We start from the raw sequence: 56533 nt of genomic DNA on the forward strand, positions 1-56533 counted from the left end.
CGCCAGCAGCGCGGCGCCGCCCGATGCCATTCGCTGCCGTCTGGAAATTTGCCCGGTGTACGCCATTGGCCACCCCATAATGCGCGCCGGTGCGCGCCTGTGGCGGCCCGTTTAGAGGAAATCGTCTAGCGTGGACATGAACCGGTCGAACTGGTCGTGATGCAGCCAGTGTCCGGCATTTTCGAACTCGATCACCTTGGCGGTGTTGAAATGCGCCAGGCGTCCGTCGCGTTCGGGGTTCGATGCCCAGCTGTTCGCGCCGTACAGCAGCAAGGTGGGGCAGGTGATTGCGCCCCACAGCCCGGCAATGTCCTCCTGCGGCATGTCGAACGCGGGCCAGACGTTGAGATAATTATCGAATTTCCAGCTCCAACTGCCATCCTCGTTGCGGCTGATGCCATGGACCGTCAGGTGGCGCGCCTGCGCCTCGGTTAAATAACTGTTCTCGCCCATCATCCGCGCCAGCGCTTCATCGAGGGTGGCATAACGGCGCGGGGTACGCCCGGCAGCCTGGCGTTTGTCATCGATCCATTTGCGGAAGCGTGCGGCATAGGGCGTGCTCGCGCGCTCGGCGATGATTTTGGGCGACGGGCCGAGTCCCTCGATTGCGACCAGCTTGCGGACATTCTGTGGATAGAGGCCGGTATAGCGCAGCGCGATATTGCCGCCCATGGAATGGGCGACGATGCTGATCGGTCCCAGATCAAGCTGATGGATCAACTGCGCCAGATCATAGACGAAGCCGTCCATCGCGTAATTGCCATCGGGCGACCATGCGCTATCGCCGTGACCGCGCAGGTCCGGGGCAATGATATGATAGCGATTGCGCAGCTTGTCGGCGACCCAGTCCCAGTTGCGGCAATGGTCGCGGCCGCCATGGACGAGCAGCAGCGGCGGTGCGCCGCGATTGCCCCAATCGACATAGTGGAGCTTCAGCCGCTGCGAGATGAAGCTGTTCGAGGTGGGGCCGGCACTTGCCATCGGATCGTCCTTGCTGTCTGTTCCCGTTGCAAAAGGCGACCGATCGCCATCCGTCAACCCCGCATCATCACCGATATGCGGACGAAAAACGCCAAGGGAGAGAAGCATGACGACCTTTCGGGATAATCTGTTGGCCGGAAAGACGGCGTTCGTGGCCGGCGGCACCAGCGGAATCAATCTGGGCATCGCGAAGCGCTTTGCCGAGCTGGGCGCCAAGGTCGCAGTGGCGGGGCGCGACCCGGACAAGGCCGCCCGCGCGGCGGGGGAGATCGGTGAGGGCGCGATGGGGCTGTCGGCGGATGTCCGCGACTATGCCGCAATTCGCGGCGCGATGGAGCAGGTCGCCGATCAGCTCGGCCCGATGGACATCGTCATTTCGGGCGCGGCAGGCAATTTCCTTGCCCCCGCGCTCGGCATGTCGGCGAATGCGTTTCGTACCGTCGTCGATATCGACCTCAACGGCACCTTCAACGTCTTTCGTGGCTGTCACGATTTGCTCAATCGTCCGGGCGCATCGCTGATCGCGATTACCGCGGGGCAGGCAGTAAACGCGTCGGCGCTGCAGGCGCATGCCTGCGCCGCGAAGGCGGGGATCAACCAGCTGATTCGTGTTCTGGCGCTGGAGTGGGGGCCAGAGGTGCGGGTAAACGGCATTTCGCCGGGGCCGATCGCCGGAACCGAGGGCATGGCCCGACTCGCCCCGGACGCCGCGACGCGCCAGTCGCATTTCGACCGGATCGCGATGAAGCGCTGGGGCAAGATCGAGGAGGTTGCCGAATCGGCGGTGTTCCTGTGCTCGCCCGCCGCAGGTTACATCACCGGCACGATTCTCGACTGCGACGGCGGCAGCCAAGTCGGCGACGCGTCGCGCGGCGATCTGGCGAAGGGTATGGCCTGAGTCCCTTTTTGATTCTGGACGAGAGGTACTGTTCCCCTGCGAAGGCAGGGGTCCATCAGCTACGCTATCCGTTTGCCGGGCCGCGCGCTGAATTTCGTAACGTCCGGTGATGGGCCCCTGCCTTCGCAGGGGAACAGGAAAAAATTGGCGGTGTCGGGTATGGCTTACCCCGGAACGTAAAAACGCCGCCAACCCGGCTGGGTGGCGGCGTTTTTAATGGTGGGCGTGGCAAGGATTGAACTTGCGACCCCTGCGATGTCAACACAGTGCTCTACCACTGAGCTACACGCCCATCCCTTGGGGTGACGCGCCCCCTAATATCCTCGGTCGCGCTTGGCAAGCCCTTCGCGCCCAGTGACGTCGTTATTGTTGGCTCGACCGGTCAGCGCGGCCGAACAGATTGTCGACTTCGCGGACAAGATCTTTGAGGTGGAACGGCTTCGACAGCAGCTTTGCCTGTGGTACATTTTCCTCGGCGCGCAGCGACACGGCGGCGAAACCGGTGATGAACATCACCTGCGTCTGCGGCGCGACCTTGGCGGTGTGCTGCGCGAGTTCGATGCCATCCATTTCGGGCATGACGATGTCGGACAGCAACAGGTCGAACGTGCCCGAATCGATATAGGGGACCGCGGCGGTGCCGCGATCGACCGCCGTGACGTGATAACCGGCGCTGGTCAGCGCGCGCGCCAGATATTCGCGCATCACGTCATCGTCTTCGGCCAGAAGAATGCGAATCATATAGAAATCAATCCCCTGATCCCTCGACGCGGCCGGTTCCGGTCGGTGGCATGCTTAATGCGAAATCCGCCATAGCGTCAGAGATTTAACAAATTGACTTGGCAGCGCTGGATTCAACGCGGTTTTTTTGCCACCCATGATCCATGCGATCCCGCACCATCCCGTCCGCCGCCATCGCTGTCAACCGGCCTGCGGCGATCAGCCCGGTGATCGTATCGGTGCCGCACGCGGGAAGGCTGTATCCGCCCGAGATTTTGGCGGCGGCGCGGGTCGGGCAGGCCGATCTCGAACGACTCGAGGACAGCTGGTGCGATTTGATCGCGGCGGGTGCAGTGGGTGCCGGGGCCACCGTGGTGCAGGCTATGTGGGCGCGGGCGGTCGCGGACTGCAATCGCGGTGAGGGACAGATGGCGCCGGGTGAGGTTGCCATGTCGATGCGCGCGCAATTTTCGGCGCCCGGACGCAAGGAGCGCGCGGGTCTGGGCGTCGTGCCGACGCGGCTGGCGGATTGCGGGCCGCTCTGGAAAAAGCCGATCGATCAGGTGGCGTTGCAATGGCGGCTCCAATCCATTCATCGGCCTTATCATGCGGCCTTGGCCGATGCTCTGGCGGCAGCGCGCGACCGGTTCGGTTATGCGATCCTGCTCGACCTCCATTCGATGCCGTCCATCCCCGTCGGGCAGCCGGGTCATGGCGCGCGGATTGTCATCGGAGATCATTTCGGCGTGACGTCGGGCGAGTGGCTGGTCGATGTCGTGATGGCGGCGGCGGATCGCCTGAACGAGCCGGTCTCGCGCAACCAGCCCTATGCCGGTGGCCATATCATCCGCACCCACGGCAATCCGGGGCAGGCGATCCATGCGGTGCAGATAGAGATTGACCGGCGCCTTTATCTGACCGCCGAGCGTCGGCCCGATTCTCAAGGCATTGCCGTCATGTCACGATGGTTTGCCGATCTGGTCAGCGAGGCCGCCCGAGCGCGCCCAGCCCCTGAAATCATAGTTCAGGCTGCCGAATAAAAAACCACCCCGTACCGAAGTACGAGGTGGCCAGGGTCCAGGGAGGACGCGCCCGCGTCAAGGTGACGGGGCACTCACCGCGATGGAAAGGGGGAAAACCATGGCGGCGTAGAACAAATCTAGGATGTTGTTTGCCGACTTACAAGAAGCGACGGTGCAGAATCTGCAATATGCAGGAAATTGGTCGGGGAGAGAGGATTCGAACCTCCGGCCCCTGCCTCCCGAAGACAGTGCTCTACCAGGCTGAGCTACTCCCCGACCGAACTGCGCGCCGACCGGGGTCGCCGCGAAGGCAGGGCGGTCCTCTAGACGCGCAATCGGCGAACTTCAAGCGCCAATCGGCACATTGATCAGGATTGCGGTGCCTACAGCAATTCGGCACCTCGAAAGCTGAAATGACCATCCGCAACGAAGATCAGATGATCGATCAGTTCGACGTCCATGGTGCGCAGAAAAAGCGCCGTATCCTGCGTCGCGCGGGTGTCGGCGGCGCTTGGCCGCGCGTCGCCCGAAGGATGGTTGTGTGCCATGATGACGGCGACGACGCCGCTATTCAGCAAGCTGCGCCAGCATCGCGGCGGGATAACGCAGCGGCTGGCGCTCTCGCCGCGGACGCGTTCAAGCCGGACAAGGCGATCAAAGGCGTCAAAACCCGCAAGCAGCAGCACCTCGCGGTCGGCAGCGAAATACGGACGCAGCAGATACTGCGTGACATCGTCTTCGGCCTCGCACGGCACAAAGCCCGCACGCGGCGAAGCACCGGTTGCCGTGTCGATGGGGGCGAGCAAGGTCATGACGATGGTCATGCGCGCGGGTTGCCCGACCGCCAATCGATGACTGCGCCGCTTTGGATGCTTATGGACGGCGCAGCCGCCACACCCTTGTCGGCACGGTGCCTGCAGCCTAGCAATGGGTTGGTAAACCAGGAGTTGAGTCTTGCCTGAATCGATCCACTATGAACTGCAATATCTCGAACTGATGCGCCGCATCTGGGTCGAGGGCGACGAGCGTGTCGACCGCACCGGGGTCGGGACGCGGTCGCTGTTTGGCGAAACGATGCGATTTTCGCTGAAAGACGACGCGATCCCGTTGCTGACGACCAAGCGCGTTTATTGGAAGACCGCGTTGCGCGAGTTGCTGTGGTTCCTGACGGGCGATACCAATATCCGCTCGCTGGTATCGCAAGGCGTGAAGATCTGGACCGACTGGCCGCTTGATAGATATCGCAAGGCGACGGGCGAGGCGATCAGTGCCGAGGATTTCGAGGCGCGGATCATCGCCGATGACGCGTTTGCCGCGCAGTGGGGCGACCTTGGTCCCGTCTATGGCCATCAATGGGTCAATTGGCCGCGCTATGAACCGGCGGGCGAAGGGTTGTTTCGGCGGGCAGCGAAGGGACACAACCAGATTGCGGCGCTGATCGAGGGATTGAAGGCCAATCGGGGATCTCGGCGCCACATCTTCACCGGCTGGAACGTCGCCGATCTCGATCGGATGGCGCTGCCGCCATGCCATATGACTTATCAATTCCATGTCCGCAGCGACGGCGGTCTTTCGTGCCTGTTGTTCCAGCGGTCGTGCGATCTGGGGCTCGGCTTTGCCTTCAACGTGTTTGAAGCGGCACTGCTGACGCGGATGGTCGCCGACCAATGCGGCCTGCATGCGCATGAACTGGTCTGGACGGGCGGCGATGTGCATCTGTATCTGAATCACACAGAATTGGTGGAGCAGCAGTTGGGCAGGGTTCCCGACGGTGCGCCCAAGCTTCGGATCCTGCGAAAGCCGGATGATATTTTCTCTTATAATTTCGAAGATTTCGCGGTCGAAGCTTACACGCCGCAGGCGCACATTTCCGCGCCGGTGGCGGTCTGATCGCTAGCGTTGCATTCGTATGGCGACCGAAATAATATGTCGCCACGCTGAAATATAACTAGGCGCCGATTCGCGCCGCAATGGGAAGACGATATGCCCGAAACGGATCGGCGCCCGGCGAGCAATCTGCCGCCGCTGTCGCTTCATATCCCCGAACCGCGCTATCGCCCGGGCGACACGCCCGACTTTGGCGATATTGTCGTTCCTGCGGTCGATGCGACGCCGCGGCCATCCGAGGCGACCAAGCCCGATGCGATGCGCGACCTTTGCTATGGCCTGGTTCGCGTGCTCGATTTCGACGGGCAGGCCAAGGGTCAGTGGGATCCGAAGCTAAGCCCCGAGCGGCTGCGCACGATGCTGCGCTACATGATGCTCGTTCGCGCGTTCGACGACCGTATGTTCCGCGCCCAGCGCCAGGGCAAGACCAGCTTTTACATGAAATGCACGGGCGAGGAGGCGACGTCGGTTGCTTCGACAATGGCGCTTGACCGCGGCGACATGTGTTTCCCGAGCTATCGCCAGCAGGGCATTTTGATCGCGCGCGACTATCCGCTGATCCAGATGATGAACCAAATTTACTCAAACCGCGGCGATCATCTGATGGGGCGGCAGCTGCCGATCATGTATTCGGCGCCCGAGCATGGCTTTTTCAGCGTGTCCGGCAACCTTGCTACCCAATATCCGCAGGCAGTGGGCTGGGCGATGGCGTCGGCCTCAAAAGGCGACAGCCGTATCGCGACCGTCTGGTGCGGCGAAGGATCGTCGGCGGAGGGCGATTTCCACTCAGCGCTGACCTTTGCGACCGTCTATAATGCGCCGGTGATCTTCAACGTCGTCAACAACCAGTGGGCGATTTCCAGCTTCTCGGGCTTTGCCGGCGGCGAACGCACCACCTTTGCGGCGCGCGCGGTGGGTTATGGCATTGCCGGGCTGCGCATCGACGGCAACGATCCGCTCGCGGTCTATGCTGCGACGCAATGGGCGGCCGATCGGGCGCGGACCAACAATGGCCCGACGCTGATCGAGCATTTCACCTATCGCAGCGAGGGGCACAGCACGTCGGACGATCCGACGGCCTATCGCCCCGCCGAGGAACCGACGATCTGGCCGTTCGGCGACCCTATTGACCGGCTGCGCCAGCATCTCGAAACGCTCGGCGAATGGGATAACGAGCGGCATGAGACGCAGCGAGCCGAGCTTGATGAGCTGGTAAAGACGACCCAGAAGCAGTCGGAAAAGCTCGGTATTTTGGGACATGGAATGCACCAGCCGTTCGAAACGATGTTTCAGGATGTGTTCGAGGACATGCCTTGGCACCTCAAGGAACAATGCACCCAGATGCTCGCCGAACAGGAAGCGAAGTTCGGCCCTGACTGGAAGCCCGAGTGATGAACGCCGATACGCAAACCGCGACCAAGACGATGAACATGATCGAGGCGATCAACAGCGCGATGGACGTGATGCTCGCCCGCGACAGCAATGTCGTCGTGATGGGCGAAGATGTCGGCTTTTTCGGCGGCGTGTTCCGCGCCACCGCGGGCTTGCAGAAAAAGCACGGCAAAACGCGGGTGTTCGACACGCCGATCAACGAATGCGGGATCATCGGCGTCGCGGTCGGCATGGGCGCCTATGGTCTGCGCCCGGTCCCCGAGATCCAGTTCGCCGATTATATCTATCCCGGACTCGACCAGCTGGTCAGCGAAGCGGCGCGGCTGCGCTATCGTTCGGCGGCCGATTTCATCTGTCCGATGACGGTGCGCACGCCGTTTGGCGGTGGGATTTTCGGCGGCCAGACGCACAGCCAGTCGCCCGAAAGCATCATGACGCATATCTGCGGCGTAAAAACCGTCATTCCTTCAAACCCTTATGACGCAAAGGGGCTGTTGATCGCAGCGATTGAGGACAATGACCCCGTCGTCTTCCTTGAACCCAAGCGCATCTATAACGGCCCGTTCAGCGGCTATTACGACCGCCCGGTCGAACCTTGGTCGAAACATGCCGCGAGCGCGGTGCCCGAGGATTATTACCGCATCGAACTCGGCAAGGCGGCGACGGTGCGCGAAGGCGACGCGCTCACGATCCTGGCCTATGGCACGATGGTCCATGTCACCAAGACGATCGTCGAGGAAATGGGCATCGATGCCGAGATCATCGACCTGCGCACGCTGTTGCCGCTCGATATTGACGCGATCGAGGCGTCGGTGAAGAAGACCGGGCGCTGCCTAGTGATCCACGAAGCGACACGGACGTCGGGTTTTGGCGCCGAACTGGCTGCGCTGGTGCAGGAACGCTGTTTTTACCACCTCGAAGCGCCGGTCGAGCGCGTCACCGGTTTTGACACGCCCTATCCCCACAGCCTGGAATGGGCCTATTTTCCCGGTCCGGTCCGCATCGCGACCGCGCTGACCAAGATTTTGAAGGACTGACGCCGATGGCCCGCTATTCATTCCGTCTGCCCGACATTGGCGAAGGCATCGCCGAGGCCGAAATCGTCGCCTGGCATGTCAAGATCGGCGAGCGCGTGGAAGAAGACGCGCAGCTGGCCGACATGATGACCGACAAGGCGACGGTCGAGATGGAATCGCCGGTTTCGGGGATCGTCGTCGAGCTGGCCGGCGAGGTTGGCGATCTGATCGCGATCGGATCGACGTTGGCGGTGATCGAAACCGACGCCGACGGCGATGTCGAAGCGCCGCCGGTGGACACCGCGATCGAAGCACAGATCGAAGCTGAAACCCCGGGACCGGATCCGGTGCCTGAACCCAAGGTAACAGAGTTAACATCGGCCTCTGAGGCGCCGAAACTGTCAGAAAAGCCTTCCGAAACGCCAGCCGCTCCGGCGGCACCGGCTGTCGCCGTCCATCACGACGCCAAAGTCCTTGCATCGCCCGCCGTTCGGGCCCGCGCCAAGGATCTGGGGATTGATCTGGGCCAGGTGCAGTGCGACGGTGACCGCATTCGCCACGCCGATCTCGACGCTTTCCTGCGCTATAGCAGCGGACAGGGCTACCATAGCCCCGGCGCCAGCCGTGCGCGCGCCGACGAGCCGATCAAGGTTATCGGCATGCGGCGCAAGATTGCCGAGAATATGGCGGCGTCGAAACGCGCGATCCCGCATTTCACCTATGTCGAGGAAATGGACGTCACCGCGCTGGAAGAAATGCGGGCCGATCTGAACGCAAACCGCGGCCAGCGGCCGAAGTTGACGATGTTACCTTTCTTGATTGTGGCGATTTGCCGCACGATTCCGCAGTTTCCGATGATCAACGCGCGTTACGACGACGAGGCTGGGGTGGTGACGCGGTACGGCGCGGTGCATCTGGGCATGGCGACGCAGACCGATGCGGGATTGATGGTCCCGGTGATCCGCGACGCGCAAGACAAGAATGTCTGGCAATTGGCGAGCGAAATTGGGCGTTTGGCCGAGGCTGCGCGGACCGGCAAGGCCAAGGTCGACGAGCTGTCGGGCTCCACGCTGACGATCACCTCGCTCGGTCCGCTTGGCGGCATTGCGACGACGCCGGTGATCAACCGGCCCGAGGTCGCGATCATTGGACCGAACAAGATTGTCGAGCGCCCGGTCTTTGACGGCGACGACATTCGCCGGGCGAAGCTGATGAACCTGTCGATCAGCTGCGACCACCGCGTTGTCGATGGCTGGGATGCGGCGAGTTATGTCCAGGCGCTCAAGAAGCTGGTCGAGACGCCAGTTTTACTGTTCGCGGACTGATAAGCCTACCCAACAACCGTTCGTGTCGAGCGTCGTCGAGACATGCCGAGGTCGTAAATGCCTTCACATGTCTCGACTTCGCTCGACACGAACGGAATAGTGGGTGAGCTTAAAGCCCCAACCCCGCAAAGCTCGTCTGGTCGAACTTCAGCTTGAAGGTCACATAAGCACCCGACCGCGAATAGCGCGCGTCTTCGAAGTCGCGGTCGTGGAAACCCGCGAAATTATAGCCGAAGGTGACGTTAGCATTCTTCATCGGAGCCAGCGTCACGGTCGGACCGCCCGCCCAGGTAACAGTGTCAGCATCGGTGCCGATCCGCACCGTACCTGACGCTCCGACGTCGACATGCTCGCCCAGATTGAAGCGGAAATCGGCGCCGATCAGGTTCGACCAGCCCTTGACGTCATCCGCGCCGAAACGGTCGAAATTGTAGCGTGTGCCCCAGAAAAAGCCGAATTCACCGCGTTCGAACCATGCGCGGCCCGCGCCGCGCCGGTTATCGCGGTCTCCGAGCGGGGTCCAGTTGACCGACAGGCTGTTGAGCAGGCGGCGACTGGTGGCGTCGCCGTCGATCGTCAGCGGGCCACCGCCGATCGGCCCGGGCTGGCCCGCGATGGCGTCGCGGACCTTGTCCGACCTGAACTCGCTCTTGTTGAGCCAAGAAACGCTGGACGCTGAGGGGCGATGCGCCCAGCTCATCTCGAAATTGATGACCTCTGTCGTCGGGGTCGTGCCGCTACCGCTGGCTTTGGCGTAGGTGAACAGGGCGCCGAGCGCACGGCCTTCGCCGAGCTGGCGCAGACCGCCCAGCGTCAGCCCGTAACGATTGGCGATCTCGCCGTCGCGATATTCGGCGCGTCCCGTCAGTGTCCAGCGATCGGCGCGATAAGTGGCGCCGGTACTGATCGCGAGGAAATCTTCGGTCAGCGTCCCATTGTCGCCGAGGAAACCGCCCGAAGCGACGGGTTGGTTAACATTGATAACATCGCCCGCCCGGATACCGCCCAGGGTGCGATTGCCGTCGACCGATACGTCGACCGACCAGCGCTCGCCGAGCTTCAGCGATTGCGACAGGCCATAAGCGGCAAAGCTGCGCGGGCCATATTCGCCGATCTGCTGCTGGTTCGCGGTGGCGAGCAGGCGTGCGCCCGACCAAGGGGTCAGGTCGAAACCCAGCCGCGCGGTGCGCGCCTTGATCGTGTCGCCATCGGCGATTTCATAGCTGCCGACCAGATTGACGTCGCGATTGATCGCAAAGCGCGCGCCAAGGCGGTGACGGGTCGGAAAATCGATGCTGGCATCCTTGCCGCCCAGCGCGAATTCGGTCTGTGCGTCGAGTTCGAGGCGCTTTTCGAACAGTCGCTGCGTCGCGCCGAACTGGACGATGTTCGAGCGGTTGCGGGTGCCGTCCGACAGCCGGTCATCAGCGTGGGTCAGCCCGGCACGCGCCACCGTCGTGCCATTGTCATATTCCGCCAGCGCCCGCGCGGCGCGGCGACGCGCGCTGGTATCCAGATAATCTTCCTGCCACGCGCTACCAGTCAGCGACAGGGTGCGTGCGGCGCGCAGCCGGGCATCGACGCCTAATTTGCGCGTGCCATTTTCGCCGCGGTTGAGTTGGCCCGCGCCGAAGCCGCTTTCGCGCTCGCGGACATAGGCCAGGAAATCGGCATTGCTGCTGTGATGCTCTGCCTCGATCAGCCACGCCTTGGCGGTGCCTGCGGCGGCAGCATTGCCGCCATTGGCCGCCTTGGCATCGCTGACCGCCAGCTCGGCGCGGACTTCCGTGTCGATATTCGGACGATAGCGGGCATCAAAACCGCCGAGGTTGGTCTTGGCGTTGCCGTCTTCATCATGGATGAAGGTTGCGCCGACGCGCAGTTTTTCGTCATTCGACTGGTAACTGACGCGGCCGCCGGCGTTCAGTACCCGCTGGCCCACACCATCGACCTCATATTCGGCGACGATGAATTGCGGATCGAGATCTGACGAGCGGCTGAGCACGGGGCTACGGAAGCGGATCGTTCCCGACAGATAGTCGATGTCATAATCGACGTGGCGCGTCATGCTGACACTGTCAACAATGCGCTCGCTGCGCAAGCGGTCGCGCGTTTCGATGACGATGCGCTCGCTGTTCGGCAGGATGTCGCGCGCGCCAAGCTGATAGGGGCCGGTCAAGCCGTTGCCCTGGATTTCGTCGCGGCGGAAGCGGTAGGGGGTGTCGGCGACGAATGCGGTCGCGGCGAAGTTGCGGCCGCGATATTCGGCTTTGCCGCCGTTGAGCGCGCGCTGGTAGCGCGCGAGCTCGGGTTCCGAGATTCCCGTCTCGATATCGCCGAACATCGCATAGAATTGCGGGCGTTCAAGGCGCAGGTAGAGTTTGCGCACCGACGCCGCGTCGTAGCGTGTCTCGTTGCGGTCGGCATAGATGGTGTAATACGCGCGCGGGTCGATCACGCCGCCAAAGCGGGCGTCGTCTTGCTCTTTGTCGCTGTCATAGGCCAGCGTCATCAGCCATTTACCGCGCATCCGGCCCTTTGCGTAGAGCGCGAGGCGCGCATCGGCGTTGAGGTCGTCGAGCGTTTCCGCCGTGGGCTCCATGCGATCGTCGAGCGTGCTATAGCCGAGCGTCCCGGCGGCGAAACCCACTACGGTCCACGGCCGATCGCCCGGATCGAGCCAGGTTTCGATCGTCTGCTTGCGCGTCACCTTGTCGTCGCGGAAGATGAAATCCATCGCCAGCGTTCCCGACGCGGTCGTCGGTTCGAGTTCGATATAGGCGATGCCGTCGTCGCCATCGATTTTCCACAGCGGCTGGGCGCGCTCGAGCCCGGCGAGCTGGCGCGCCTGCTGTGCGTCGGCTTCGACGGCGGGATAATAGGGGGCAGGGACGCTGAAATCGCCGGTGAGGCCCGATCGGATCGGTTTGCCGTCGCGATCGGTCAGCCGCACTGCGATGACAGGACGGGTGACCCCATCGGCCACGAGCACCGACTTCTCGCGAAGCAGGACAGCGCGCATCGGGGTGATCGAATAGTGAACATTTCGCTCCAGCGCCGCGATGATAACGCCGTTCACATCTTTCACCTCGGCGACGAGGCGGTTTTCACCCTCGCGGATTTCCAGCCCGCGCCACAGGCTGACCGCGACGGTGCCGTCAGCGGACTTGCTGGTGCCTTCAAAGCTGAGCGGGTCGGCGGTTTTGCCGTTGACGCGCAGCGTGACAGTCTGGCCCGGTGCATGCTTGATCGCCGCGCGGATCGCTTTCGAGCGCGGATTATGGTCGGTGGCGGGGAACAGCCAGTCGATGCCGGGCGCCTGCCCCGCGAGCCAGTCACGACCGGCGCCTGCGGCTTCGGGGTCGCTGAGCACCGTTGCTGCCGCAATCGCCGCTGTTTTGGGTGCGGCGCGGGGAGCGCTGGTGATTGCGCGGAAATCAGCGCGTTTCAGCGCGCCGCCGCGGCCTTCGACAAAGCGCGAGATCGCGCTGCCTGCGCTTTGCGTCGAACGGGCGCAGTCGATCGCTTGGCGGTCGAGCGGCAGCGTGGAGGGATCGATCTGGACCACGTGCAGGCCGGGGCGCACGCCTTCGAAATGATAGCGGCCTTCTTCGTCGGTGACGGTGTAGCTGCCGTCCTGGAGCATCACGCGAACACCCGCGATACCGTCCGCCTTGCGCGGATCAACCGTGCAGCCGCCATCGGTGATACGACCGATGATCGTCATCCGGTCGCCGAGCTGATCGCGTTTGATTGAAATCGTCGCTTCAGCGATATTGCTCGCCGAACCGCGATTGTCGACGGCAGAGGCACGGTTGAGCGCGTTGCCCGGCTGCGCCGACACGATGACTTCGGCGAGATAGGTGAGCAAGGCGGTGCGTGATGCTGCGATGCTGGGGACTACCACGCTGAATTCGCGACCATTGGCGGCGACATTGGTGGTCACCCGCACCCCGTCGATCCGCACCGTATCGGCGCGCAGGCGCATTCCGGCGGGCAGGATGTCGCTGACGGTCACCGCGCCGGTATTGCGACGCGCGTCGCGGTTCGCGACCTCGATGCGGTACTGGATCACGTCGCCGGGCACCGCAACCTGTGTCGAGGTCGACTTACGGAGGATCAGCGGCAAACCGGGTTGATCGACCGGAATATCGACGCGCACCGGCGCCGGACTGTTCAGCGTGAACGGGTCGCCATAGCTGGCACCGCTGATTTCGAACGGCAGGCCGTCGTCGGGGCGGCGAAAAGCGGCCAGATCGGCGGGGTTTGATGCCGACGGCGCGGTGAACGGGGCGGGGGGCTGCACAACCAGGCGATACGTCCCCGGCGCGACGAACGGAAAACGATAGTCGCCTGGCGGGAAATTATAGGTCGTACCGCCCGAATCGGTCACGTTCTGCCCCGTGACGACGCTGGACGGGTAGGCGGAGACGCCGTCGTCGCCGAATACCATGGCGGGCTGGCCTGTGGCAGCATCGATCAGGGTCACCCGGCTGCCGGGAACCGGCGCGCCGTCCCCGCTGTCGAACACGATGCCGAATGGATCAACGAGAAAGTTGATCGTTGCCAGCGCAACCAAGCTGGCGCTTGCCTGATCGGAGACGCGCAGCGACAGCGCCGCGCCCGGATTGACCGACAGGCGGCAATCGCCCTGCGCGACCGCGGGCGGAATTCCGATCGTGTTGATAAAGCCGACGAATTCGCCGCTGTTGTTGGCGGTTTCGGTCAGCGTGATCTCCTCGCGATCGCCATTTTCGAGCTCGAGGACGACGCCCATCGTGTCACGCACCTGCGGATCGACGTTGGCCGATGCGAGCGTAACCCCGACGACGAGCACTTCGCCGGCGCGGAAATTGTCGGTGCTTTGCAGCGAGGCGGGGGCGGTCGAAATGCCCTCATAGACGCCGCTGAGCGGGATCGTGCTGCTCGTGCTTCCCAAGCTGGTGCTGCTGCTGGCGATGCCGCTGCTTAAGCTGCTGGCAATGGGGCCACCGACGCGGCTGCACTGCGTTGGCGCCAGCGGCACCGATTTGTTGCCGCCGCCACTGGTCAGCCGGTAAGTGGTAATCGTCGGCCGTTCGGGGGGACGCGGCGCCACGGTGACATCGACGCGGTTCGACAGCGCCTGCCCGGGGTTCCCGTCATGCGTCCACTGCGCCGAAGCCGTGTTGGATATCACCTGCGCGCGCGCCGACGGAGTCGCTGGCAGCAGAGCTGCCGCGATCAGCGCGCTTGCAAGGCCAAAATATCTGGTGCCGAGTGCCATGATAGCCCCGAAGGGAGCAGCGGACGACGGCTTTTGGCCCGCACCCGCTGCTCCATCGGTATTCCGATCAGTTGACCGTCGCGCGGAAGACGAGCGTTTGTGCGGCGCCTGCAGCAATTGTGGCGATCGTTCCTGTCACGTTCGGCGCGGTATAGCTGCCGCCTGCGGTGCCATTGAAATCGCATGTGCCACTTGGCACCGTGCCGGTGTAAGTGCCGCCCAGCAGGATTGAACCCGGAACAAAGGTCAATTGGCCCGGAACCGCGTCGTTGATCACCACCGAAGTCGCGGCAACCCCGCCGGAATTGGCGACGGCGATGCAATACTCGACCACTGCGCCGGGAATCAGCTTCGGATTGGTCGTATTGTTGAACGGATCCGAGATGACGCGGCTGCTCTTGGCGACCGTAAGCGTCGCGGTCTGCACCGTATAATCGTCGTTGTCGCTATGCGATCCGTCGCGCGCGGCATCGCCGGTAACGCCTGCGATATCGGCAAAGACCGTATCTTTGCCTGCCGTATTTGCACCGGCCGTCTGGGTGATGGCCGCACCTTGGGCGCCAACGGTGCCGCCTTCGCGTGCGGTGGCACGAAGGGTGACACCCGCGACCGCGTTGTTAGCTAGGGAAGCAGGAACGTCGGCAACCACAAACAGCCGGATTGCGGTATCGACAACGAGTTCGTCGACATAGCCGGTAAGGAGCGTGTCACCGACATCCCAGCTTCCAACCGTGCCGGTAGCTATATTATCGCGATAAATCCGTACGTTGGTGACATCGAATGTGTCGGTGCCGCCATGCGCTGCGGTCCCGCCCGCGATCTGCGAAGCGACGAGTGCGAAATCGAGCGTCTCGTTCGAACTGTTGGTCAGCTGGAACGTCGTGACGGCGTTGGTTTGCCCCGGCACGACATTGGTCGTGACCGTGCCGACTTCTTCGACAAGCAGGTTGATCTTGCGGTCGACGGTGAAATTGTTCGACGCCGACTGCTGTCCTTGCGCAACGCCACCGACCTGATAGTCGACGGTGGCGGTATTCGTGATCGTGGTACCCGCGGTCGTTCCGGCAGCAAATGCCGGGGTAGCGGCGAGACTTGTGATCGCCGCCAGACCGATGATGCCCACGGTGTTCAGCTTGCTGGTCATAGCTGAGCTCCTTGGCTTTGGTCGATTGCCGTTTCCCCACCGCTGGCAATCTGTAAGCGGTCGTTCTAATTTGCTATTTCACAACTCCTCGAAACATCAGCTTGCCGCTGCCGCCCGCCGGAATCGGCTTTGAAAAAGCCCAGCGGATGTGCGTCACGTCGGCGGGTTGCGCTGCGCGGCGGGTGCCGTCGGGCAGGGCCACCGTCAGTTGATCAAGCTGTCCCCAGCCGCGGCCGCCGTCGATCGAGACGAGCGGGCGGGTGTCGCCGGCGTCGGCAAAGCTGACCGCCGCGGGCAGGGGATTGGTGATGACGAATTTGTCGGCCGGTTGCGCTCCGGCGTTGCGATAATTGAGTACGAAAACCAGCCGGTCGCCGGGAACGACAACCTTCGGTTCTTCCAGCAATATCCGCTGTTTGCCCTGCGCATCGGTGGTAACCCGCTCGACGAATACGTCGTTTGCCAGCGCCACATGGTTCGCGGCGAGCGCCTGTCCCGGCAACAGGGCCGCGAAAAGCAGAAAAAGCGCTTTGCGCATACGCATCTCCATCAATTGATTGTGGTTCGGAACGTAACGGTGCGGGTCTGACCACCGGCCACGGTGCCGAGCGCGACATTGATCCGTGTGCCATTATAGTCGCCCGCGTCGGCGTCGATCGCGTCTGACTGTGCGACGCCGCCAAGCGTGATCGAGCCCGCGGTATAGCTTGTGTCGGCGGGGATATTGTCGGTGATCGCAAGGCCGCTGACCGAGCCGCTGCCCGCAACGGTTGCGACAATCGTATAAGTGATCGTCGCGCCCGGAATCGGGTCGGCGGTGCCGAGCGAATTGTTGACGACGGCTGATTTGACGAGGGTGACTGTCGCCGCGGACACGATAAACGCCCCGGCATCGCTGCCATCGGCTCCGGTCGCGCCAACGACCGCGTCGCCGCCGCCCTCACCCTGACCGGCAAAGCTGTCACCCGGCGCGCCGGTACCGGTCGCCGCCGCGGCGACCAGGCTGACGATGCCGCGATTTCCGTCCACGACCCCGCCCGGCGTTGTTGCAACGACAAAAACTGTGACGCTTTCGTCCGGATCGAGCTCTGGGTCGTTCGCGCCGGGGGTGTATGGTGTGTCGGTTCCCGCGTCGAATACGCCGTCACCATTGTCGAGATAGATTTGGGTGACAACGGGGTCGTAATTATCACCGCCGCCGTTGGCGATCGTGCTCAGCACGAAGTTCTCGACGCCATTGCCGGTGTTGGTGACCGAGAAGGACAGCACCTGTCCCGTTGCGCCAGGGGTGGTTGGCACATCGGCGGAATTGCTCGAATCTACGGTGACGTCGAGCAATTCATCGACGAGCAGATCAACCTGGTTCGAATTGATCGTGGTTGAACCGCCGCCGGTGTCGAAGCTGGCCGAGGCGGTATTGCTGATCGTCGAGCCGGCGCGTGTACCCGCGGCTTGCGCCTGCATCGGCAACGCGAGCGCCGCCAGAAGGGCGAGAAATGAACAAGAGGGAAGAAGCTGATGCTTCGCGCCCCCCACAGGCGCTTTCATCATCACTTTGACTCCGAAGTGGTTGGTCCTTGACTTCATAAGTCGCCGAAAAAGGGTAATTTCTGGTTAAAAAGCAGCGAGAAAGGCAGTTTCTGACCCAGAGGGGGACAAATTTGGCATCCGATTCGTCGCGAAACGGGCGGCTGGTGCAAAATGCAAACGGCGCGTAAGAAGAGGCGGTTAACGCAGGAGAACTGGGGTGGCGGACGATCGGGGGAGCAAAGGCACGCGCCCGCGTTCGAATCCGCTGCATCAAATCGAGATCGATGATTTCCGCCGCGATCGGTTGCTCGCGGCGCTGACGCTGATCTTTGGCGCGAGCTTCTGCCTGGGGCTACCGTTTGCCCTGCAGTTCGGCGCGGAGTTCTTTTTGCCGCTGACTGCCGCGATCGTGATCGCGATTGCGCTGGTGCCGCTGCTCGAATGGCTCGAGCGGCGTGGCGTGCCCTCAGCACTGGCGGCTTTTCTTTCGCTCACCGGGTTTCTAATGCTGATCAATGCCGCGCTGGCGATCATCGTCGTACCGGCGACGGGGTGGTTTGCGCGGCTGCCCGATTCGATCCCGCGGATTCAGAGCAATCTGGCACCGTTGATCGATTTTTACTCGACGCTGCAACGGTTTGTCGATCGCACCCTGTTGTCGGTGGCGAGCGGAAGCGAGGCGACGGCGCAGGCGGTGGCGGCGACCGCGCCCACGTCGGTCGTTGATTATTTCATCTCCGCCGCGCCATCGGCAGCGATCCAGTTGTTCTTTGCCGTGCTGGTGATCTTTTTCTTCCTCTCCGGCTGGACGCGACTGCGCAAGGGGACGATCCGGCGGCGCGGCAGCTTTGACGGCGCGATGCAGACTGCCCGGGTGATCCAGAATGTCGTCGATGCCACCGCCGACTATCTGGCCACCATCACCATGATCAACGCGATTCTGGGGTTGTCGGTCGCGCTGCTGTTGTGGGCGCTGGGTATGCCTTCACCGTTCATGTGGGGCGGCATCGTGTCGCTGTGCAATTTCGTGCCCTATGTCGGACCGATCGTAGCGGCGATCCTGCTCGGGCTGGGCGGGTTGATGACTTTTGACGCGGTGGGGCTGGCGCTGCTGCCAGCACTGCTGTTCATCGGTGTCCACACGGTCGAGGCCAATGTGATTACTCCGCTGGTGCTGGGCAAGCGGCTGACGATCAATCCGTTGCTGATCCTGGTATCGCTCAGTTTCTGGGGTTGGGTATGGGGTGCGCCGGGGGCGTTGCTGGCGGTGCCATTGCTGCTGATTTTGCAGACGGTGTTGCAATCGACGGGGACGCCCGATCTGGCAGGTTTCCTGTTCGAACGCGGGACGTTGACGACGGTCGACGAGATGCGCGATCGATTAAATCGCGGCGAAGCCGAAAGCGACGGTTGACAGGTCGGGGCGAGCGCCATATTGGCGCTGCTCCCAAGCACACGCGGGTGTAGCTCAGTTGGTTAGAGTGCCGGCCTGTCACGCCGGAGGTCGCGGGTTCGAGCCCCGTCACTCGCGCCATCCCTTCCAATTTTGGACGGGATGGCCACCGCGTCTTGGGATTGCCGATACTGGAAATTGGGAACCTGGCGCCGCTCGTTAGCGGCGCCAGGTTCCCAATTCCATCCAACGCAGCAGTGGCTTCAACGGCATGATCCAGACGATTCCCGCGATTAGGTAAAACACCGCCTGCACCAGCACCGGCCACGTGCCGACCCATGGCGACAGGCTGACGATAATCGTCGTCCAACCAGCGATCAGTAGCAGGATCAGCAACATGCCGACAGGTTTGCGCCAGCTCGGCTGGGGGTTGCTGTCGGCGTGGTCTTGGCGATCTTCGCTCACAAACGGTCTCCACACAGGATGAATTCTTGTTCGGTCAGGACGGCGTCGAGCGTCATGTCGGTTGATTCGCGTGGGGCCGCATCGATCTCCTGAACCGACCAGCCGACCCCGATCCGCAGCGCGTCCGGATGCGCTGCGAAATAACGGTCATAATGGCCGCCACCTTGGCCGATACGGCTGCCTTGGCGGTCAAACCCGACGAGGGGGCAGAAAATCAAGCCGGGGGCGGCAACGGATGCATCGTTCAGCGGCTGCTGGATACCCCATGGTCCCTTCTCAAGCGGCGCGTCCGTCCGCCAGCGCCGAAAATCCATCATATCGGTGCGCGTGGCGTGATGGGGAAGGGCGAGTGCTCCCGTCGCCGCGACATCGTCAAACATCGGCAGGATGTCAGGCTCGTCTCCCCACGCGGCATAGGCGCCGATGACGCCATGATCGGCCAGAAGCTCGGAAATAGGTGCGGGAAGCACACGAAACGCCGCCAGTCGCGCCATTCCGCCCAGGTTTGCGGCAAAATGCTTGCGGCGAAAGCGCAGTTTTTCTCGCAATTTCTGCTTTTGGAGGACCAAATCGGCGGACAAGTCGGTCATCGCCTCCTGTGAAACCTGGTCGATCGGTTGGCGGGACCGCCGAGGTCGTTTGCTGGAAAGTCCTCTGACGCCAGTAACGTCAGGTGGGAACCATATACGTCGGACCAGGGTCCGGGCAGGGACAGCTCCCTAGGATGATGTATCGCCTCAGGGATTTTCGCAAAAGCTCGTGCCGGGCAGTACCCGCCGCCCCATATGTAGGGGCGCGGGCGGACTCGCTCAAGGGATTTGCTCGACTTTCGTCGCCAGCGCCTCGATCCGGTCGGCGATCTGGAGCAGCGCGCGGTCGTTTGCCGGCTTTCGGGCAGGAGGGGATGATGGCGCAGCGCGCAGGGCCTCAAGCTCTTTCAGCGCCGCCTGTTCGCGAATGACTGCCGCGCGTAGTTCATCACGCGCTGCTGCTTCACGGCTTTCCGCGAGCGCTACAGCGGCACGCAGCGAATCAGATTGAGGTTCCGCCTTGTCGGCCTTGCCCTTGGCTTCCTGAGCATCGTCGGCGAGCATCAGTGCGGCAAACAGCAGCTGACGAACCTCGGTTCCGCCTTGGATCCCCCGAGCCTTTTCATCGACGACGGCAGCAAGCTGGAGCAGCTGCGCTTCCTCACCGTCGGCGCAATGGACGTCATAAGGCCGCCCCGCGATCATCAGCCTGACATCAGCCACGATCGGCCTCCGCAATCAGGCGATCGAGTTCGCCGATCACCGCTGCAACCTCCGCCTTCAGGGCCGACTGGTTGGGGGAGGGGGCGGCCATATGCGATGAAAGTCGGCTTGGCTGGGTGGCCAGCGCCATTTCGATACGGCTGAGCGCGCGCTCGATACGGCCGATGGCCAGGCTGGATTCGTCGAGATCGAGTTCCATGGGCGATGGGTAGCAGCGGCGGGGAAGGGGTGCAATTGCCCTGTCGATCCAAAATGCGCCGATTTTCCGTTCGCAGCGGTTGACTCCTGACCCCGCCGCCGCAAAGGGCTGTGCGCATCCAGTCGGGCCGTAGCGTCCGGCGCCTGCCCAGCCATTTCCGGGGGACAAATGACACTGCCCGAACGTCAGCTCGCCAACGCAATCCGCGCGCTTGCGATGGATGCCGTCCAGGCCGCAAACAGCGGTCACCCGGGGATGCCGATGGGCATGGCCGATGTGGCGACGGTGCTCTATTCGGATTATCTGAAATTTGATCCAGCCGATCCGAAATGGGTCGATCGCGACCGATTCGTGCTGTCGGCGGGGCATGGCTCAATGCTCGCTTATGCAACGCTGCACCTTGCAGGCTACGCGCGGCCGACGATCGACGATATCCGCAATTTCCGCCAACTGCACAGCCCGTGCGCGGGGCATCCCGAGAATTTTGAACTCGAAGGCGTCGAAACGACGACGGGACCGCTGGGACAGGGGCTGGCGACCGCGGTGGGTATGGCGATTGCCGAGCGGCATCTGAATGCGATCTATGGCGACGATCTGGTCGATCACCGCACTTGGGTGGTTGCCGGCGACGGCTGCCTGATGGAGGGCATCAACCACGAAGCCATCGGGCTGGCGGGGCATTTGCAGCTCGGTCGGATGATCGTGCTGTGGGATGACAACAAGATCACCATCGACGGATCGACGGACCTTTCGACGAGCGAGGACATCGCGGCGCGTTACGCGGCGACCGGATGGCATGTCGAAAGCTGCGACGGGCATGATCCCGCCGACATTCGCCGCGCGATCGAAGCCGCGCTTGCCGATCCGCGCCCGTCGCTGATCGCATGCAGGACGATCATCGGCTTTGGAGCGCCCAACAAGCAGGGCACGTCGGCAACGCACGGCGCCCCGCTGGGCGCCGAAGAGATCGCCGCGGCGCGCAACGAACTTGGCTGGACCGCCGAGCCTTTCGATATTCCCGCGGACGTTGCTTCAGCATGGGCAGGGTTCGGCGAAAAGGGCAAGGCGCTTCATGCCGAATGGAATGATCGCCTTGCAAGCAGCGAAAAGCGCAAGGAATTTTCTGCTCGACTGAGCGGTAATGTCGTTCCGGGCGATGCGTTCAAGGCCTATCTCGACGGTCTTGTTGCCGAGCCGCCCAAGGTCGCGACGCGCAAGGCGTCGGAGAACACGCTGAGTGCGCTGACGGCGGATATTGCCGCGCTTGTCGGCGGCAGTGCCGATTTGACGGGTTCGAACAACACCAAAACGTCGTCAACCAAGCCACTGACAAAAGATGATTATTCTGGCCGCTATATCTATTATGGAATTCGCGAATTCGGCATGGCGGCGGCGATGAACGGCATGGCGCTGCACGGCGGTGTCGTTCCCTATGGTGGCACCTTTCTTGTGTTCGCCGATTATTGCCGCGCCGCGATCCGCCTGTCGGCACTTCAGCAGCAGCGCATCGTCTATGTGATGACGCACGACAGCATCGGGCTGGGCGAGGACGGGCCGACGCACCAGCCGATCGAGCATCTGCAATCGCTGCGCGCTATGCCGAACCTGCTCGTGATGCGCCCAGCCGATGCGGTCGAAACCGCCGAATGCTGGGCGCTGGCGCTGGCACAACAGGATCGGCCGTCGCTGCTCGCGCTGACCCGTCAGAACCTGCGGCCGCTGCGTCATGACGTCACGGAAAATCTTTGTGCGAAAGGCGGTTACCGCCTGCGGGCTGCCTCAGCCGCACGCAAGGTTGTGCTGGTCGCCACGGGTTCGGAAGTGTCGCTCGCGATGGATATTGCCGACAAGCTTGAGGCCGCCGGTCATGGCGCCGACGTTGTGTCGATGGTATCGACCGAGCTGTTCGACGAACAGGATGCCGCCTATCAGGCAAACATCCTGCCGAGCGATGTGCTGACCGTCTCGATCGAGGCCGGCACGACCTTTGGCTGGGAACGCTATACCGGCCGCGATGGCCTGCGGTTCGGCATCGACAGTTTTGGCGCCTCGGCGCCGATTGATGATCTCTACGCGCATTTCGGCCTGACCGTCGACGCAATCACCCCCCAGATTCTGGCAAAGCTCGGCCATTGAGGACCGGCTAGCCCTCCGCAGAAAGGACATTTCGACATGGCAGTGAAGGTTGCAATCAACGGTTTCGGACGCATCGGCCGTAACGTGGCGCGCGCTATATTGGAGCGTAAAGACCATGATCTGGAACTGGTGTCGATCAATGATTTGGGCGACGCCAAGGCGAATGCCCGTTTGCTCCGCCATGACTCGGTGCATGGTCCCTTCCAGGGTACGGTCGAAATAGACGGCAACGATCTGATCATCAACGGCAAGCGTATCCAGGTGACCGCCGAGCGCGATCCCGCGGCGCTGCCCCATGCCGCCAACGGCATCGACATCGTGATGGAATGCACCGGCTTCTTCACCAACAAGGCAGGCGGCCAGAAGCATCTCGACGCCGGCGCCAAGCGCGTGCTGATCTCGGCGCCCGCCAAGGAAGTGGACCTGACGGTTGTTTACGGCGTTAACGATGACAAGATCACGGCCGATCACCTGATCATCTCGAACGCGTCGTGCACGACTAACTGCCTCGCGCCCTTTGCCAAGGTGCTGCACGAAGCGATCGGTATCGAGCGCGGTCTCATGACCACGATCCACGCCTATACCAATGACCAGAAGATCCTCGACCAGATCCATGACGATCCGCGCCGCGCCCGCGCGGCCGCGATGTCGATGATCCCGACCTCGACCGGCGCTGCGGTAGCTGTTGGCCTGGTGCTGCCCGAACTCAAGGGCAAGCTCGACGGTTCGTCGATCCGTGTTCCGACTCCGAATGTTTCGGTGGTGGACCTGACCTTCACGCCGCTCCGCGAAACCACCAAGGAAGAAGTCAACGCGCTGCTGAAGGCGGCCGCCGAAGGCCCGCTGAAGGGCGTGCTTGGCTACACCGACGAGCCGCTGGTTTCGATCGACTTCAACCATAATGCCGCCAGCTCGACGATCGACGCGCTCGAAACCGCGGTGATCGACGGTAAGCTTGTGCGCGTGCTCAGCTGGTACGATAATGAATGGGGCTTCTCGAACCGCATGATCGACACCGCGGGCGTGATCGCCAAATTCCTCTAAAGCCCAAAGGAAACGTCGATGACCGCGTTCAAGACCCTCGACGACATCGGTGACGTCACCGGCAAACGCGTGCTTGTGCGCGTCGACCTGAACGTCCCGATGATCGACGGCGCGGTCGGCGACAAAACGCGGATCGAGGCGGCGAGGCCGACGATCCGCGAGCTGGCCGACAAGGGCGCGATCGTGCTGTTGCTGGCACATTTCGGTCGACCGAAGGGCGCGAAGAACCCGACCCAGTCGCTCAGCCTTGTCATGGGCGGGGTCGAGGATGTGCTCGGCCATTCGGTGATGTTCATTCCCGAATGTATCGGTGAAGGCGCGAAAGCGGGCATCGCGGTGCTTGCCGCGGGCGATGTTGCAGTGTTGGAAAACACGCGCTTCTACCCCGGCGAGGAAACGAACGACCCGGCCTTTGCCGACGCCTTGGCCGAAAACGGTGATCTTTACGTCAACGACGCCTTTTCGGCGGCGCACCGCGCGCATGGGTCGACCGAGGGTATCGCCCGGCGGCTGCCCGCTTATGCAGGCCGCGCGATGGAGGCCGAGTTGAAGGCGCTCGACGCTGCGCTCGGCAATCCGGCGCATCCGGTCGCCGCGGTCGTCGGCGGCGCCAAGGTATCGAGCAAGATCGATGTGCTGCGCCATTTGGTGAGCAAGGTTGATCATCTCATCATCGGTGGCGGGATGGCGAACACCTTCCTCGCTGCGCGCGGGGTCGATGTCGGCAAATCCCTGTGCGAGCATGAGCTAGTCGATACCGCCAACGCGATTTTTGACGCGGCCGATGCCTCGGGCTGTACGATCCACCTGCCGTACGACGTCGTAGTGGCAAAGGAGTTTGCGCCCAACCCCCCGACCCGCACCGTCAACGTTCACGAAGTTGCCGCCGACGAGATGATCCTCGACATCGGCCCTGCGGCGACCGAGGCGCTGGCGGATGTGCTGAAAAATTGCCGTACCTTGGTGTGGAACGGCCCGCTCGGCGCATTCGAGACCCCGCCGTTCGACACCGCGACGGTTGCATTGGCCAAGACGGCCGCGGCGCTGACCCGCGAGGGTTCGCTGATCTCCGTTGCCGGGGGCGGCGATACTGTCGCAGCGCTCAACCATGCCGGGGTCGGAAAGGATTTTACCTTTGTTTCGACCGCCGGCGGCGCCTTCCTCGAATGGATGGAAGGCAAGCCCCTGCCGGGTGTGGATGCACTGTCCCAATGACCGCGCAGGTGGTCGGCCTTTTCGACACCCCTGTCGTGGTAGACGACCTGCCGGACGCCGCGACCATCAATGCTGCGCTGCGGCCGCTGATCCTGGCGCGCCGGGCGGCTAAACCTGGTGTGACCATGTCGAATATCGGCGGTTGGCAGTCAGAACATGACGTCGCCGAATGGGGCGGCGAACCGGTGCAGCATCTGCTGCGGCATGTATTCGCACTGGCGAACGCCCATTGTGTCGATATTATTTCGCCTAATGTGCTGCGACACCGCTGGACGACCGATATTTGGGTCAATGTGTCGCCGCCGCAGGCGTCGAACCAGATGCACACCCATCCCGGCGCCTTTTGGTCGGCCGTTTATTATGTCGACGACGGATCGGATACGGGCGACGGAGCGATTGGCGGCGAACTGGTAATCGAAGATCCGCGAATGCCGATGGTGTTGATGACGATGCCCAATTTGCGCCTGCGCAACTCGAACGGATCGGTTCACGAGCCGCAGTTGAAGATGAAGGTGCGGAGCGGGCGGATCATCATGTTCCCATCATGGTTGAGCCACGGAGTGATGCCACACCAAGGGATGCGCGACCGCATTTCGATTGCGATCAACCTGCTCGCCATCCCCTTGAATCCGGCCTGACAAGGCAACGAACCCCGCGCATTGCATCCCGCTCGCCGCGCCGCTATGCGCACCGCCACATACGTATGCAAACCATCGGAGACGTTATGACGACCGCCAATGCCGCCATGCTGGACCAGATCAAATCGGGGCAGGGTTTTATCGCCGCGCTCGACCAGAGCGGCGGATCGACGCCGAAGGCGCTGAAGGGCTATGGCATCGAAGCCGACGCTTTTTCGAATGATGGGGAAATGTTCGGCCTGATCCACGCGATGCGCAGCCGCATCGTCACCGCGCCATGCTTCAACGGTGAAAAGGTGATCGGTGCGATCCTGTTCGAGCGGACGATGGATGGTGACGCCGATGGCAAGCCGGTGCCGACAGTGCTTTGGGAGCGCGGCGTGGTGCCGTTTCTGAAGGTCGATAAGGGTCTGGAAGACGAAGTTAACGGTGTCCAGCTGATGAAGCCCAACCCCGATCTCGATGCCCTGTGCCAGCGCGCCGTTGCCAAGGGCGTGTTCGGGACCAAGATGCGCAGCGTCATCAATCTTGCCAATCCGGCTGGGGTCAAGGCGATCGTCGAACAGCAGTTCGCCGAGGCCAAACGCATTGCGTCGCATGGGCTGGTGCCGATCATCGAACCCGAGGTGAACATCAAAAGTGTCGAGCGCGATGCCGCCGACCGCCTGTTGCTGAACGAACTGCTGGCAGCGCTGGATGCGTGGGACGGCGCGCCGGTCATGCTGAAGCTTTCGCTGCCGACCGAGGCCGGGCTGTTCCAGCCGCTGGTCGACCATCCGAAGGTGCTGCGCGTCGTCGCGCTGTCGGGTGGTTTTGCCCGCCCCGAAGCTTGCGCCGAGCTGGCGAAAAACCCGGGCATCATCGCGAGCTTTAGCCGCGCGCTGCTGGAAGACCTGCGCCACCAGATGAGCGACGACGAGTTCAACACGTCGCTCGGCGGCGCGATCAACGAAATTCACGCGGCTTCGGTAGCCTGATGTGATGGGGCGCCCAAAATGAGTGAGGAGTGGCAAGCCGTCGACAATTACATCGCCGCCAAATTGCTTGGCCACGATGACGCGCTTGCCGCTACCCTCGCGAACAATGCCGACCAAGGCTTACCGCCGATCGATGTGTCCGCGGCGCAGGGCAAGATGCTGTTCCTGCTGGCACCGATCGCCGGTGTCAAACGCATCCTCGAGATTGGCACCCTCGGCGGTTATTCGACGATCTGGCTGGCGCGCGCGCTGCCCGAGGATGGTCGACTGGTAACGCTGGAACTCGAACCGCACCACGCGGCGGTGGCCCGCGTGAACCTGGAACGCGCGGGGGTGTTGGCCAAGGTTGATGGTCGGGTCGGTTCGGCCGTCGAGAGCCTTGCCGCGATGACCGACGAAGCGCCGTTCGATTTCGTCTTCATCGATGCCGACAAGCAGAACAATGCGCATTATGTGCGCGAGGCGATCCGGCTCGGGCGTGCGGGAACAACGATTGTTGTCGACAATGTGGTGCGCGAAGGCGGCGTGCTGGACGTCGAGAGCGACGACGAGCGCATCGTCGGCACCCGGGCGTTATTCGACATGCTGAGCGCTGAACCGCGGCTCGACGCGACCGCGGTGCAGACGGTCGGCGCGAAGAAGTGGGACGGATTCGTGCTGGCGCGGGTGCGCTGATCCCGCCCGCCTTCCAATTTCGTCATTGCGAGGAGCCGAAGGCGACGCGGCAATCCAGGGGCGGCGTAAGGCCGCTCTGGATTGCTTCGCTTCGCTCGCAATGACGAGAGCCTTTAGAGCCCTCCCGCGAAACGGAACGCAAAGCGATAATCCTCCGGTTTCAGCTCGACGTTCGTCACCTTGTCGGGCCGCACTGACTCCAGCGTGATGCTGCCGTCAGCAATCGGCGTCGATTCGCCCAATGTGACTTCAAACGGTTGCTTGTCGCCGTTGCCGCGAAACCACAGCATCTTCACCCGTACCCGGCCTGCCCAGACGCAGCGCGCGTTCATCGGGCAGCGGCTGTCCTCGATCACTTCGACCGGCTGGATGATCGGGCCATCGGCATAGGCTTTCTGGCCGAGCGCCACGTTGCTGGCGTCAGCGAGGGGTGCTCCCCCAGATGTCGTGGCACACGCCGACACGGCAAACGCTGCGAGGATGATCGGGGCGGCGAGGCGGGTCATGTTCTGCATTTGCGGGTTGATGAACGCGTCGCTATGAACCCGCCATGACCCGTATCCCATGCCAGCTTTACCTCATCTCGCCGCTCGACGTCGGCGGTGATTTTCCTGCCCGGTTGACTGCGACGCTCGACGCAGGACCGGTCGCGGCGTTCCAGTTTCGCGTCAAAGGGCTGGAGCAGCACGAAGCAGCGCGGTTGGCCGCGCCGTTGCAAGCGATCTGCGCCGCGCGCGAGGTCGCGTTTATCGTCAACGACGATGTCGCGCTGGCGAAACGGCTGGGCGCCGACGGGGTGCATCTGGGGCAGGGCGACGGCGATCCCCGCGAAGCGCGGCGCGAGCTTGGCCCCAACGCACAGATTGGGGTCACCTGTCACGCCAGCCGCCATATGGCGATGGAAGCGGGCGAGGCGGGGGCGGACTATGTCGCGTTTGGAGCTTTTTATCCGACGACCACCAAGGCGGTCGAGCATCAGGCCGAGCCCGAAATTCTGGAATGGTGGCAGGGGATGTTTGAACTGCCGTGCGTCGCGATCGGCGGCATCACGGTCGACAATGCGCGTGTACTGGTCGATGCGGGGGCCGATTTTCTGGCGGTATCGGGCGGAGTATGGGCGTATCCCGATGGCCCCGCGGCGGCGGTGCAGGCGTTTAACGATCTGCTGAAAGATCAGCCCGCGGGATAGTCGCGCCCCGGCTTTTTCCGCGGGTCGCCAGACGCAATCGGCGGCGCAGCATCCTTGCGCCAGCCAAACAGGCCGGCGCAAGGCGCTGGACGGCGCGGCGGTACGGCGCCGCTACCGTGTGGTCGGGTTGTTACATCGGAAAGATCGATACTCATCATGCTGCCGATATGCCGGGAACAAATGCCTCCATATTGGATCGATACGTCAAATCGGCTTCGGTTCGTCGCTTCTGGCGCTTCGGTCCAATCGGCTTGCCCTTCGGCGCCTGCGCCGCTAAAGGCGCGCACCTGATACCGATGCCCAGCGGGGTGCCGGTTTGCTCTTTCCATCCTTGTCTAGTGAGTGTGCGCGATGAAAATCACCGGCGTTGAAATCCGTCCCGGCAACATTATCGAATTTGAAAAGGGGATCTGGAAGGTCACCAAGATCCAGCACACCCAGCCGGGCAAGGGCGGCGCCTATATGCAGGTCGAAGCCAAGAATCTGATCGACGGGCGTAAGCTCAACAACCGGTTCCGCAGCGCCGACACAGTCGAGAAGGTCCGCCTCGACACCAAGGACTTCCAGTTTCTTTACGCCGAGGGCGAGGATCTGGTGTTCATGGACAAGGATAGTTTCGAGCAAATCAACATCTCGAAGGACGTCGTTGGCGACGCCCACGAGTTCCTGCAGGACGGCATGGATGTCGTGCTCGAACTCTGGGAAGAACGCCCGATTTCGGTCGAGCTCCCCGAAACCATCGAAGCCACGATCGTCGAAGCCGACGCGGTGGTGAAGGGGCAGACGGCATCGTCGTCATACAAGCCCGCGATCCTCGACAATGGCGTACGCGTGATGGTGCCGCCGCACATCACCAGCGGTACCAAGATCGTCGTCCATGTGTACGACCGCGAATATGTCCGCCGCGCCGATTAAGTAACGTAGCTCCCGCGGAGGGCGTTCAGAGGCACGTGACTCTGAACGCGGCCGCTAGCGTTTTACATTGCCGACAGCGGCCCCCGCCTTCGCGGGGGCGACGCGTTGAGGGAAACGAAAATGGCCATATCCGGCATCATCACCGTCATGGAACGCGCCGCGCGCAAGGCGGGGACCAAGCTGCGCCGCGATTTCGGCGAGATCGAACATCTGCAGGTGTCGCAAAAGGGGCCGGCCGATTTCGTGTCGAAGGCCGATCAGGCCGCCGAACGCACCCTCTATGACGAACTCGGCCGCGATCGTCCGGGTTGGGGCTTTGTGCTCGAAGAGGGCGGGATCATTGAGGGTGAGCCGGGCAAACCGCGCTTCATCATCGATCCGCTCGACGGCACCTCGAACTTCCTCCACGCCATCCCGCATTTCGCGATTTCGATCGCGGTGCAGGAGCCCAAGATTGGCGGCGGCTGGGGCGACATCACCTCGTGCCTGATCTATCAGCCGGTAACCGACGAAAGCTATTGGGCCGAACGCGGTCGCGGCGCGTGGCTGCACGACCGCCGCCTGCGCGTCGCGTCGCGGCGTAATCTGAACGAATGTCTGATTTCGACCGGGATTCCGTTCATGGGCCATGGCAATATGCCGCAGTGGAGCCGCATTTTCGGTGCGGTCGCCCCCGAGGTCGCGGGCATCCGGCGCTTCGGTGCTGCCAGCCTGGACCTCGCGTGGGTCGCGGCGGGCCGCTACGACGGCTTCTGGGAAAGCGACCTCAAGATCTGGGACGTCGCCGCGGGCATGTTGCTGGTGCGCGAGGCTGGCGGTTTCGTCAGCGACTTCCGCGGCGGTGACCGCGCGATCGAACGCAGCGAGTTTATCGCGGGCAGCGCCGCGGTGCATTCGAAGCTGCAAAAATTGGTCGCAGGCGCGCTAAGGAACGCTTAATTCCGAAGGTGCTTTGGGCCGCGTCCGATCGATAACGAATTTTCGATAGTCCTCCATCAGATTGGACCAGATGTTGAGACTCAGGCCGACATTCGGCCGCGGAATGCCGCTCGCCCCAAGATTGACATCCATCTCAAGCACCGGGTCGCCCTGCCGGTCGCGATAGGCACGAGCATATCTTTTGGTGCGATTCCATTCGTTCAGGCTTTCGAGCGACATGGATTTTGCATCGCTAAAGGCCAGGAAATACTGCACCGACTGGCATTGTTCGTTCTGAACGCAATTCAGGAAAAACATTCGAAACTTCAGGTCACCATTGTCGATCTGAATATATGGCGCCGCACCGTCGGGAGTCACGATGGTGGCCTCCCACCCTCTTGATTCCAGAATAGCCTTGAAAAGTTGCGGGTCGCTGGCCGTGACCAGTTCGGCCTGCGCCGGGGTCGCGGCCAGCAAAGCTGCCAAAACCGCCGTCCATTTCATCATCGCTTCTCGGTCCTGCTGTGGAGTGTCAGGCGAACACGCCCATGGCCAAGAGCTATCCAATCACGATGAGACGTACCAGATTGGCCGGTGCACCGGGTGCATCGCCGCTTGGCGTCAGGACCCCGGGCGCCGGCAATGATGGCGGATGCATGTGGTCAGACACTGGTCTGACGCCCGACGCCGCGGAACGGCGGGACCAGTGCGCCGCGAGCAGCGGCTATTTGCCGAAAATATACTCCCGGAACGAGTCCATCAGCGACGCCCAAGTGTTGAAGCTTTCACCGACATTTTCCCGCGGGATGCCCGCGAAGTCGAGATCGACGTCCATTTCGAGGACCGGATCACCCTCATCATCCTTGTAGGCGCGGGCGAAGCGTTTGTCCTTGTTCCAGCTGTTGAGTTTGTCGAGCGAGACGTCCTTCGCGTCACTGAACCCCATGTAGAATTGCAGCGTCTTGCAATTCTTCTCGTCGTCGTCGCAATTCATGAACAGCACGAGGAATTTCAACCCGTTGCGGTTGCTTTCGATATAGGGGCTTTCGTCGGGCTTGGTGATCAGCGTGGCGGGCCAGCCCTGCGACTCGACGATGGCCTTGATCGCCTGCGGGTTTTTGGCGTTCACCAGCTCGGCGTGCGCCGGACTCGCGGCCATCGCCGCGGTGGCGGCGGCAAGGGTTAGCGCTGCGCCGAACAAACTGTTTTTCATGACGGTCCTCCCTATCGAATTGTGCGATCCAGACGCGGTAATTCGACCCCCATTGCTCCGGCGTAACACAGCGACAGGGGCTGTCGCCAGCACCCTTTGCGCTTTTGGTCACCGGGCAGGCGAAAATCATGCCCGCAGTGCTTGCGACCAGCGGCAGGCTGGCCTAAAGCGCCCGCATAACGGGTGGCAAACACCTCAAAACAAGACTGCGAGCTCCCATGGTCGATCTGACGCAATATCTGCCGATCCTGATATTCCTGGTCATTGCGGTCGGGTTGTCGTCGGCGTTCGTGTTCCTGCCGATGGGCGTCGCGCGCCTGACCGGCGCGCACAAACCCGACCCGGCCAAGCTGACCGAATATGAATGCGGCTTCCCGGCGTTCGAGGATGCGCGCAGCCAGTTCGACGTGCGCTTCTATCTGGTCGCGATTCTCTTCATCATCTTCGACCTCGAAGCCGCGTTCCTGTTTCCCTGGGCGGTGAGCCTGGAGGAAATCGGCTGGGCGGGTTGGGCTACGATGATGATATTCCTCGCCGAACTTGCGATCGGCCTTGTCTATGCATGGAAGAAAGGGGCGTTGGACTGGGAATGAGCAGCTCGATCATCCTGCCGCCCGGCCAGATGCCGGTTGCAAGCCCTGTCGCTCCGGGGACGAACCCCGACATGGCGTTTTTCGACGACCTCAACAGCGAGGTTGGCGACAAGGGCTTTCTCGTCACCTCGACCGAGGATCTGTTCAACTGGGCGCGTACCGGCTCGCTGTGGTGGATGACCTTTGGCCTTGCATGCTGCGCGGTCGAAATGATCCACGTCAACATGCCGCGGTACGACATGGAGCGTTTCGGCGCCGCACCGCGCGCCTCGCCGCGTCAGAGCGACGTCATGATCGTCGCTGGCACGCTTTGCAACAAGATGGCTCCGGCGTTGCGCCGCGTTTACGACCAGATGTCGAACCCGAAATATGTGATTTCGATGGGTAGCTGCGCTAATGGCGGCGGCTATTATCATTACAGCTATTCGGTGGTGCGCGGCTGTGACCGGATCGTGCCCGTGGACATCTATGTCCCCGGCTGCCCGCCGACCGCCGAAGCCTTGCTCTATGGCGTGATGCAGCTGCAGCGGAAGATCCGCCGCGTCGGGACGATTGAACGCTGATGGCCCACGCCGCTCCCCTGATTGCGCCGCGCGCGACGCTGGCGGCTGAGCTGAAGCAGCTGCTCGGCACCGATCTGCTCGCGCATGATTTCGCTGCTGACGAGGACAGCATCACCGTTGATCGCACCGCGATTGCCGGGGTGATGATCGCGCTGCGCGATAATCTGGAATATCAGCAGCTGATGGAGATCGCTGGGGTCGACTATCCCGACCGCGCCGAGCGGTTCGAGGTCGTCTATCATCTGCTCAGCGTGACGCGGAACCACCGCCTGCGCGTTCGCGTGTCAACCGACGAGTCGACGCCGGTGCCGAGCATCGTGCCGGTGTGGCCCGTCGCGGGCTGGCTCGAGCGCGAAGTGTTCGACATGTATGGCGTGTTGTTTGCGGGCAATCCCGACCTGCGCCGCATCCTGACCGACTATGGGTTCCAGGGGCATCCGCAGCGCAAGGACTTCCCGCTGACCGGCTATATCGAGCTGCGTTACAGCGAAGAGGACAAGCGCGTTGTCTATGAGCCGGTCAAGCTGGCGCAGGATTTCCGCAACTTCGACTTCCTCTCACCGTGGGAAGGCGCTGATTATGTGCTGCCGGGCGATGAGAAGGCTGGCGGTACTGGCGAGGCGCCGGGCAAGGGCGCCCCGACCCCAATGACAGCCAAGGAAGTGAAGGCGTCCGACGACAAGCCCAAGAAGGCTTCGCCGCCGCCGACCCCGAAGACGACCGACAGCCCAGCGCAGACGGGGGCAGGTGCCAAGGTCAACAAGGCCGCGTCGAAGACGAGCCGCGACGGCGCGAAGTCCAAAGTCGCGACCAAAGAGGCGAAGACGCCCGCGACGTCCAAGGCCGAAAAGGCGCCCGCCAAGCCGCGCGCGCCGCGCAAGCCCAAGACGGGAGGTGACGCATGACCGACACCCCGACCATCCGCCACCACGGCGGCGACATGTTCGAAGGCTATCCGGTCGACACCGCGAACACCGCGGGCGATCAGGCCGTCACCAACTACACGATCAACTTCGGCCCGCAGCACCCTGCGGCGCATGGGGTGCTACGCCTCGTACTGGAACTCGACGGCGAGATTATCGAGCGCGTCGATCCGCACGTCGGGTTGCTGCATCGCGGCACCGAAAAGCTGATCGAATATAAGACCTATTTGCAGGCGTTGCCCTATTTCGACCGGCTCGATTATTGCTCGCCGCTCGGCATGGAGCACAGCTATGTGCTCGCGATCGAGAAATTGCTCGACCTCGAAGTCCCGGCGCGCGCGCAATATCTGCGGACGATGTTCGCCGAGCTGACGCGCATCTGCAACCACATGCTCAATATCGGCAGCCACGTCATGGACGTCGGCGCGATGACCCCGAACCTGTGGGTGTTCGAGTTGCGCGAAGATTGCCTGAACTTCTTCGAGCGCGCCTCAGGCGCGCGTATGCACAGCGCGTATTTCCGTCCCGGCGGCGTCCATCAGGACGTTCCGGAAAAGCTGCTCGTCGACATCGGCGAATGGGTTGAAACGCGGCTGCCGAAGCTGTTCGGCGACGCGATGAGCCTGGTCATCGACAACCGCATCTTCAAGCAGCGCAACGTCGACATCGCGACGGTGAGCAAGGAAGACGCACTGGCATGGGGTTTCTCTGGCCCGATGATCCGCGGCAGCGGCATCGCATGGGATCTGCGCAAGTCGCAGCCTTATGACGCCTATGCGAAGATGGAATTCGACATTCCCGTCGGCACGCGCGGCGATTGCTACGACCGCTTCATGGTGCGTGTCGAGGAGGTCTATCAGTCGGCGAAGATCATCAAGCAGTGCCTGCGCGACATGCCCACCGGCCCGATCGCCAGCCTTGACCGCAAGGTCGTCCCGCCGAAGCGCGGCGAGATGAAGCAGTCGATGGAATCGCTGATCCATCACTTCAAGCTCTACACCGAAGGCTTCCACGTCCCCGCGGGCGAAGTCTATGTGGCGACCGAAAGCCCGAAGGGCGAATTCGGCGTCTATCTGGTCAGCGACGGCACCAACAAGCCGTACCGCTGCAAGATCCGCCCGACGGCGTTTTCGCATCTGCAGGCGATGGACATGATGTCGAAAGGCCACATGCTGGCCGACACCACCGCGATCATCGGCGCGATCGACGTGGTGTTCGGGGAGTGTGACCGGTAATGCTGCGCGAGCTCGCCATTCTCGTCTTGGTGATCGCAGGCTTTGCGTCTGCGGTGGCGGCCTATCTCGCCGCCTTTCATGGCGAGGTAACGATAAAGGAAGTCGTCTCGACCGCATTTGCCGCGACGCTCGGCATGTATGTCGGACGATATATTGAACGAGGTCTGGCCCGTGGCTGACGCACCCCAAATCCCCGACGAAGCCGAAACCCGCGCGCGCTGGGGCGCTTTTGCGTGGACGGCGGAAAATGCCGCGAAGGCGAAGGCGGTCATCGCGCGCTACCCCGCGGGACGCCAGCGTTCGGCGGTGATGCCGCTGCTCGACCTTGCGCAGCGGCAGGTCGGCGCCGAGACGCAGACGCAGGGCTGGTTGCCCGTGCCGGTGATCGAATTTGTCGCGGCGCAGCTCGATATGCCGTTCATGCGCGCTTATGAGGTCGCGTCCTTTTACACGATGTACAATCTGGTGCCGGTTGGCCGTTATCATGTGCAGGTGTGCGGCACGACGCCGTGCCTGCTGCGCGGGTCGGACGATGTGATGGCGGCGTGCAAGAACCGCGGCATGACCAAGGGCAAGACGACGCCTGACGGCCTGTTCACACTGACCGAGGTCGAGTGCATGGGCACCTGCACCAACGCGCCGATGGTGCAGATCAACGACGATAATTACGAAGACCTCGATTTCGACCGCATGGCCGCGATCCTCGACGCGCTGGCGGCGGGCGAGAGCCCGAAGGCGGGGACGCAGATTGCGGGGCGTCACACGAGCGAGCCTGAGGGCGGGCCGACGACGTTGAAAGAGATGGTCAAGGCGAACCATGATTATCGGAAGGAGTGGTCAGCATGACCTACGCTTCATTCCTTCGTCATGCCGGACTTGATCCGGCATCCAAGACCGCGTGCGTCGCTTGGACCCCGGATCAAGTCCGGGGTGACGATGTAGGGGAAGGCGCATGAGCCTCCAAGACAAGGACCGCATCTTCACCAACATCTACGGGTTCCAGCCGTGGAACCTGAAATCGGCGCAGATGCGCGGCGATTGGGACAAGACCAAGGATCTGATGAAGCGCGGCCAGGACGCGATCATCGAGGAGATCAAGGCGTCGGGGCTGCGCGGTCGCGGTGGGGCGGGTTTCCCGACCGGCCTCAAATGGTCGTTCATGCCGAAGGAGCCGCGCGCCGACCGCCCGAGCTTCCTCGTCATCAACGCCGATGAATCCGAACCCGGTTCGTGCAAGGACCGCGAAATCATCCGCCACGACCCGCACAAGCTGATCGAAGGCGCGCTGATCGCGGGCTTCGCGATGCGCGCACGCGCCGCTTATATCTATATCCGCGGCGAGTTTATCCGCGAGGCGGAAACGCTCTTCGCCGCGGTGCAGGAGGCGTATGACGCCGGCCTGCTGGGCAAAAACGCGGCCAAGTCGGGCTATGACTTCGACGTCTTCGTCCACCGCGGCGCCGGCGCCTATATCTGCGGCGAAGAAACCGCGATGATCGAAAGCCTTGAGGGAAAGAAGGGCCAGCCTCGCCTGAAGCCTCCCTTTCCGGCGGGTGCAGGGCTTTATGGCTGCCCGACGACGGTCAACAATGTCGAGAGCATCGCGGTCGTCCCGACGATCCTGCGCCGCGGCGCGCCGTGGTTCTCGTCTTTCGGGCGCGAGAATAACAAGGGCACCAAGCTTTTCCAGATTTCGGGCCACGTCAACACGCCGTGCGTCGTCGAGGAAGAGATGAGCATCCCGTTCCGCGAACTGATCGACAAGCATTGCGGCGGCATCCGCGGCGGCTGGGACAATCTGCTCGCGGTGATCCCCGGCGGATCGTCGGTGCCGCTCGTTCCGGCGGCGGAAATTATGGACTGCCCGATGGACTTCGACGGGCTCAAAGCCGTCGGATCGGGGCTCGGCACCGCCGCCGCGATCGTGATGGACAAGTCGACCGACGTCGTTCAGGCGATCAGCCGCATCAGCTATTTCTACAAGCATGAAAGTTGTGGCCAGTGCACCCCGTGCCGCGAAGGCACCGGCTGGATGTGGCGCGTGATGGAACGCCTGCGCACCGGCGATGCCGACATTAGCGAGATCGACACGCTGTACGACGTGACCAAACAGGTCGAAGGCCACACCATCTGCGCGCTCGGCGATGCGGCGGCGTGGCCGATTCAGGGGCTGATCAAGCATTTCCGGCCCGAACTGGAGCGGCGTATTCGCGACAATGGCGGTGTGCTGGAGGCGGCGGAGTGAGTGACGCCGAGATCAAGAGCCTCGTGCTGCTTGCCTTCGTGCTGATGCTCGCATTCGGCGTGCGCGTCCTTTGGGGCAAGCGCGGGCTGCGGCCGTCGGCCAAAAATGGCTGGCGGAAAGCCGACAGCTCGAATTCGGGGCGTTTTTTTGATGATCAAGGCGCCGGCGGCGACCCGACGGCGGACGGAGCAGATTGATGCCTAAAGTCACCGTAGATGGCGTCGAAATCGATGTCCCGCAGGGCGCTACCGTCCTGAAGGCGTACGAACTGGAGCGGCGTATTCGCAACAGTGGCGGCGTGCTGGAGGCGGCGGAGTGAGCAAAGCTAACGCCGTCATATTGCTGTTGGGCGCCGCGGTCGGTATTTCCAGTCCGGCGGCCGCGCAATTCGACCATCCACCCGAGATGCGGAAAGGCGGATCGGTCGATCGCAAATTTATGTCCACCGCCAGATGTTTGGTCGATGGCCAACCGTCGCGAGCTGAGCACTTGTTGACGGCCGAACCGGGCAGTGAGGCGGAAAGCAAAGCACTTCTTGAAATAGTCCGCGCAGCGCCTTTTTGCGCTGAGGACAGAAGTATGACGCGCGCGCCGACCACCACTTGGCGCGGCGCGATAGCTGAGGCCGTCTATATTCACGGCTCTGATCGAGCGCGGCCCTCGTCGATCTCCGTAGCAAGCGGCCGGCCTGGTTGGCTTGCCTCGCCGGGTGCCACACTTTTCGCGGTTGCCCAATGTGCTGTCGAACGTGCGCCCATCGAGGCGGATCGGCTGATACGGACAAAGTGGCGGTCAGCGGAGGAAGCAAGCGCAGTGGGTGATTTGCTGCCCACGCTGCGCGCCTGTGGCAATGGCGCCAAGGCGAATTTCGACCGGGTGTCAATTCGCGGCACGATCGCCGAGGGGCTTGTTCGAGCGCAGGGCGCCGCCGAGGGAAATAAGTAGATGCCTAAAGTCACCGTAGATGGCGTAGAAATCGACGTTCCGCAGGGCGCGACCGTTTTGCAGGCGTGCGAGCTGGCGGGGAAGGAAATCCCGCGCTTTTGCTACCACGAACGACTGTCGATCGCCGGCAATTGCCGTATGTGCTTGGTCGAGGTTGCCCCCGGCCCGCCGAAGCCGCAGGCGTCGTGCGCGCTGCCGACTGCCGAGGGGCAGATCATCAAGACCGACAGCCCGATGGTGAAAAAGGCGCGCGAAGGGGTGATGGAGTTCCTGCTCATCAACCACCCGCTCGACTGCCCGATCTGCGACCAAGGCGGCGAGTGCGATTTGCAGGACCAGAGCATCGCCTATGGCCGCGGCGCAACGCGCTATGACGAGAATAAGCGCGCGGTGACCGAGAAATATATGGGGCCGATCGTCAAGACGGTGATGACCCGCTGTATCCAGTGCACGCGCTGCGTCCGCTTTGCCGAGGAAGTCGCCGGGGTCGAGGACATTGGCGCGATCGGGCGCGGCGAGAATATGCAGATCACGTCGTATCTGGAACGCGCTGTCGCGAGCGAGTTGTCGGGCAATGTCGTCGACCTCTGCCCGGTCGGGGCGCTGACCAGCAAACCCTATGCGTTCGAAGCGCGGCCATGGGAACTGACCAAGACGCTGGGCATCGACATGATGGACGCGGTCGGCACCAATGTGCGCATCGACGCGCGCGGGCGCCAGGTGCTTCGCGTGCTGCCGCGGATCAACGACGATGTGAACGAGGAATGGGCGAGCGACAAGACGCGCCACCATGTCGACGGCCTGACTCGCCGCCGCCTCGACCGGCCCTATGTGCGCAAGGACGGCCAGCTAGTCGAAGCGACGTGGGCCGAGGCGTTCGAAGCGATCAAGGCGGTCAACGCCGGTAAGTCGGTCGCGGCGATTGCGGGCGATCTGTCGGATTGCGAAACGATGTTTGCGGCGAAGGCGCTGGTCAATGCGCTTGGCTCGACCTTGCTCGAAGGCCGCCAGACCGGGCTCGACTATGACGTCTCCAGCCTGTCGGCGGTAAATTTCAACACCGGTATCGCCGAGGCCGAAAATGCCGACGTGATCCTTCTGGTCGGCACCAACCTGCGCTGGGAAGCGCCGCTGATCAACACGCGCATCCGTAAGGCGGTGTGGAAGAAGGGCGCGAAGGCTTTCGCGGTCGGTCCCGAGAAGGACCAGACGTATAAGGTCAGCTGGCTCGGCGACGATGCCTCGCTGGTGGCCAAGCTGCCCGCAGCGGCGCTTGACGCGCTGAAGGGCGCCGAACGCCCGCTGATCATCGTCGGCGGCGGCGGCCTTGCCGTCCCCGGCATCCATGGTGCGGCGCTGGCGCTCGCCAAATCGGTGAACGCGGTCAAGGATGGCTGGAACGGCTTTTCGGTCGTCCATATGGCGGCGAGCCGCATGGGTGGGCTGATGCTCGGCTATGCGCAGCCCGGCGGGATCAAGGACATTGTTGCGGCGAAGCCGAAGCTGGCGTTTTTCCTCGGCGCCGACGAGGTCGATTTCACCGGCTTTGCCAAGACGCTGAAGGTCTATGTCGGCCATCATGGTGACAAGGGCGCCCATGCCGCCGACGTCATCCTGCCCGCGGCGGCTTGGCCCGAAAAGGACTTCACCACGGTCAACACCGAGGGCCGCGTCCAGCGCAGCGAAAAGGCGGTGTTCGCACCGGGCGACGCGCGCGAAGACTGGAGCATTTTCCGGGCTTTGGCGGATACGCTGGGCGTGTCGCTTGGCTTCGACAGCTTCGATGCGTGCCGCGCGGCGATGATTGCGGCAGTTCCGGCGCTCGGCGTCGAAGGCGTCGCCGATTACGGCTGGTCGGCCCCCAAACTGCCCGCCAAGCCCGAGGCGCGCGCGATCCCGTCGCCGATCAAGGATTTTTACCTCACCAACGCCATCTGCCGCGCGTCGCCGACGATGCAGCGCTGCTCGGACGAAATTCTCCATGGCGGTGACTATGCGGAGGCCGCGGAATGATGGCGTTCTTTAACCGCCGTGCCCCGGACTTGATCCTGGGCCCAACACCGGACCTATGCTCTTGCCGCTACGGCAGGAGATGGGCCCCTGCCTTCGCAGGGGCGCATGCCATTGAGGTAAGCGCATGACCGAGACCTTTATCTCTTGGGGCATGGACCCGAACTGGGCGTGGGGCGTGGCAACCGTCGCGGGCATCCTGCTGATCGCGTTGCCGCTGATGCTGGCGGTCGCGATGATCATCTATGCCGACCGCAAAATCTGGGCGGCGATTGCGCTGCGCCGCGGGCCGAATGTCGTCGGTCCCTTCGGCCTGCTGCAGAGCTTTGCCGACGGTTTGAAAGTGTTCCTGCAGGAAACGATCATCCCGACCGGCGCCAATCGCGGGCTGTTCCTGATCGCGCCGATCATCACCTTCACCGTCGCGCTGATGGCGTGGGCGGTGATCCCGTTCAATTCGGGCGCGGTGCTCGCCGACATCAACGTCGGATTGCTCTACATCCTCGCGATTTCTTCACTTGGCGTTTATGGCGTCGTGCTGTCGGGCTGGGCCTCGAACTCGAAATATCCCTTCTTTTCCGCGATGCGCGCCGCGGCGCAGATGATCTCTTATGAAGTGTCGATCGGGTTTATCCTGGTGGGTGTCGTGCTCTATGCCGACAGCTTCAACCTCAACGAAATCATCAAGGCACAGCAGGGTCATGGGCTCGGCATCGTCAACGCCTTTGGCTTCAACTTGCTGCTGTTCCCGCTCGCGGTGATCTTCCTGATCGCCAGCCTCGCCGAAACTGCGCGCGCCCCGTTCGATCTGACCGAAGCCGAGAGCGAGCTCGTCGCGGGCTATCAGACCGAATATTCGTCGATGAGCTTCGCGCTGTTCTGGCTCGGCGAATATGCCAATGTGCTGCTGATGGCGACGCTCAACGCCGTGTTGTTCTGGGGTGGCTGGCTGCCGCCGCTTAACATCGACCTGATCCCATGGTTCGACATTCCGGGGATCATCTGGCTGTTCGCCAAGATCCTGTTTTTCTTCTTCATCTTCAGCTGGGTGAAGGCGACCGTGCCGCGCTACCGCTATGACCAGCTGATGCGCCTGGGCTGGAAAATCTTCCTGCCGATCAGCTTGATCTGGATCTTCCTGATCTCGGGCTGGCTGATGCTGACGAGGTACTCATGACATCTATTGCCCACCTCATCAAAAGCTTCACCTTGTGGGAGTTTGTGAAGGCGCACGCCCTCACGCTTAAATATTTCTTCAAGCCGAAGGCGACGATCAACTATCCGTTCGAGAAGAACCCGCTGAGCCCGCGGTTCCGCGGCGAGCATGCGCTGCGTCGTTATCCGAACGGCGAGGAACGCTGCATCGCGTGCAAGCTGTGCGAAGCGGTGTGCCCGGCGCAGGCGATCACGATCGAGGCCGAGCCGCGCGATGACGGCTCGCGCCGCACGACGCGCTACGACATCGACATGACCAAGTGCATTTATTGCGGCTTCTGTCAGGAAGCGTGCCCGGTCGATGCGGTGGTCGAGGGGCCGAACTTCGAATATGCGACCGAAACGCGCGAAGAACTGCTGTATGACAAGGCCAAGCTGCTCGCCAATGGCGACAAATGGGAACGCGCGATCGCGGCAAATCTTGCCGCCGACGCGCCCTATCGGTAAGGGCGCGCGCACATGATCCAGCTTATCGCCTTTTACCTGTTCGCGACCATCGTCATCGCCTCCGCAGCGATGGTGATTTTCGCGCGCAACCCGGTCCACAGCGTGATGTGGCTGATCCTCGCCTTCTTCAACGCGGCGGGGTTGATGCTGCTGGCAGGGGCCGAGTTCATCGCGATGCTGCTCGTCATCGTTTATGTCGGCGCGGTGGCGGTGCTGTTCCTGTTCGTCGTGATGATGCTCAACATCGATTTCGCCGAGCTGCGCGCCGGTTTTGTGCGCTACCTGCCGCTCGGCGCACTGGTCGCCATCATCCTCGTCGCCGAGCTGATCTTTGCGCTGGGCGCGTGGAGTGCGGGCGGGGTCGATCTGGCCGCGCGCGCTGCGCCAGCAGTCACTGACAAGAGCAATATCCAGCAGATCGGCGAGCTGCTTTACACGCGTTACATCTTCCTGTTCGAGGCGGCGGGGATCATCCTGCTCGTCGCGATGATCGGCGCGATCGTGCTGACGCATCGCCAGCGTGGCGGGGTGCGTATCCAGAATATCTCGTCTCAGAACCAGCGCCGTCCGCAGGACGCAACGCGGCTTGTCGATCCGGGCGTCGGGCAGGGGATGGAATTGTGATTTCGGTCGGTCATTATCTTGCCGTATCGGCGGTGCTGTTCACGCTCGGCGTGCTCGGCATCTTCATCAACCGCAAGAATATCATCGTCATCCTGATGGCGATCGAGCTGATCCTGCTCGCGGTGAATATCAACCTCGTCGCGTTCAGCGCGGCGCTGGGCGACCTGGTCGGACAGGTTTTTGCGATGTTCGTGCTGACGGTGGCGGCGGGCGAGGCTGCAATCGGGCTTGCCATTCTTGTGATCTATTTCCGCGGCCGCGGCACCATTGCGGTCGATGACGCCAACCGGATGAAGGGGTAAGCCGGTGATTCAGGCGATCGTTTTCCTGCCGCTGCTCGCGGCGCTTGTCGCAGGGCTGGGCCAGCGAGCCATTGGTCCGTTCGCGGCCAAGCTGATCACCACTGGCGCGCTGTTCACCAGCGCGGCGCTCAGCTGGCCGATCTTTCTGTCGTTCGTGATGGGGACCGGCGAGGCCGAAGTCGTCACCGTGCTGCACTGGGTGTCGTCGGGCGCGCTGCAATTCAACTGGGAGCTGCGCATCGACGCACTGACCGCTGTGATGCTCGTTGTCATCACGACGGTGTCGGCGCTCGTCCACCTCTACAGCTGGGGCTATATGGAGGAAGACCCGGACCAGCCGCGCTTCTTCGCCTATCTCTCGCTCTTCACCTTCGCGATGTTGATGCTCGTGACTGCGAACAACCTGGTCCAGATGTTCTTCGGTTGGGAAGGCGTCGGACTCGCGTCGTATCTCCTCATCGGCTTCTGGTACAAGAAGCCGAGCGCCAATGCCGCGGCGATCAAGGCGTTCGTCGTCAACCGCGTCGGCGATCTGGGCTTCATGCTCGGCATTTTCGGCACCTTCCTGGTGTTCGGCACCGTCTCGATCCCCGAGATCCTCGCCGCTGCGCCTGGAATGGCGGGTTCGACAATCAGCTTCATGGGGATGCGTCTCGACACGATGACGATCCTCTGCCTGCTGTTGTTCATCGGCGCGATGGGCAAGTCAGCGCAGCTCGGTCTGCACACCTGGCTGCCCGACGCGATGGAAGGTCCGACCCCGGTGTCGGCGCTGATCCACGCCGCAACGATGGTCACCGCGGGCGTCTTCATGGTCTGCCGCCTATCGCCGATGTTCGAGATGTCGGACGTCGCGCAGGGTGTCGTGATGTTCGTCGGCGCCGCGACCTGTTTCTTCGCCGCGACCGTCGCGACGACGCAGTGGGACATCAAGCGCGTCATCGCCTATTCGACCTGTTCGCAGCTTGGCTATATGTTCTTCGCCGCGGGCGCGGGCGCTTATGGCGCCGCGATGTTCCATTTATTCACGCATGCCTTCTTCAAGGCTTTGCTATTCCTGGGCGCCGGTTCGGTCATCCATGCGATGCACCATGAACAGGACATGCGTTATTATGGCGCGCTGCGGAAAGAAATCCCGATCACCTATTGGGCGATGATGCTGGGCACGCTGGCGATCACCGGCGTCGGCATCTATGGCGTGTTCGGTTTTGCGGGCTTCTATTCGAAGGACGGCATCCTGGAAGCGGCCTTCGCAAGCGGGGGAGGCGGGGTGATCGCTTTCTGGGTCGGCATTTTTGTCGCCTTCCTCACCAGCTTCTATTCGTGGCGCCTCGTCTTCCTGACCTTCCATGGCAAAGCGCGCTGGGAGCAAAGCGAGCATATCCAGCATGCTGTGCATGACGATCATGGGCATGGTCACGACGACCACGCCCACGCGGCCCATGACGATCATCATCACGCCGCGCAGGGCGATGGCACCGCTGGCTACAAGCCTCACGAAAGTCCGGTCACCATGCTGATCCCGCTGATCATTCTGTCGATCGGCGCGGTGTTCGCAGGCTTCGCGTTCAAATATCCGTTCATCTATCCCGACGAAGGTCTGGCTTTCTGGAACGGGAGTCTCGCTTTCGACGCCGAACTGATGCACGCCGCGCATGAAGTGCCGCTGTGGGTGAAATGGACGCCGTTTACGGTGATGGCGATCGGGCTGTTCCTCGCGTGGAACAGCTATATTCGCAACACGACGTTGCCGGGCCGCTTCGTGGCGCAGTTCAAGCTGCTCCACCAATTCCTGTTCAACAAATGGTATTTCGACGAGCTCTACAACATCGTCTTCGTGAAGCCTGCCTTCGCAATCGGCCGCTTCTTCTGGAAGCGCGGCGATGAGCAGACCATCGACCGCTTCGGTCCCGATGGTGCGGCGGCGCTCGTCCAGGGCGGCACGCGGCTCGCGGTGCGGCTGCAATCGGGTTATGTTTATGGATATGCGTTTGTGATGCTGCTCGGGCTTGTCGGCCTCGCCAGCTGGGCCATGGTGAAGTTCCTGTGAGCGGCTTTCCGATCCTTTCGCTGATGCTGGCGATCCCCGCGGTCGCCGCCATCGCGTGCCTGTTCGCGGGTGACAAAATGGCGCGCTGGGTCGCATTCGGCGCGACGCTGGTGACCTTCGTCCTCGGCTGCGTGATGTGGGCGCAGTTCGACATCGGCGGGCCGCAGTGGCAGTTCACCGAACGCGCCGACCTGTTCGGGCGGTTCAGCTGGGCGCTCGGCATCGACGGCATGGCGCTGATGCTGATCATGCTCAGCGTGTTCCTGATGCCGCTGTGCATCCTTGCCAGTTGGGACGCGATCAAGAGCCGTGTTGGCCTCTACATGGCGATGTTCCTCGTCATGGAAACGATCATGATCGGCGTGTTCTGCGCCCAGGATCTGCTGCTGTTCTACATCTTCTTCGAGGCTGGCCTGATCCCGATGTATTTCATCATCGGCATCTGGGGCGGCGCGAACCGCAAATATGCGGCTTATAAATTCTTCCTCTATACGCTGCTCGGATCGGTGCTGATGCTGATCGCGATGATCGCGATGATCGCCGAAGCGGGAACGACCGACATCCCGACGCTCCTCAATTACGACTTCCCGGTCGAAATGCAGACGTGGCTGTGGCTCGCGTTCTTCGCCAGCCTTGCGGTCAAGATGCCGATGTGGCCCGTCCACACCTGGCTGCCCGACGCGCATGTGCAGGCGCCGACCGCGGGGTCGATGATCTTGGCCGGCGTGCTGCTCAAACTCGGCGCTTATGGCTTCATCCGCTTCATGATGCCGATGTTCCCCGACGCGTCGGCGCAGCTGATGTGGATCGTCTTTGGCCTTTCGATGGTGGCGGTGGTCTATACCAGCCTCGTCGCGCTGGTGCAGAGCGACATGAAAAAGCTGATCGCTTATTCTTCGGTCGCGCATATGGCGATTGTCACCGCGGGCCTGTTCGCGTTCAACCAGCAAGGCATCGAAGGCGCACTGATCATCATGCTCAGCCACGGCGTCGTGTCGGCCGCGCTCTTCTTCTGCGTCGGTGTGATCTATGATCGGCTGCACACGCGCGAGATCGACCGTTATGGCGGGCTCGCGGTCAACATGCCGGCTTATGCGATCTTCTTCATGCTCTTTACAATGGCGTCGATTGGCTTGCCGGGCACCAGCGGTTTCGTTGGTGAATTCCTGAGCCTCGCCGGGATTTATGAAGCTTCGAGCTGGGTCGCCTTCGTCTGCACCACCGGGATCATCCTCGGCGCCGCATATATGCTCTATCTCTATCGCCGCGTCGTGTTCGGCGAACTCACCAAGGACGATGTCAAGGCGATGCCCGACCTCAATCCCCGCGAATGGGCGGTGCTGGCGCCGCTGGCCGCAGTGGCACTGTGGATGGGTGTTTATCCCGAAAGCTTCCTCGCGCCGATGCGCGGCGATGTGACGACGGTGGTCGCGCGGCTCGCTCCGGCCAAACCTGCGGGCGATGCCCATCTGGCCGCCGGCAAGCCGCAGCCCGCCAAGGCGCAGGGCGAAGCCGCCCACGGATCGAGCCATGCGGGAGGCGTCCAATGACCGCCGATCTCGCACTCATCTGGCCCGAACTGATCCTGACGATCGGCGGGCTCATCACCCTGATGCTCGGCACCTTCCTAGGTGACCGGCAGGTTGGCATCTACCAGCTCAGCGCGCTGCTGACGCTGGCGGCGGCTGCGGCGGCTGTTGTCGCGCTGTTCGGCGTCGATGCCACGGTCTTTTCAGGGACGCTGTCGGTTGACGGTTTCGGCGGCTTCGCCAAGCTGCTGATCTACGCCGCCAGCTTTATCTGCATCCTCATCGCGCCGCGCTTCTTCACCGGCGGGATGCGCGCCGAATATCCGACCCTGATCCTGTTCGCGGCGCTTGGTATGGGGATCATGGCGTCGTCGCGCGACCTGATGACGCTGTACGTCGGGCTCGAACTCAACAGCCTCGCGGCCTATGTGCTCGCCAGCTTCATGCGCACCGACGAGCGCTCGACCGAAGCGGGCCTCAAATACTTCGTCCTCGGTGCGCTCGCGTCGGGAATGCTGCTCTATGGCATTTCGCTGCTCTATGGCTTTACCGGCACCACCGATTTCAGCGGCATTGCGGCGCGCATGGGCGGCGAGATGAACATCGGGTTGATCTTTGGCATCGTATTCGTGCTCGCGGGGCTTGGTTTCAAGATCAGCGCTGTGCCGTTCCATATGTGGACCCCCGACGTTTACGAAGGCGCACCGACCCCGGTGACGACCTTCTTTGCCAGCGCGCCGAAAGTCGCTGCGATGGCACTGATGACGCGCGTTGTCATCGACGCGATGGGACCTGCAATTGGCGCGTGGCAGCAGATCATCATCTTCCTTGCGCTTGCCTCGATCATCCTCGGTGCGGTCGGCGCGATCGGGCAGAAGAATATCAAGCGCCTGCTCGCTTATTCGTCGATCAACAATGTCGGTTTCATGCTGATCGGTCTCGCTGCGGGAACGCAGGCGGGGGTCGAAGGCGTGTTGACCTATCTGCTCGTCTATGTCGTGACGACGATTGGCGCCTTCTTGGTCGTGCTGCAATTGCGCGACGCTGACGGCAATTATATCGAAAGCATCCCGGCGCTCGCGGGTCTGTCGCAGCGCCGCCCCGGACTGGCGGCAGCGATGGCGGTATTCCTGTTCAGCCTGGCGGGTATTCCGCCGCTGTTCGGCTTCTGGCCGAAATATCTGGTGTTCGAGGCCGCGGTGAACGCCAACCTGCTGCCGCTGGCGATTGCGGGCATCGTCGCGTCAGTGATCGGGGCATTCTATTATATCGCGATCATCAAGACGATGTATTTCGATGACAATTCGGACACCGAAATCCCCGCGGGCGGTGGCGCAATCGTCGAGGATGCGGTGATCACGGCGAGTGCCTTGTGGCTGTCGGTGATCGGTTATCTCTTCATCCCGATGCTCGCAGTCGTTTCGGCGAGCGCCGCCGCGGTGCTGTTCTGATCCCGCCGATCGAGCGGGTAGCGCAGACAGGTTCGACCAACGCCGACCTGCTGGCGCGGCTGGCCAGCGGCGAGCAGGTCGGCGAGGGGCATTGGCTGATCGCCGATCGCCAGACCGCCGGGCGCGGACGGCTGGGGCGCGACTGGAACGACGGGCAGGGCAATTTCATGGGCTCGACCGTCGTGCATCTGACGGTCGGCGACCCGTCGGCAGCAACGCTGGCGCTGGTTGCCGGAGTGGCGCTGGCCAAGACCGTTGCTGCTTTGGCACCGGGCGTCGAGGCGCAGCTTAAATGGCCGAACGACCTGCTGGTGGCCGGCGCCAAATGCGCGGGCATCCTGATGGAGCGTAGCCGCGATTCGGTGGTGATCGGGGTTGGCGTCAATCTGGTCGTCGCACCAGACCTGCCCGACCGCCCCACCGCGACATTGGCGGGCAAGGACGCAGCGATCGACCGTGATCATTTTGCCGGTGCACTCGCGATCGCGCTCACCGATGCGCTCTGGACATGGCGGCAGGAAGGCGCCGCGAGCATCGTCCGCGCTTGGCTACCGCTGGCGCATCCGCGCGGTACGGCGCTGCGCGTGTCCGAACAGGGTATCGAGGGGACGTTCGAAGGTCTGGCCGACGACGGCGCGCTGCGCTTGCGCACTGCGCGCGGGGAGACCATGCTGGTGCACGCTGGGGACGTCGAACTGGGCCGCCCGGTCGAGAAAGAGAGATAGATGCTGCTCGCGATCGATGTCGGCAACACCAATGCCAAATTTGCGCTGTTCGACGGATCGCAGCTGCGCGCGCGGTGGCGGATCGCCACCGACGACCGGCGCACCGCCGACGAATATATGGTGTGGCTCGATCAGTTGCTGCGCATCGAGGGCTATGACCGCGCGCAGGTCGATGCAGTGATCATCTCGACGGTCGTGCCGCGCGCGCTCCACAATCTGCAACTGTTGGCGGTCAAATATTTCGGCGTCGATGCGTTGGTCGCTGGACGCGAGCCCGTGACATGGGGCATCGCGCTCAAGGTCGACGAGCCGCGCTCGGTCGGTGCCGACCGCGCGGTAAACGCGATCGCGGCGCAAGCGGTCGAACCCGGCAAGGACAAGCTGGTCATCAGCTTCGGCACCGCGACGACGCTCGACCATATCGACACCGACGGCGCCTATCTGGGCGGGATCATTGCGCCCGGCGTGAATCTCTCGCTCGAAGCCCTCGTCGCGGCCGCCGCCAAGCTGCCACGCATTGCAATCGAAGCCCCCGCGACCAGCAGCGTGATCGGGCGCACCACCGAAAGTCAGATGTTGATCGGCGTCTATTGGGGCTATGTATCCATGATGGAAGGCCTGATAGGGAGAATGAAATCCGAAATCGGCAAGCCACTCACCGTCATCGCGACCGGAGGCCTTGCAACCTTGTTTCAGGAACAAGCCCATCTGTTCGACCGCATCGAACCCGACCTCACGCTCAACGGGTTGATGCACCTCTATAACCAACGGAACCAGACAATATGACGACTCCCGGAAAGGAGCTACTTTTCCTCGCGCTCGGCGGATCGGGCGAGATTGGCATGAACGCCAATCTCTACGGCTGCGACGGCAAATGGATCATGCTCGACCTCGGCGTGACCTTTGGCACCCATGACTATCCAGGCATCGACATCATCATGCCCGACCTGGAGTTTATCGAGGATCGCAAAAAGGACCTGCTCGGTATCATCCTGACCCACGGGCATGAGGATCATATTGGCGCGTTGCCTTATCTCGCCGCCGACCTTGGCGTGCCGCTCTACGCCAACCGCTTTACCGCCGGATTGATCGCCAACAAGCTGGCGGAAGAGGGGCTGGAGAAAGAGATCAAGATCAAGACCGTCGACATCGACGCGCATTTCCAGCTTGGGCCGTTCGGCATCCGCCTGATGCCGCTGGCGCACTCGATTCTGGAGATGAGCGCGGCGGTGATCGATACGCCTTATGGCCGCGTGTTCCACACCGGCGACTGGAAGCTCGATGCCGATCCGGTGCTGGGTACGCCGTCGAGCGCCGCGGCGCTGACCGCGATTGGCGACGAGGGCGTCGATTTCCTGATCGGCGATTCGACCAATGCGTTCAATCCAGAGGCGTCGGGCAGCGAGGGGGACCTGTATGACGGGCTGCTCACCGCGGTCGGCAATGCCAAGGGTCGCGTCATCGTCACCACCTTTGCCTCGAACGCCGCGCGACTCAAGACGCTGGGCCGCGTGGCGACGGCAACGGGGCGCACCCTGTGCGTTGCGGGTCGCTCGCTCGACCGCATTTTGGGCGTGGCGCGCTCGGTCGGTTATCTGAAAGACTTTCCGCCGACGGTCGATTTCGACGAGGCAATGCGCCTGCCGCGCGACAAGGTGATGGTGATCGCCACCGGCGGACAGGGCGAACCGCGCGCGGCGCTGGCGCGGATGGCAGCGGACAGCCACCAGATCAAGCTCGCGCCGGGCGATACCGTTGTGTTTTCGTCGAAGCAGATTCCGGGCAACGAAGTCGCGATTGGACGGATCATGAACCAGCTCGCGGCGAAGGACATTCTGACCGTCACCGAAAAGCAGGCACATATCCATGTCAGCGGTCATCCGGGGCAGCCCGAACTCGCGGCGCTTTATGGCTGGCTGCGTCCGAAACTGGTGGTGCCGGTGCATGGCGAGATTCGCCATATGCACGAACAGGCGCGTTTTGCGCTGGAAAAGGGCGTTCCCGATGCGCTGATTCAGGAAAATGGCGATCTGGTGCGGCTGGCCCCCGGTCCCGCCAAAATCCTCGAGCGCGTTCGCGCCGGGCGCCTTATCCTCGACGGCGACGTCATCCTGCCCGCCGATGGCGAGACGATCAACGAGCGCCGCAAGCTGGCATTGCACGGGCATATCACCGTCGCGGTGATCTTTACCGGCAAACGCTTCACCGACGTCGCGGTCAGCTATCGCGGCGTGCCGGTCGAGGATGAGCGCGAGGCGTTTATCGACGAAATGCGCGAGGCGGCCGAACAGGCGGCCTTGGCGCCCGCCAAAGAGCCGGAAAAAATGCGCGAGGCGATCCGGCTGAGCGTGCGCCGCGTCGCGACCGATTGGACCGGCAAAAAGCCGGTCGTCGATGTCATGCTCGTGCAACTCTGAACGGATTACCGACGATGAAATGGACCTCGGCGCTCGCCATCTATTCGCTGTTCTTCGCGCTCAGCGCTTTCTTCGTGCTGCCGTTCCACGGCCGCAAAGGGAGCGACGATGAGGCGCCGCTGGTAAAGGGCCAAGACCGCGGCGCCCCCGCGACGTTCCGGCCCGGCCGCATTCTGCTCCAGATGGCGATCGTCGCGACGATCGGGTTTGTGATTTATTACGCTGCCTATGTGAGCGGGGTCGTCGATCCCGATGTGGTGAGCGGGCGGGCCTGACCCGCTGGCGACTAATATTCTGCAAAGTTCAGGAAAGTTCAGCCCTATGGGCCGCCCGATTTGGATCTCGCGGTGATTTTGATGCGTTTTGCACCCCTCGCATCAGCGTTACCGGCAAGCCAAGCCGTGACTGATATTTGTCTATCAAATAAAAAAGCCGAGTGAAGGCTGACACAGCCTGAAATTGTAGGAAAGAACTTTTCGAAGAGGTCGTCTGCTGCGGGGTGGTTTTCAGACCGTCTCTTATTCGTCATCCCGGCGAAGGCCGGGATCCCACCCTCTCGGTTTCCCGCGACGGCGAGATCCCGGCCTTCGCCGGGATGACGATTGAATAAACGTCCGCTTCCTTTCGGAACCCGCCACGCCGATCGATTAACACCACCGCCGGCCTAGTTCCGCAAGCGGTCGATCGCCTGCGCCAGAGCCACATACAGCTTGCCGATGTCCGACGACAGCAAGGTTACGCTGATCGCCGACCCGTCGCGCGCGCCGATCAGCAGGCGCAGCATCGCCTCGAAATCATGGATGAACTGGTTCACCGATGCGTGGAAGCCGTCGTCATTCTGGTAGAGGCGCAGGATTTCCTTCGCCTCGCCATTCTCGATCAACTTCACCGCACGGCGCGCGAAAACGCCGCGGTCGCCCTTCAGATACGCATCCCATGCGGTGTCGCTCACTTCGGTCGACAGGATCTTGGTGACGTCGATCGCGGTCGATTTCAGCGCTTCGGTCAACAGACCCACCTGTTTAGCCAGCGAATCGCGGTCGGATGCGGCGATCGCCTGTTCGGCTTCGGCGACGCGCTGTTCTACGCTCGCGCTCGTGTCCATGATCGTGATCAGCTGGCGCATCAGCCGGTCGGCGGCGCCGTTTGCGGCGGCGACGGCGCGGGCGGAGGCTTCTTCGATCGCGGTCAGCTGCGCCATGATCTCGGTCTTGAACGCGGCGTCGATCGCCTCGGTCGCGGTCGCCTGCATCGCTTCGCGCGCCCCCGACACCAGCTTTTCGAGCGTCTGCCGCGCTTCATCGGCGGCCGAGTCGGCGGTGGCGCGCACTTCGCCCAGCGTTGCGATCATCCGCGCGCCGCCCTGTTCGGCAAATTCGTCGGCGCCATCGCGCAGTTTAGCCAGCGCGGCTTCGGCGTCGGCGAGCGAGCCGTTAATGCGGTCGACCAGCGCCTGCTGGCTGGTCGCGTGCCCCGCCATCTGTTCTTCGTTCGATTTGAGCGTCGCCTGCACTGCATTGACGTGCGACATCGTCGATTGCGCAACCAGTTCGGACGCCTCCAGCATCGGTCGCAGCTGCGAAAGCGCGGTCTGCGTCGCCTTGCCATGCGAGGTCATGCGGTCGAGCGCGTGGGGCAGCGTCTCGTCGAGCTCGCGCGTCACCGCGTCGAGCGCGAGGAGCAGCGATTCGGCGTGGGTGATCAGCTGGTGTGCCGACGCATTGCCGCTCTGCACTTCCTGCATAAACGCGGCGAGCTGCGCCTTGGTGTCATCGATCGAACGGCCAATGACGCCGGTGCTGGCGCTGACGCTGACGTCGAGCACCTCCAGCTGCTGTGCGACTTCGGCGACATGCGCGGTGATCCGCGTCGCGAGTGCATCGCTGGCGTCGGCGTGGGCGGACAATTGCGCACCCATCGCATCGCCAGCATCGCGCGCGGCGGCCAGCTTGGCATCCATTTGCGCCGCGGCGGTGTCGACACCATCGCGGAACAGGCGCCAGCTTTCCTCCATCTGCGCGGTGACGGTGGCGACGGTCGATGTCATATCGTCGCGCGCGCTGGCGCTGACGCTGGTCATCCGCGCGAGCGCCGCGTCGTGTGCGCTGCTCACTTGGGTGGAAGCCGCGAGCAGGCCGGTTTCGGTGTCCTTGCCCTGCTCTTGCAGCGCAACAATCGCTTCGAGAATGCTGGCGGTCGCGGTCTCACCGGTTTGCGCGGTCTTGGCGGCCGCCTCGCCAAGTTCGGCGAGTTTCGCTTCGAGGCTGGCGCCCTGCTGGTGCGCGACGAGTCCGGCTTCGCGGAAATTCACTGCGAGCCGCTGCGCCACATCGTCGATCCGCGGCAGGCCGGCGAGCAGACCGTCCATGCGCTGCAAAGCGACGTCGCCCGAGCGTGCGAGCTGATCATGCGCATTGGCGATGACCGATGCGTTACTGGCCAGCTTGTCGCTGCTTTCATTGAGCCGCATCACCGTGTCGAACCCAAGCTGCTGAACGAGCTTGGCCTGTTCGCCGAGCTGCTTTTGCGCATCTGCGAGGTGCAGTCCCAGCGAATGCATCGATTGATTGAGCGCCAAATTTTCTTCGCGCAGTGCCGTTGCCACCCGGGCGAAACGCGCCTGCTCCGAACGACCTGAACGCAGCAGTACCATCCACAGTACGGCGAGCAGCGTCAGCGGCATCGCGATCGTTGCGACTAGCGACGGGGTGTCGGCAAGTGCAGGGCTGCGCGCAAAATTGTCCGTCGCGACCGACAGCGCGAACCCTGTCCAGCCGATGCCCACTAAAACAAGCAGGGCCGGGGCGACGCGATCGCGCCATGGCGATTCCTGCCCCGCATCATCGGCATAATCGGCACCATCTTCGGCCGCGATCAGTGGCGCCATTTCGAGCCACTCGCGTTCGACTGGTGCCGCTGCATCGAGCGCGGCCGCCGTTTCGGGCGGCGCGGCGTCGGCCCGCGCGGCGCTGTCGGCTTCCTGGATCTCGGCGGAATCCCGCCACAATCCGACAATTTTCTTATCCCCCGTCATGGGGTCATCTTAGCATCAAATGGCCGTCTTGAAACGGAAACTTAACCACGGGGTGCCAAGCCTGTGGAATGTCTTTTGATAGTGGCCCCCTCGACAGGTACCTCAGCGCCGCGATCGGCGACGATCCGGCGATCGCGATGGACCTGCGCACGGCCTTTACCGGCGGTGCGCGCGACCTCGCCGACCTGATGCGCCGCGCCCGCTGCGACGCCAATTGGGAGGTTGCCGCGCTTCGCCTCAAGGGGCTGGCGGCAACCTTTGGCATCATCCCGCTGATCGAACTTGCCGAACAGGCGATGGCCGGCGCGCCGGGCGATCCGCTGGTGCTGCGCCAGATCAACGCGGCGATCGACGACCTCGCCTGAGCCGCGCGGCGAATGAAAGGGAGCGGGGTTCAATTCCCGTTCAGCCGCTTTCTTCCAATAAATATCGCAACGGGCCGTCTTGCCATGGCAACGCGACGGGTTTAGCCGCGTTATGAACGCGCGCCGGAACCCCGTTTGCGTTGCCTGTTTTCGTTGGGCGAGCCGGCCGATTCTGAGGAGAGATTTCGATGTTCACCCGTTTCCGCTCGATGCCCGCGACGGCCATGGCCGCTGTGCTGGGCTGCGCGCTGATGACGACCGCGACCCCGGCCGCTGCGCAGAAGAAAGAAAAGCCGAAAAAGGAAGAAGCCGCCAAGGGCAAGGGGCTGGTCGCCAGCAAAGGATTCGCTCCGGCGCTCAAAAAGATGACCGATGCCGCCGGCGCCAAGGACGCTGCGACATTGCAAGCAGCGCTGACTGAGGGACAGGCCAGCGCATCGACGCCCGACGACAAATATCTGATCGGTTTCTATCAACTCCAGCTTGGCATCCTGAACAAGGATCAGGCGCTGCAGGGGCAGGGGCTCGATGTGATGATCGAGTCGGGCCTGACCCCGGCTGAAAACATTGGCGTCTATAATTTCTATTCGGGCAATTTTGCCTATGGTGCGAAAAATTACACCAAGGCGATTCAGCGGCTCGAAGCGGCGAAGGCCGCGGGTTCGACCGAAAGCGCGCTGTCGCCGATGCTGATGGACAGCTATTTGAACGGTGGACAGATCGACAAGGGCTGGGAAATCGCCCAGGCCGGGATCGCTGCCGCCCGGGCGGCCGGTACGAAACCGTCCGAAGAGCTGTTTGTGCGTCCCGCCCAAGCCTTTCAAAAAGCCAACCGGACCAATGAAATGCTGGACGTGCTGACCATGCGCGTGCAGGATTATCCGACCCCGGCCACGTGGCGCAACACGCTGTACATCCTGTTGCAGCAGTCAGGCGGCGACAAGGAACTGAACCTCGACATCCTGCGCCTGATGCGCGCCACCAATTCGATGACGCAGCGTCCCGAATATCTGGAATATGCGGGGCTGGCGACCGAAGCCGGTTATCCGGGCGAGGTCGTTGCGGTCATCAAGCATGGCCAGAACCGCGGCGCGATTCCCAAGACCGATACGCATTTCGGCGGTATTCTGGAATCGCAAACGCCGCGCGCGGCGGCAGACGCCACCGCCGTTGCCGCCGACGCCGCCAAACCGGCCACGCTGACCAATCCCAAGGCAGCGCGCGCGACTGCCGATGCGCTGGTCGGCAGTGGCGATGCGGCCAAAGCCATTCCGCTGTATGAAGCGGCGTTGGCGGCCAGCCCGACCGATCCGGTCATTCAGTATCGACTCGGCGTCGCGCAAGCGCTGGCGGGGCAAAGCGACGCAGCGGTGGCCAGTTTCGCCAAAGTGCAGGGCAATCGGCAGCGGCTGGCGCAACTGTGGGCAATCCAGGCCAAGGCTGGCGCAGCGCCGGCGGCCGCTCCGGCAGCGACGCCCGCGACCTGAGGCTCGGGCGTTAACAACGCAAAAAAGGGCGCCGTTCCGGTTTGGAGCGGCGCCCTTTTTGTTGGGCGTTCAGGATTGGGCCGATCAGAGTTCCACTGGAATACCCGCCAGCTGCTTTGCGGTGCGGATCGTCAGCGATGTCTTGACGCTGGTGACATTGGGCGCCGAGGTCAGATGGGCGGTCAGGAATGACTGAAAGCTTTGCAGATCGCGCGCAACGACCTTTAGCAGAAAGTCGATTTCGCCATTGAGCATATAGCATTCGCGCACTTCGGCGAGACCGCCGACATAATCTTCGAACGCTTTCAGGTCGGACTCGGCCTGACTGCGCAGGCTGACCATCGCAAAGACGGTGATGCCATAGCCGAGCTTCGCAGCATCGAGATCGGCATGATAGGATCGGATGACCCCCGATTCTTCCAGCGCGCGGACGCGCCGCAAGCATGGCGGTGCGGTCAATCCCACCATTTGCGCCAGTTCGACATTCGTCATCCGGCCATTTTTCTGTAGCTCGCCCAGTATCTGGAGGTCGATCTGATCGAATTTCTGACTCGCCATTGTTGAAACATCCGCTTTCCAAAACTGCGAACACCATAATATTATTTCAGCCGATTGCAATTGTCCCACAATGTGACGTGGCCGGTGAAGGCACTTTCATGACCGGGGGATTCACGCTAGCCGGTAAGCTTACGGTAACCAACGATAGAAGGTGTGGGGCTGGCTTCGCGTGACTGCTGACTCGATGATCGCGACCATCCTGCGTCAAGCGCCTGCGGATCATCGCGCCAGCATCGCAGCGTGGCGCCAGCTGTCCGATATTCTGGCGCAGCGCGGCAATCAACTGGATGATGACGATATTCGTCGCAGCCTGCATGCACTGGCCGTCCTGCGGCCGCGCGTCCCCGAATCGGTGCGCCGCGATTGCGCGCGGGCGATCGCGAAACACGGCCGATTTGCGCCGC

General features: G+C 62.7%; 58 protein-coding genes and 3 tRNA genes (2 of these 61 cut by a window edge). 42 read left to right on the forward strand and 19 right to left on the reverse strand.

The features are described from left to right. Window positions 1-30, reverse strand: the start of a protein-coding gene (locus tag B4F07_RS13855; protein WP_293697187.1) for an energy transducer TonB. The gene continues 654 nt to the left of window position 1, outside the view; the window shows 30 of its 684 coding nt (coding positions 1-30); it begins with the start codon at window positions 28-30; its stop codon lies beyond the left edge, outside the window. An 81-nt stretch (window positions 31-111) separates the two neighbouring features. Further along, window positions 112-981 carry an alpha/beta fold hydrolase gene (locus tag B4F07_RS13860; protein ID WP_293697185.1) on the reverse strand — a complete coding sequence of 290 codons (870 nt, stop codon included), beginning with the start codon at window positions 979-981 and terminating at the stop codon, window positions 112-114. 106 nt (window positions 982-1087) lie between these two features. Between B4F07_RS13860 and B4F07_RS13865 the strand changes: the two genes are divergently transcribed. After that, on the forward strand, window positions 1088-1879 hold the full coding sequence (locus B4F07_RS13865) for an SDR family oxidoreductase (RefSeq protein WP_293697183.1): 792 nt from the start codon (window positions 1088-1090) through the stop codon (window positions 1877-1879). Window positions 1880-2096: 217 nt separating this feature from the next. Here B4F07_RS13865 and B4F07_RS13870 read toward each other — a convergent pair. Next, window positions 2097-2171: transfer RNA gene (locus B4F07_RS13870), tRNA-Val, on the reverse strand. Between the two features lie 71 nt (window positions 2172-2242). Beyond that, window positions 2243-2620, reverse strand: coding sequence for a cell cycle two-component system response regulator CpdR (gene cpdR / locus B4F07_RS13875; RefSeq protein ID WP_088442230.1), 378 nt, complete (start codon window positions 2618-2620; stop codon window positions 2243-2245). Window positions 2621-2763: 143 nt separating this feature from the next. Here cpdR and B4F07_RS13880 point away from each other — a divergent pair, with 143 nt between their 5' ends. Continuing rightward, window positions 2764-3639, forward strand: coding sequence for an N-formylglutamate amidohydrolase (locus B4F07_RS13880; protein ID WP_293697172.1), 876 nt, complete (start codon window positions 2764-2766; stop codon window positions 3637-3639). Window positions 3640-3820: 181 nt separating this feature from the next. Here B4F07_RS13880 and B4F07_RS13885 read toward each other — a convergent pair. Together B4F07_RS13885 and B4F07_RS13890 are read right to left on the reverse strand one after the other, a co-directional pair. Then, window positions 3821-3897: transfer RNA gene (locus tag B4F07_RS13885), tRNA-Pro, on the reverse strand. A gap of 107 nt (window positions 3898-4004) precedes the next feature. Next, a complete protein-coding gene (locus B4F07_RS13890) occupies window positions 4005-4445 on the reverse strand; it encodes a JAB domain-containing protein (RefSeq protein ID WP_293697169.1) in 441 nt (146 codons plus the stop codon). A gap of 130 nt (window positions 4446-4575) precedes the next feature. On the opposite strand from B4F07_RS13890, the gene thyA reads away from it, so the two are divergent. From thyA to B4F07_RS13910, 4 genes are all read left to right on the forward strand, one after another. Beyond that, complete coding sequence (gene thyA / locus B4F07_RS13895) at window positions 4576-5511, forward strand: thymidylate synthase (protein ID WP_293697166.1); 936 nt, start codon at window positions 4576-4578, stop codon at window positions 5509-5511. A gap of 93 nt (window positions 5512-5604) precedes the next feature. Further along, window positions 5605-6900, forward strand: coding sequence for a thiamine pyrophosphate-dependent enzyme (locus B4F07_RS13900; protein WP_293697164.1), 1296 nt, complete (start codon window positions 5605-5607; stop codon window positions 6898-6900). A 32-nt stretch (window positions 6901-6932) separates the two neighbouring features. After that, complete coding sequence (locus B4F07_RS13905; protein WP_293697509.1) at window positions 6933-7937, forward strand: alpha-ketoacid dehydrogenase subunit beta; 1005 nt, start codon at window positions 6933-6935, stop codon at window positions 7935-7937. A 5-nt stretch (window positions 7938-7942) separates the two neighbouring features. Then, a complete protein-coding gene (locus B4F07_RS13910; protein ID WP_293697161.1) occupies window positions 7943-9241 on the forward strand; it encodes a dihydrolipoamide acetyltransferase family protein in 1299 nt (432 codons plus the stop codon). Between the two features lie 109 nt (window positions 9242-9350). On the opposite strand, the gene B4F07_RS13915 is transcribed toward B4F07_RS13910, so the two are convergent. From B4F07_RS13915 to B4F07_RS13930, 4 genes are all read right to left on the reverse strand, one after another. After that, window positions 9351-14507 carry a hypothetical protein gene (locus tag B4F07_RS13915; RefSeq protein ID WP_293697158.1) on the reverse strand — a complete coding sequence of 1719 codons (5157 nt, stop codon included), beginning with the start codon at window positions 14505-14507 and terminating at the stop codon, window positions 9351-9353. A gap of 67 nt (window positions 14508-14574) precedes the next feature. After that, window positions 14575-15651, reverse strand: coding sequence for a hypothetical protein (locus B4F07_RS13920; protein WP_293697155.1), 1077 nt, complete (start codon window positions 15649-15651; stop codon window positions 14575-14577). 73 nt (window positions 15652-15724) lie between these two features. Then, window positions 15725-16189: a hypothetical protein gene (locus tag B4F07_RS13925; RefSeq protein WP_293697153.1), complete on the reverse strand. Its 465-nt coding sequence runs from the start codon at window positions 16187-16189 to the stop codon at window positions 15725-15727. Between the two features lie 11 nt (window positions 16190-16200). Then, the gene (locus B4F07_RS13930; protein ID WP_293697150.1) at window positions 16201-17202 is read right to left on the reverse strand and encodes a hypothetical protein; all 1002 of its coding nucleotides are present in this window, start codon (window positions 17200-17202) and stop codon (window positions 16201-16203) included. A gap of 196 nt (window positions 17203-17398) precedes the next feature. On the opposite strand from B4F07_RS13930, the gene B4F07_RS13935 reads away from it, so the two are divergent. Both B4F07_RS13935 and B4F07_RS13940 read left to right on the forward strand, forming a co-directional pair. Continuing rightward, entirely contained in the window at window positions 17399-18595 is a 1197-nt protein-coding gene (locus B4F07_RS13935) for an AI-2E family transporter (protein WP_293697147.1), read from the forward strand. A gap of 43 nt (window positions 18596-18638) precedes the next feature. Beyond that, a tRNA-Asp gene (locus B4F07_RS13940) sits at window positions 18639-18715 on the forward strand. A gap of 78 nt (window positions 18716-18793) precedes the next feature. Here the strand turns inward: B4F07_RS13940 and B4F07_RS13945 are convergent. The 4 genes from B4F07_RS13945 to B4F07_RS13960 form a co-directional block, all read right to left on the reverse strand. Further along, window positions 18794-19039 carry a DUF2842 domain-containing protein gene (locus tag B4F07_RS13945; protein ID WP_293697144.1) on the reverse strand — a complete coding sequence of 82 codons (246 nt, stop codon included), beginning with the start codon at window positions 19037-19039 and terminating at the stop codon, window positions 18794-18796. Next, complete coding sequence (locus tag B4F07_RS13950; RefSeq protein ID WP_293697141.1) at window positions 19036-19629, reverse strand: 5-formyltetrahydrofolate cyclo-ligase; 594 nt, start codon at window positions 19627-19629, stop codon at window positions 19036-19038. Before B4F07_RS13950 ends, B4F07_RS13945 begins: the two co-directional genes overlap by 4 nt. A 219-nt stretch (window positions 19630-19848) precedes the next feature. Next, the gene (locus tag B4F07_RS13955; protein WP_293697138.1) at window positions 19849-20292 is read right to left on the reverse strand and encodes a cell division protein ZapA; all 444 of its coding nucleotides are present in this window, start codon (window positions 20290-20292) and stop codon (window positions 19849-19851) included. Further along, window positions 20285-20491, reverse strand: coding sequence for a hypothetical protein (locus B4F07_RS13960; RefSeq protein WP_293697135.1), 207 nt, complete (start codon window positions 20489-20491; stop codon window positions 20285-20287). The genes B4F07_RS13955 and B4F07_RS13960 overlap by 8 nt, the downstream gene beginning before the upstream one ends. Window positions 20492-20659: 168 nt before the next feature. Between B4F07_RS13960 and tkt the strand changes: the two genes are divergently transcribed. The 6 genes from tkt (at window position 20660) to B4F07_RS13990 (ending at window position 27176) form a co-directional block, all read left to right on the forward strand. Next, the gene (gene tkt, locus B4F07_RS13965) at window positions 20660-22627 is read left to right on the forward strand and encodes a transketolase (RefSeq protein WP_293697132.1); all 1968 of its coding nucleotides are present in this window, start codon (window positions 20660-20662) and stop codon (window positions 22625-22627) included. Window positions 22628-22663: 36 nt separating this feature from the next. Further along, the gene (gene gap, locus B4F07_RS13970; protein WP_293697130.1) at window positions 22664-23671 is read left to right on the forward strand and encodes a type I glyceraldehyde-3-phosphate dehydrogenase; all 1008 of its coding nucleotides are present in this window, start codon (window positions 22664-22666) and stop codon (window positions 23669-23671) included. Window positions 23672-23689: 18 nt separating this feature from the next. Then, window positions 23690-24886 carry a phosphoglycerate kinase gene (locus tag B4F07_RS13975; protein WP_293697127.1) on the forward strand — a complete coding sequence of 399 codons (1197 nt, stop codon included), beginning with the start codon at window positions 23690-23692 and terminating at the stop codon, window positions 24884-24886. After that, entirely contained in the window at window positions 24883-25524 is a 642-nt protein-coding gene (locus B4F07_RS13980; protein ID WP_293697124.1) for a TIGR02466 family protein, read from the forward strand. The genes B4F07_RS13975 and B4F07_RS13980 overlap by 4 nt, the downstream gene beginning before the upstream one ends. 107 nt (window positions 25525-25631) lie before the next feature. Further along, window positions 25632-26501, forward strand: a complete 870-nt coding sequence (locus B4F07_RS13985) for a fructose bisphosphate aldolase (protein WP_293697507.1) — start codon at window positions 25632-25634, stop codon at window positions 26499-26501. Window positions 26502-26519: 18 nt separating this feature from the next. Next, window positions 26520-27176: an O-methyltransferase gene (locus B4F07_RS13990; RefSeq protein ID WP_293697121.1), complete on the forward strand. Its 657-nt coding sequence runs from the start codon at window positions 26520-26522 to the stop codon at window positions 27174-27176. A gap of 113 nt (window positions 27177-27289) precedes the next feature. Here B4F07_RS13990 and B4F07_RS13995 read toward each other — a convergent pair whose 3' ends face one another. Beyond that, window positions 27290-27682, reverse strand: a complete 393-nt coding sequence (locus B4F07_RS13995) for a hypothetical protein (RefSeq protein WP_293704862.1) — start codon at window positions 27680-27682, stop codon at window positions 27290-27292. A gap of 44 nt (window positions 27683-27726) precedes the next feature. Between B4F07_RS13995 and thiE the strand changes: the two genes are divergently transcribed. From thiE to B4F07_RS14010, 3 genes are all read left to right on the forward strand, one after another. Continuing rightward, window positions 27727-28365, forward strand: a complete 639-nt coding sequence (thiE, locus tag B4F07_RS14000) for a thiamine phosphate synthase (RefSeq protein WP_293697115.1) — start codon at window positions 27727-27729, stop codon at window positions 28363-28365. 351 nt (window positions 28366-28716) lie between these two features. Then, on the forward strand, window positions 28717-29280 hold the full coding sequence (efp, locus tag B4F07_RS14005) for an elongation factor P (RefSeq protein ID WP_293697112.1): 564 nt from the start codon (window positions 28717-28719) through the stop codon (window positions 29278-29280). 120 nt (window positions 29281-29400) lie between these two features. After that, window positions 29401-30219 carry an inositol monophosphatase family protein gene (locus tag B4F07_RS14010; RefSeq protein ID WP_293697109.1) on the forward strand — a complete coding sequence of 273 codons (819 nt, stop codon included), beginning with the start codon at window positions 29401-29403 and terminating at the stop codon, window positions 30217-30219. On the opposite strand, the gene B4F07_RS14015 is transcribed toward B4F07_RS14010, so the two are convergent. Together B4F07_RS14015 and B4F07_RS14020 are read right to left on the reverse strand one after the other, a co-directional pair. Further along, the gene (locus tag B4F07_RS14015; RefSeq protein ID WP_293697107.1) at window positions 30205-30705 is read right to left on the reverse strand and encodes a YbjN domain-containing protein; all 501 of its coding nucleotides are present in this window, start codon (window positions 30703-30705) and stop codon (window positions 30205-30207) included. The two genes, B4F07_RS14010 and B4F07_RS14015, sit on opposite strands and share 15 nt — an antisense overlap. Window positions 30706-30922: 217 nt before the next feature. After that, a complete protein-coding gene (locus B4F07_RS14020) occupies window positions 30923-31411 on the reverse strand; it encodes a YbjN domain-containing protein (protein WP_293697104.1) in 489 nt (162 codons plus the stop codon). 218 nt (window positions 31412-31629) lie between these two features. Between B4F07_RS14020 and B4F07_RS14025 the strand changes: the two genes are divergently transcribed. The 22 genes from B4F07_RS14025 (at window position 31630) to B4F07_RS14130 (ending at window position 50960) form a co-directional block, all read left to right on the forward strand. After that, window positions 31630-32004, forward strand: coding sequence for an NADH-quinone oxidoreductase subunit A (locus tag B4F07_RS14025; RefSeq protein ID WP_088441761.1), 375 nt, complete (start codon window positions 31630-31632; stop codon window positions 32002-32004). A gap of 29 nt (window positions 32005-32033) precedes the next feature. Beyond that, the gene (locus B4F07_RS14030; protein ID WP_293697505.1) at window positions 32034-32567 is read left to right on the forward strand and encodes a NuoB/complex I 20 kDa subunit family protein; all 534 of its coding nucleotides are present in this window, start codon (window positions 32034-32036) and stop codon (window positions 32565-32567) included. Continuing rightward, complete coding sequence (locus tag B4F07_RS14035; protein ID WP_293697093.1) at window positions 32567-33472, forward strand: NADH-quinone oxidoreductase subunit C; 906 nt, start codon at window positions 32567-32569, stop codon at window positions 33470-33472. The genes B4F07_RS14030 and B4F07_RS14035 overlap by 1 nt, the downstream gene beginning before the upstream one ends. Before the next feature lie 35 nt (window positions 33473-33507). Beyond that, entirely contained in the window at window positions 33508-34725 is a 1218-nt protein-coding gene (locus tag B4F07_RS14040) for an NADH-quinone oxidoreductase subunit D (protein ID WP_293697503.1), read from the forward strand. Further along, window positions 34725-34904 carry a hypothetical protein gene (locus tag B4F07_RS14045; protein WP_293697090.1) on the forward strand — a complete coding sequence of 60 codons (180 nt, stop codon included), beginning with the start codon at window positions 34725-34727 and terminating at the stop codon, window positions 34902-34904. The genes B4F07_RS14040 and B4F07_RS14045 overlap by 1 nt, the downstream gene beginning before the upstream one ends. Further along, window positions 34897-35571: a complex I 24 kDa subunit family protein gene (locus tag B4F07_RS14050; protein ID WP_293697087.1), complete on the forward strand. Its 675-nt coding sequence runs from the start codon at window positions 34897-34899 to the stop codon at window positions 35569-35571. The genes B4F07_RS14045 and B4F07_RS14050 overlap by 8 nt, the downstream gene beginning before the upstream one ends. 106 nt (window positions 35572-35677) lie before the next feature. Then, on the forward strand, window positions 35678-36970 hold the full coding sequence (gene nuoF, locus B4F07_RS14055; protein WP_293697084.1) for an NADH-quinone oxidoreductase subunit NuoF: 1293 nt from the start codon (window positions 35678-35680) through the stop codon (window positions 36968-36970). Further along, complete coding sequence (locus B4F07_RS14060) at window positions 36967-37167, forward strand: hypothetical protein (RefSeq protein ID WP_293697081.1); 201 nt, start codon at window positions 36967-36969, stop codon at window positions 37165-37167. Before nuoF ends, B4F07_RS14060 begins: the two co-directional genes overlap by 4 nt. After that, window positions 37167-37289 carry a hypothetical protein gene (locus tag B4F07_RS14065; RefSeq protein WP_293697078.1) on the forward strand — a complete coding sequence of 41 codons (123 nt, stop codon included), beginning with the start codon at window positions 37167-37169 and terminating at the stop codon, window positions 37287-37289. The genes B4F07_RS14060 and B4F07_RS14065 overlap by 1 nt, the downstream gene beginning before the upstream one ends. Next, window positions 37286-37915 carry a hypothetical protein gene (locus tag B4F07_RS14070; RefSeq protein ID WP_293697076.1) on the forward strand — a complete coding sequence of 210 codons (630 nt, stop codon included), beginning with the start codon at window positions 37286-37288 and terminating at the stop codon, window positions 37913-37915. Before B4F07_RS14065 ends, B4F07_RS14070 begins: the two co-directional genes overlap by 4 nt. Further along, complete coding sequence (gene nuoG / locus B4F07_RS14075) at window positions 37916-39928, forward strand: NADH-quinone oxidoreductase subunit NuoG (RefSeq protein ID WP_293697073.1); 2013 nt, start codon at window positions 37916-37918, stop codon at window positions 39926-39928. It abuts the gene before it with no gap. A gap of 124 nt (window positions 39929-40052) precedes the next feature. After that, a complete protein-coding gene (gene nuoH / locus B4F07_RS14080; protein ID WP_293697070.1) occupies window positions 40053-41102 on the forward strand; it encodes an NADH-quinone oxidoreductase subunit NuoH in 1050 nt (349 codons plus the stop codon). Next, window positions 41099-41587 (forward strand): NADH-quinone oxidoreductase subunit NuoI, encoded by a 489-nt coding sequence (gene nuoI, locus B4F07_RS14085; RefSeq protein WP_293697067.1) that lies wholly within the window; start codon window positions 41099-41101, stop codon window positions 41585-41587. The genes nuoH and nuoI overlap by 4 nt, the downstream gene beginning before the upstream one ends. Window positions 41588-41599: 12 nt before the next feature. After that, on the forward strand, window positions 41600-42211 hold the full coding sequence (locus tag B4F07_RS14090) for an NADH-quinone oxidoreductase subunit J (RefSeq protein ID WP_293697064.1): 612 nt from the start codon (window positions 41600-41602) through the stop codon (window positions 42209-42211). Next, complete coding sequence (gene nuoK / locus B4F07_RS14095; RefSeq protein WP_053554267.1) at window positions 42208-42513, forward strand: NADH-quinone oxidoreductase subunit NuoK; 306 nt, start codon at window positions 42208-42210, stop codon at window positions 42511-42513. The genes B4F07_RS14090 and nuoK overlap by 4 nt, the downstream gene beginning before the upstream one ends. Before the next feature lie 4 nt (window positions 42514-42517). Continuing rightward, entirely contained in the window at window positions 42518-44563 is a 2046-nt protein-coding gene (gene nuoL / locus B4F07_RS14100; protein ID WP_293697037.1) for an NADH-quinone oxidoreductase subunit L, read from the forward strand. Further along, window positions 44560-46113 carry an NADH-quinone oxidoreductase subunit M gene (locus B4F07_RS14105; RefSeq protein ID WP_293697034.1) on the forward strand — a complete coding sequence of 518 codons (1554 nt, stop codon included), beginning with the start codon at window positions 44560-44562 and terminating at the stop codon, window positions 46111-46113. The genes nuoL and B4F07_RS14105 overlap by 4 nt, the downstream gene beginning before the upstream one ends. Further along, on the forward strand, window positions 46110-47543 hold the full coding sequence (gene nuoN, locus B4F07_RS14110; protein ID WP_293697031.1) for an NADH-quinone oxidoreductase subunit NuoN: 1434 nt from the start codon (window positions 46110-46112) through the stop codon (window positions 47541-47543). The genes B4F07_RS14105 and nuoN overlap by 4 nt, the downstream gene beginning before the upstream one ends. Continuing rightward, window positions 47465-48268 carry a biotin--[acetyl-CoA-carboxylase] ligase gene (locus tag B4F07_RS14115; RefSeq protein ID WP_293697028.1) on the forward strand — a complete coding sequence of 268 codons (804 nt, stop codon included), beginning with the start codon at window positions 47465-47467 and terminating at the stop codon, window positions 48266-48268. The genes nuoN and B4F07_RS14115 overlap by 79 nt, the downstream gene beginning before the upstream one ends. After that, window positions 48269-49054 (forward strand): type III pantothenate kinase, encoded by a 786-nt coding sequence (locus B4F07_RS14120; RefSeq protein WP_293697025.1) that lies wholly within the window; start codon window positions 48269-48271, stop codon window positions 49052-49054. Beyond that, entirely contained in the window at window positions 49051-50685 is a 1635-nt protein-coding gene (locus tag B4F07_RS14125; RefSeq protein WP_293697022.1) for a ribonuclease J, read from the forward strand. The genes B4F07_RS14120 and B4F07_RS14125 overlap by 4 nt, the downstream gene beginning before the upstream one ends. Before the next feature lie 14 nt (window positions 50686-50699). Beyond that, entirely contained in the window at window positions 50700-50960 is a 261-nt protein-coding gene (locus B4F07_RS14130) for a DUF1467 family protein (RefSeq protein ID WP_293697019.1), read from the forward strand. Window positions 50961-51349: 389 nt separating this feature from the next. Here B4F07_RS14130 and B4F07_RS14135 read toward each other — a convergent pair whose 3' ends face one another. Beyond that, window positions 51350-53719: a hypothetical protein gene (locus tag B4F07_RS14135; RefSeq protein WP_293697016.1), complete on the reverse strand. Its 2370-nt coding sequence runs from the start codon at window positions 53717-53719 to the stop codon at window positions 51350-51352. Window positions 53720-53787: 68 nt separating this feature from the next. Here B4F07_RS14135 and B4F07_RS14140 point away from each other — a divergent pair, with 68 nt between their 5' ends. Together B4F07_RS14140 and B4F07_RS14145 are read left to right on the forward strand one after the other, a co-directional pair. After that, window positions 53788-54084 (forward strand): Hpt domain-containing protein, encoded by a 297-nt coding sequence (locus B4F07_RS14140; RefSeq protein ID WP_293697013.1) that lies wholly within the window; start codon window positions 53788-53790, stop codon window positions 54082-54084. A 188-nt stretch (window positions 54085-54272) separates the two neighbouring features. Continuing rightward, window positions 54273-55571 carry a tetratricopeptide repeat protein gene (locus tag B4F07_RS14145; RefSeq protein WP_293697010.1) on the forward strand — a complete coding sequence of 433 codons (1299 nt, stop codon included), beginning with the start codon at window positions 54273-54275 and terminating at the stop codon, window positions 55569-55571. A gap of 84 nt (window positions 55572-55655) precedes the next feature. On the opposite strand, the gene B4F07_RS14150 is transcribed toward B4F07_RS14145, so the two are convergent. After that, window positions 55656-56129: an Lrp/AsnC family transcriptional regulator gene (locus B4F07_RS14150; RefSeq protein ID WP_293697007.1), complete on the reverse strand. Its 474-nt coding sequence runs from the start codon at window positions 56127-56129 to the stop codon at window positions 55656-55658. Between the two features lie 169 nt (window positions 56130-56298). Between B4F07_RS14150 and B4F07_RS14155 the strand changes: the two genes are divergently transcribed. Next, window positions 56299-56533 carry the start of a histidine kinase dimerization/phospho-acceptor domain-containing protein gene (locus B4F07_RS14155; protein WP_293697004.1) on the forward strand. The gene runs 1430 nt beyond the window's last position, so the window shows 235 of its 1665 coding nt (coding positions 1-235); the start codon lies at window positions 56299-56301; the stop codon falls past the right edge of the window.

Source organism: Sphingopyxis sp. UBA6723 (assembly GCF_002454115.1).
In the GTDB taxonomy this organism is placed as follows: domain Bacteria; phylum Pseudomonadota; class Alphaproteobacteria; order Sphingomonadales; family Sphingomonadaceae; genus Sphingopyxis.

Coding starts and splice junctions, on each gene's coding strand:
- B4F07_RS13860 (WP_293697185.1), bottom strand. CDS start 981: ATGGCAAGTGCCGGCCCCACCTCGAACAGCTTCATCTCGCAGCGGCTG.
- B4F07_RS13865 (WP_293697183.1), top strand. CDS start 1,088: ATGACGACCTTTCGGGATAATCTGTTGGCCGGAAAGACGGCGTTCGTG.
- cpdR (WP_088442230.1), bottom strand. CDS start 2,620: ATGATTCGCATTCTTCTGGCCGAAGACGATGACGTGATGCGCGAATAT.
- B4F07_RS13880 (WP_293697172.1), top strand. CDS start 2,764: ATGCGATCCCGCACCATCCCGTCCGCCGCCATCGCTGTCAACCGGCCT.
- B4F07_RS13890 (WP_293697169.1), bottom strand. CDS start 4,445: ATGACCATCGTCATGACCTTGCTCGCCCCCATCGACACGGCAACCGGT.
- B4F07_RS13900 (WP_293697164.1), top strand. CDS start 5,605: ATGCCCGAAACGGATCGGCGCCCGGCGAGCAATCTGCCGCCGCTGTCG.
- B4F07_RS13905 (WP_293697509.1), top strand. CDS start 6,933: ATGAACATGATCGAGGCGATCAACAGCGCGATGGACGTGATGCTCGCC.
- B4F07_RS13910 (WP_293697161.1), top strand. CDS start 7,943: ATGGCCCGCTATTCATTCCGTCTGCCCGACATTGGCGAAGGCATCGCC.
- B4F07_RS13915 (WP_293697158.1), bottom strand. CDS start 14,507: ATGGCACTCGGCACCAGATATTTTGGCCTTGCAAGCGCGCTGATCGCG.
- B4F07_RS13920 (WP_293697155.1), bottom strand. CDS start 15,651: ATGACCAGCAAGCTGAACACCGTGGGCATCATCGGTCTGGCGGCGATC.
- B4F07_RS13925 (WP_293697153.1), bottom strand. CDS start 16,189: ATGCGCAAAGCGCTTTTTCTGCTTTTCGCGGCCCTGTTGCCGGGACAG.
- B4F07_RS13930 (WP_293697150.1), bottom strand. CDS start 17,202: ATGATGAAAGCGCCTGTGGGGGGCGCGAAGCATCAGCTTCTTCCCTCT.
- B4F07_RS13950 (WP_293697141.1), bottom strand. CDS start 19,629: ATGACCGACTTGTCCGCCGATTTGGTCCTCCAAAAGCAGAAATTGCGA.
- B4F07_RS13960 (WP_293697135.1), bottom strand. CDS start 20,491: ATGGAACTCGATCTCGACGAATCCAGCCTGGCCATCGGCCGTATCGAG.
- tkt (WP_293697132.1), top strand. CDS start 20,660: ATGACACTGCCCGAACGTCAGCTCGCCAACGCAATCCGCGCGCTTGCG.
- gap (WP_293697130.1), top strand. CDS start 22,664: ATGGCAGTGAAGGTTGCAATCAACGGTTTCGGACGCATCGGCCGTAAC.
- B4F07_RS13975 (WP_293697127.1), top strand. CDS start 23,690: ATGACCGCGTTCAAGACCCTCGACGACATCGGTGACGTCACCGGCAAA.
- B4F07_RS13980 (WP_293697124.1), top strand. CDS start 24,883: ATGACCGCGCAGGTGGTCGGCCTTTTCGACACCCCTGTCGTGGTAGAC.
- B4F07_RS13985 (WP_293697507.1), top strand. CDS start 25,632: ATGCTGGACCAGATCAAATCGGGGCAGGGTTTTATCGCCGCGCTCGAC.
- B4F07_RS13990 (WP_293697121.1), top strand. CDS start 26,520: ATGAGTGAGGAGTGGCAAGCCGTCGACAATTACATCGCCGCCAAATTG.
- B4F07_RS13995 (WP_293704862.1), bottom strand. CDS start 27,682: ATGACCCGCCTCGCCGCCCCGATCATCCTCGCAGCGTTTGCCGTGTCG.
- thiE (WP_293697115.1), top strand. CDS start 27,727: ATGACCCGTATCCCATGCCAGCTTTACCTCATCTCGCCGCTCGACGTC.
- efp (WP_293697112.1), top strand. CDS start 28,717: ATGAAAATCACCGGCGTTGAAATCCGTCCCGGCAACATTATCGAATTT.
- B4F07_RS14010 (WP_293697109.1), top strand. CDS start 29,401: ATGGCCATATCCGGCATCATCACCGTCATGGAACGCGCCGCGCGCAAG.
- B4F07_RS14015 (WP_293697107.1), bottom strand. CDS start 30,705: ATGATGAAATGGACGGCGGTTTTGGCAGCTTTGCTGGCCGCGACCCCG.
- B4F07_RS14020 (WP_293697104.1), bottom strand. CDS start 31,411: ATGAAAAACAGTTTGTTCGGCGCAGCGCTAACCCTTGCCGCCGCCACC.
- B4F07_RS14025 (WP_088441761.1), top strand. CDS start 31,630: ATGGTCGATCTGACGCAATATCTGCCGATCCTGATATTCCTGGTCATT.
- B4F07_RS14030 (WP_293697505.1), top strand. CDS start 32,034: ATGCCGGTTGCAAGCCCTGTCGCTCCGGGGACGAACCCCGACATGGCG.
- B4F07_RS14035 (WP_293697093.1), top strand. CDS start 32,567: ATGGCCCACGCCGCTCCCCTGATTGCGCCGCGCGCGACGCTGGCGGCT.
- B4F07_RS14040 (WP_293697503.1), top strand. CDS start 33,508: ATGTTCGAAGGCTATCCGGTCGACACCGCGAACACCGCGGGCGATCAG.
- B4F07_RS14045 (WP_293697090.1), top strand. CDS start 34,725: ATGCTGCGCGAGCTCGCCATTCTCGTCTTGGTGATCGCAGGCTTTGCG.
- nuoF (WP_293697084.1), top strand. CDS start 35,678: ATGAGCCTCCAAGACAAGGACCGCATCTTCACCAACATCTACGGGTTC.
- B4F07_RS14065 (WP_293697078.1), top strand. CDS start 37,167: ATGCCTAAAGTCACCGTAGATGGCGTCGAAATCGATGTCCCGCAGGGC.
- nuoG (WP_293697073.1), top strand. CDS start 37,916: ATGCCTAAAGTCACCGTAGATGGCGTAGAAATCGACGTTCCGCAGGGC.
- nuoH (WP_293697070.1), top strand. CDS start 40,053: ATGACCGAGACCTTTATCTCTTGGGGCATGGACCCGAACTGGGCGTGG.
- nuoI (WP_293697067.1), top strand. CDS start 41,099: ATGACATCTATTGCCCACCTCATCAAAAGCTTCACCTTGTGGGAGTTT.
- B4F07_RS14090 (WP_293697064.1), top strand. CDS start 41,600: ATGATCCAGCTTATCGCCTTTTACCTGTTCGCGACCATCGTCATCGCC.
- nuoN (WP_293697031.1), top strand. CDS start 46,110: ATGACCGCCGATCTCGCACTCATCTGGCCCGAACTGATCCTGACGATC.
- B4F07_RS14120 (WP_293697025.1), top strand. CDS start 48,269: ATGCTGCTCGCGATCGATGTCGGCAACACCAATGCCAAATTTGCGCTG.
- B4F07_RS14125 (WP_293697022.1), top strand. CDS start 49,051: ATGACGACTCCCGGAAAGGAGCTACTTTTCCTCGCGCTCGGCGGATCG.
- B4F07_RS14130 (WP_293697019.1), top strand. CDS start 50,700: ATGAAATGGACCTCGGCGCTCGCCATCTATTCGCTGTTCTTCGCGCTC.
- B4F07_RS14135 (WP_293697016.1), bottom strand. CDS start 53,719: ATGACGGGGGATAAGAAAATTGTCGGATTGTGGCGGGATTCCGCCGAG.
- B4F07_RS14140 (WP_293697013.1), top strand. CDS start 53,788: ATGTCTTTTGATAGTGGCCCCCTCGACAGGTACCTCAGCGCCGCGATC.
- B4F07_RS14145 (WP_293697010.1), top strand. CDS start 54,273: ATGTTCACCCGTTTCCGCTCGATGCCCGCGACGGCCATGGCCGCTGTG.
- B4F07_RS14150 (WP_293697007.1), bottom strand. CDS start 56,129: ATGGCGAGTCAGAAATTCGATCAGATCGACCTCCAGATACTGGGCGAG.